This is a genomic window from Brevibacillus sp. AG (assembly GCF_028369215.1).
Lineage (GTDB): Bacteria > Bacillota > Bacilli > Brevibacillales > Brevibacillaceae > Brevibacillus > Brevibacillus porteri.
Map to the genome: position 1 here is coordinate 285481 of NZ_JAQMYO010000006.1, position 57671 is coordinate 343151.

The 57671-nt window shown below is 45.0% G+C and carries 62 protein-coding genes (1 of these 62 running past the window's edge); 46 read left to right on the forward strand and 16 right to left on the reverse strand.

Features of this window, described 5'->3' with window-relative positions; genetic code table 11:
* Positions 1-265: 265 nt before the first annotated feature.
* Together POF51_RS17690 and POF51_RS17695 are read left to right on the forward strand one after the other, a co-directional pair.
* Entirely contained in the window at positions 266-625 is a 360-nt protein-coding gene (locus POF51_RS17690) for a hypothetical protein (protein WP_007716752.1), read from the forward strand.
* Positions 626-667: 42 nt separating this feature from the next.
* Positions 668-1288 carry a hypothetical protein gene (locus POF51_RS17695; protein WP_017251339.1) on the forward strand — a complete coding sequence of 207 codons (621 nt, stop codon included), beginning with the start codon at positions 668-670 and terminating at the stop codon, positions 1286-1288.
* 30 nt (positions 1289-1318) lie between these two features.
* Here POF51_RS17695 and POF51_RS17700 read toward each other — a convergent pair whose 3' ends face one another.
* Both POF51_RS17700 and POF51_RS17705 read right to left on the reverse strand, forming a co-directional pair.
* Entirely contained in the window at positions 1319-1609 is a 291-nt protein-coding gene (locus tag POF51_RS17700; protein WP_069848659.1) for a hypothetical protein, read from the reverse strand.
* A gap of 115 nt (positions 1610-1724) precedes the next feature.
* Positions 1725-2735: an NAD(P)/FAD-dependent oxidoreductase gene (locus POF51_RS17705; RefSeq protein ID WP_017251337.1), complete on the reverse strand. Its 1011-nt coding sequence runs from the start codon at positions 2733-2735 to the stop codon at positions 1725-1727.
* Positions 2736-3084: 349 nt separating this feature from the next.
* Between POF51_RS17705 and POF51_RS17710 the strand changes: the two genes are divergently transcribed.
* The 6 genes from POF51_RS17710 (at position 3085) to POF51_RS17735 (ending at position 6656) form a co-directional block, all read left to right on the forward strand.
* Complete coding sequence (locus POF51_RS17710; RefSeq protein ID WP_069848657.1) at positions 3085-4275, forward strand: NAD(P)/FAD-dependent oxidoreductase; 1191 nt, start codon at positions 3085-3087, stop codon at positions 4273-4275.
* A 4-nt stretch (positions 4276-4279) separates the two neighbouring features.
* Positions 4280-4531: a hypothetical protein gene (locus POF51_RS17715; RefSeq protein WP_017251334.1), complete on the forward strand. Its 252-nt coding sequence runs from the start codon at positions 4280-4282 to the stop codon at positions 4529-4531.
* 65 nt (positions 4532-4596) lie between these two features.
* Positions 4597-5073, forward strand: a complete 477-nt coding sequence (locus tag POF51_RS17720; RefSeq protein ID WP_069848654.1) for an NUDIX domain-containing protein — start codon at positions 4597-4599, stop codon at positions 5071-5073.
* Positions 5074-5254: 181 nt separating this feature from the next.
* Positions 5255-5398, forward strand: a complete 144-nt coding sequence (locus tag POF51_RS17725; RefSeq protein ID WP_238144523.1) for a YuiA family protein — start codon at positions 5255-5257, stop codon at positions 5396-5398.
* Positions 5399-5601: 203 nt separating this feature from the next.
* Positions 5602-5862, forward strand: coding sequence for a YuiB family protein (locus POF51_RS17730; protein WP_017251331.1), 261 nt, complete (start codon positions 5602-5604; stop codon positions 5860-5862).
* Positions 5863-6020: 158 nt separating this feature from the next.
* A complete protein-coding gene (locus POF51_RS17735) occupies positions 6021-6656 on the forward strand; it encodes a 3D domain-containing protein (protein ID WP_069848653.1) in 636 nt (211 codons plus the stop codon).
* Positions 6657-6746: 90 nt separating this feature from the next.
* Here POF51_RS17735 and POF51_RS17740 read toward each other — a convergent pair whose 3' ends face one another.
* Positions 6747-7517, reverse strand: a complete 771-nt coding sequence (locus POF51_RS17740) for a cobalamin-binding protein (RefSeq protein WP_069848650.1) — start codon at positions 7515-7517, stop codon at positions 6747-6749.
* Between the two features lie 12 nt (positions 7518-7529).
* Positions 7530-8006: a divergent PAP2 family protein gene (locus POF51_RS17745; RefSeq protein ID WP_015892987.1), complete on the reverse strand. Its 477-nt coding sequence runs from the start codon at positions 8004-8006 to the stop codon at positions 7530-7532.
* 153 nt (positions 8007-8159) lie between these two features.
* Here POF51_RS17745 and POF51_RS17750 point away from each other — a divergent pair, with 153 nt between their 5' ends.
* From POF51_RS17750 to POF51_RS17770, 5 genes are all read left to right on the forward strand, one after another.
* A complete protein-coding gene (locus POF51_RS17750; protein WP_017251328.1) occupies positions 8160-8534 on the forward strand; it encodes a DUF309 domain-containing protein in 375 nt (124 codons plus the stop codon).
* 49 nt (positions 8535-8583) lie between these two features.
* Positions 8584-10080, forward strand: coding sequence for a leucyl aminopeptidase (locus POF51_RS17755; RefSeq protein ID WP_069848647.1), 1497 nt, complete (start codon positions 8584-8586; stop codon positions 10078-10080).
* Positions 10081-10126: 46 nt separating this feature from the next.
* Entirely contained in the window at positions 10127-10558 is a 432-nt protein-coding gene (locus tag POF51_RS17760; protein WP_017251326.1) for a CoA-binding protein, read from the forward strand.
* Positions 10559-10587: 29 nt separating this feature from the next.
* A complete protein-coding gene (locus tag POF51_RS17765; RefSeq protein WP_069848645.1) occupies positions 10588-11184 on the forward strand; it encodes a sulfite oxidase-like oxidoreductase in 597 nt (198 codons plus the stop codon).
* Between the two features lie 951 nt (positions 11185-12135).
* The gene (locus tag POF51_RS17770) at positions 12136-13284 is read left to right on the forward strand and encodes an RCC1 domain-containing protein (RefSeq protein WP_069848643.1); all 1149 of its coding nucleotides are present in this window, start codon (positions 12136-12138) and stop codon (positions 13282-13284) included.
* A gap of 88 nt (positions 13285-13372) precedes the next feature.
* Here POF51_RS17770 and POF51_RS17775 read toward each other — a convergent pair whose 3' ends face one another.
* The gene (locus tag POF51_RS17775; RefSeq protein WP_271755809.1) at positions 13373-14188 is read right to left on the reverse strand and encodes a Fic family protein; all 816 of its coding nucleotides are present in this window, start codon (positions 14186-14188) and stop codon (positions 13373-13375) included.
* A 225-nt stretch (positions 14189-14413) separates the two neighbouring features.
* Between POF51_RS17775 and POF51_RS17780 the strand changes: the two genes are divergently transcribed.
* From POF51_RS17780 to POF51_RS17800, 5 genes are all read left to right on the forward strand, one after another.
* Positions 14414-15019, forward strand: coding sequence for an ATP-dependent DNA ligase (locus POF51_RS17780; RefSeq protein WP_318533230.1), 606 nt, complete (start codon positions 14414-14416; stop codon positions 15017-15019).
* Between the two features lie 503 nt (positions 15020-15522).
* Positions 15523-15888 carry a hypothetical protein gene (locus POF51_RS17785; RefSeq protein WP_069848638.1) on the forward strand — a complete coding sequence of 122 codons (366 nt, stop codon included), beginning with the start codon at positions 15523-15525 and terminating at the stop codon, positions 15886-15888.
* A gap of 58 nt (positions 15889-15946) precedes the next feature.
* On the forward strand, positions 15947-16768 hold the full coding sequence (locus POF51_RS17790) for a peptidase (RefSeq protein WP_244521771.1): 822 nt from the start codon (positions 15947-15949) through the stop codon (positions 16766-16768).
* Between the two features lie 302 nt (positions 16769-17070).
* The gene (locus POF51_RS17795) at positions 17071-17868 is read left to right on the forward strand and encodes a hypothetical protein (RefSeq protein ID WP_244521770.1); all 798 of its coding nucleotides are present in this window, start codon (positions 17071-17073) and stop codon (positions 17866-17868) included.
* A 46-nt stretch (positions 17869-17914) separates the two neighbouring features.
* Positions 17915-18271, forward strand: a complete 357-nt coding sequence (locus POF51_RS17800) for a hypothetical protein (RefSeq protein WP_069848636.1) — start codon at positions 17915-17917, stop codon at positions 18269-18271.
* 592 nt (positions 18272-18863) lie between these two features.
* Here the strand turns inward: POF51_RS17800 and POF51_RS17805 are convergent.
* On the reverse strand, positions 18864-20576 hold the full coding sequence (locus POF51_RS17805) for a methyl-accepting chemotaxis protein (RefSeq protein ID WP_271755810.1): 1713 nt from the start codon (positions 20574-20576) through the stop codon (positions 18864-18866).
* Positions 20577-21043: 467 nt separating this feature from the next.
* On the opposite strand from POF51_RS17805, the gene POF51_RS17810 reads away from it, so the two are divergent.
* On the forward strand, positions 21044-21541 hold the full coding sequence (locus POF51_RS17810; RefSeq protein WP_069848630.1) for a PLAT/LH2 domain-containing protein: 498 nt from the start codon (positions 21044-21046) through the stop codon (positions 21539-21541).
* Positions 21542-21791: 250 nt separating this feature from the next.
* On the forward strand, positions 21792-23588 hold the full coding sequence (locus tag POF51_RS17815; RefSeq protein ID WP_271755811.1) for an FG-GAP-like repeat-containing protein: 1797 nt from the start codon (positions 21792-21794) through the stop codon (positions 23586-23588).
* Between the two features lie 60 nt (positions 23589-23648).
* Here the strand turns inward: POF51_RS17815 and POF51_RS17820 are convergent, their stop codons facing one another.
* Both POF51_RS17820 and POF51_RS17825 read right to left on the reverse strand, forming a co-directional pair.
* Positions 23649-25466, reverse strand: coding sequence for an APC family permease (locus POF51_RS17820; protein ID WP_069848628.1), 1818 nt, complete (start codon positions 25464-25466; stop codon positions 23649-23651).
* A gap of 210 nt (positions 25467-25676) precedes the next feature.
* A complete protein-coding gene (locus POF51_RS17825; RefSeq protein ID WP_069848626.1) occupies positions 25677-26558 on the reverse strand; it encodes a hypothetical protein in 882 nt (293 codons plus the stop codon).
* 136 nt (positions 26559-26694) lie between these two features.
* On the opposite strand from POF51_RS17825, the gene POF51_RS17830 reads away from it, so the two are divergent.
* Positions 26695-27288 carry a YdeI/OmpD-associated family protein gene (locus POF51_RS17830; RefSeq protein ID WP_069848623.1) on the forward strand — a complete coding sequence of 198 codons (594 nt, stop codon included), beginning with the start codon at positions 26695-26697 and terminating at the stop codon, positions 27286-27288.
* A 78-nt stretch (positions 27289-27366) separates the two neighbouring features.
* Here the strand turns inward: POF51_RS17830 and POF51_RS17835 are convergent, their stop codons facing one another.
* The gene (locus POF51_RS17835) at positions 27367-28188 is read right to left on the reverse strand and encodes a DUF2785 domain-containing protein (protein ID WP_069848620.1); all 822 of its coding nucleotides are present in this window, start codon (positions 28186-28188) and stop codon (positions 27367-27369) included.
* Positions 28189-28452: 264 nt separating this feature from the next.
* Here POF51_RS17835 and POF51_RS17840 point away from each other — a divergent pair, with 264 nt between their 5' ends.
* From POF51_RS17840 to POF51_RS17850, 3 genes are all read left to right on the forward strand, one after another.
* Entirely contained in the window at positions 28453-29028 is a 576-nt protein-coding gene (locus tag POF51_RS17840) for a sigma-70 family RNA polymerase sigma factor (protein ID WP_017251313.1), read from the forward strand.
* Positions 29018-30079: a hypothetical protein gene (locus POF51_RS17845; RefSeq protein WP_069848618.1), complete on the forward strand. Its 1062-nt coding sequence runs from the start codon at positions 29018-29020 to the stop codon at positions 30077-30079. Before POF51_RS17840 ends, POF51_RS17845 begins: the two co-directional genes overlap by 11 nt.
* A gap of 169 nt (positions 30080-30248) precedes the next feature.
* Complete coding sequence (locus POF51_RS17850) at positions 30249-31637, forward strand: YcdB/YcdC domain-containing protein (RefSeq protein ID WP_069848616.1); 1389 nt, start codon at positions 30249-30251, stop codon at positions 31635-31637.
* Between the two features lie 78 nt (positions 31638-31715).
* Here POF51_RS17850 and hcp read toward each other — a convergent pair whose 3' ends face one another.
* Positions 31716-33011, reverse strand: a complete 1296-nt coding sequence (hcp, locus tag POF51_RS17855; protein WP_017251310.1) for a hydroxylamine reductase — start codon at positions 33009-33011, stop codon at positions 31716-31718.
* 145 nt (positions 33012-33156) lie between these two features.
* On the opposite strand from hcp, the gene POF51_RS17860 reads away from it, so the two are divergent.
* Complete coding sequence (locus POF51_RS17860) at positions 33157-34656, forward strand: nitrate/nitrite transporter (protein WP_069848614.1); 1500 nt, start codon at positions 33157-33159, stop codon at positions 34654-34656.
* Between the two features lie 82 nt (positions 34657-34738).
* On the opposite strand, the gene POF51_RS17865 is transcribed toward POF51_RS17860, so the two are convergent.
* Positions 34739-35446, reverse strand: coding sequence for a Crp/Fnr family transcriptional regulator (locus tag POF51_RS17865; RefSeq protein WP_017251308.1), 708 nt, complete (start codon positions 35444-35446; stop codon positions 34739-34741).
* 185 nt (positions 35447-35631) lie between these two features.
* Between POF51_RS17865 and POF51_RS17870 the strand changes: the two genes are divergently transcribed.
* From POF51_RS17870 to POF51_RS17915, 10 genes are all read left to right on the forward strand, one after another.
* Positions 35632-36672, forward strand: a complete 1041-nt coding sequence (locus POF51_RS17870; protein ID WP_069848612.1) for a hypothetical protein — start codon at positions 35632-35634, stop codon at positions 36670-36672.
* The gene (locus POF51_RS17875; RefSeq protein WP_069848609.1) at positions 36659-38833 is read left to right on the forward strand and encodes a molybdopterin oxidoreductase family protein; all 2175 of its coding nucleotides are present in this window, start codon (positions 36659-36661) and stop codon (positions 38831-38833) included. The genes POF51_RS17870 and POF51_RS17875 overlap by 14 nt, the downstream gene beginning before the upstream one ends.
* Complete coding sequence (locus tag POF51_RS17880) at positions 38826-39395, forward strand: 4Fe-4S dicluster domain-containing protein (RefSeq protein ID WP_017251305.1); 570 nt, start codon at positions 38826-38828, stop codon at positions 39393-39395. The genes POF51_RS17875 and POF51_RS17880 overlap by 8 nt, the downstream gene beginning before the upstream one ends.
* Positions 39396-39411: 16 nt before the next feature.
* Positions 39412-39945: a Rieske (2Fe-2S) protein gene (locus POF51_RS17885; protein ID WP_069848604.1), complete on the forward strand. Its 534-nt coding sequence runs from the start codon at positions 39412-39414 to the stop codon at positions 39943-39945.
* Positions 39929-40132: a hypothetical protein gene (locus POF51_RS17890; RefSeq protein ID WP_069848601.1), complete on the forward strand. Its 204-nt coding sequence runs from the start codon at positions 39929-39931 to the stop codon at positions 40130-40132. The genes POF51_RS17885 and POF51_RS17890 overlap by 17 nt, the downstream gene beginning before the upstream one ends.
* Before the next feature lie 28 nt (positions 40133-40160).
* Positions 40161-40478: a hypothetical protein gene (locus POF51_RS17895; protein WP_069849126.1), complete on the forward strand. Its 318-nt coding sequence runs from the start codon at positions 40161-40163 to the stop codon at positions 40476-40478.
* 27 nt (positions 40479-40505) lie between these two features.
* Positions 40506-41048 (forward strand): hemerythrin domain-containing protein, encoded by a 543-nt coding sequence (locus POF51_RS17900; protein WP_083261660.1) that lies wholly within the window; start codon positions 40506-40508, stop codon positions 41046-41048.
* Positions 41049-41211: 163 nt separating this feature from the next.
* Entirely contained in the window at positions 41212-41496 is a 285-nt protein-coding gene (locus tag POF51_RS17905) for a DUF4183 domain-containing protein (protein ID WP_069848597.1), read from the forward strand.
* Positions 41497-41603: 107 nt separating this feature from the next.
* Positions 41604-42005: a DUF4183 domain-containing protein gene (locus tag POF51_RS17910; protein WP_069848595.1), complete on the forward strand. Its 402-nt coding sequence runs from the start codon at positions 41604-41606 to the stop codon at positions 42003-42005.
* Positions 42006-42177: 172 nt separating this feature from the next.
* Entirely contained in the window at positions 42178-43077 is a 900-nt protein-coding gene (locus POF51_RS17915; RefSeq protein ID WP_069848593.1) for an SDR family oxidoreductase, read from the forward strand.
* Between the two features lie 7 nt (positions 43078-43084).
* Here the strand turns inward: POF51_RS17915 and POF51_RS17920 are convergent, their stop codons facing one another.
* Together POF51_RS17920 and POF51_RS17925 are read right to left on the reverse strand one after the other, a co-directional pair.
* Complete coding sequence (locus POF51_RS17920) at positions 43085-43684, reverse strand: undecaprenyl-diphosphatase (RefSeq protein ID WP_069848591.1); 600 nt, start codon at positions 43682-43684, stop codon at positions 43085-43087.
* 142 nt (positions 43685-43826) lie between these two features.
* Positions 43827-44495 (reverse strand): hypothetical protein, encoded by a 669-nt coding sequence (locus POF51_RS17925; RefSeq protein ID WP_069848589.1) that lies wholly within the window; start codon positions 44493-44495, stop codon positions 43827-43829.
* 273 nt (positions 44496-44768) lie between these two features.
* Here POF51_RS17925 and POF51_RS17930 point away from each other — a divergent pair, with 273 nt between their 5' ends.
* The 9 genes from POF51_RS17930 (at position 44769) to POF51_RS17970 (ending at position 54331) form a co-directional block, all read left to right on the forward strand.
* Entirely contained in the window at positions 44769-45614 is an 846-nt protein-coding gene (locus POF51_RS17930; protein WP_069849124.1) for a MurR/RpiR family transcriptional regulator, read from the forward strand.
* A gap of 129 nt (positions 45615-45743) precedes the next feature.
* The gene (locus tag POF51_RS17935) at positions 45744-47075 is read left to right on the forward strand and encodes an ABC transporter substrate-binding protein (protein ID WP_069848587.1); all 1332 of its coding nucleotides are present in this window, start codon (positions 45744-45746) and stop codon (positions 47073-47075) included.
* A gap of 29 nt (positions 47076-47104) precedes the next feature.
* The gene (locus tag POF51_RS17940) at positions 47105-48052 is read left to right on the forward strand and encodes a carbohydrate ABC transporter permease (RefSeq protein WP_017251294.1); all 948 of its coding nucleotides are present in this window, start codon (positions 47105-47107) and stop codon (positions 48050-48052) included.
* 17 nt (positions 48053-48069) lie between these two features.
* The gene (locus POF51_RS17945; RefSeq protein WP_015892945.1) at positions 48070-48897 is read left to right on the forward strand and encodes a carbohydrate ABC transporter permease; all 828 of its coding nucleotides are present in this window, start codon (positions 48070-48072) and stop codon (positions 48895-48897) included.
* A 23-nt stretch (positions 48898-48920) separates the two neighbouring features.
* A complete protein-coding gene (locus tag POF51_RS17950; RefSeq protein ID WP_271755815.1) occupies positions 48921-49883 on the forward strand; it encodes a GNAT family N-acetyltransferase in 963 nt (320 codons plus the stop codon).
* A gap of 30 nt (positions 49884-49913) precedes the next feature.
* Positions 49914-51527, forward strand: coding sequence for a glycoside hydrolase family 3 protein (locus POF51_RS17955; protein WP_271755817.1), 1614 nt, complete (start codon positions 49914-49916; stop codon positions 51525-51527).
* A 38-nt stretch (positions 51528-51565) separates the two neighbouring features.
* Positions 51566-52480, forward strand: a complete 915-nt coding sequence (gene murQ, locus POF51_RS17960) for an N-acetylmuramic acid 6-phosphate etherase (RefSeq protein WP_271755819.1) — start codon at positions 51566-51568, stop codon at positions 52478-52480.
* A gap of 174 nt (positions 52481-52654) precedes the next feature.
* A complete protein-coding gene (locus POF51_RS17965; protein WP_069848577.1) occupies positions 52655-53590 on the forward strand; it encodes a cation diffusion facilitator family transporter in 936 nt (311 codons plus the stop codon).
* 123 nt (positions 53591-53713) lie between these two features.
* Complete coding sequence (locus tag POF51_RS17970; protein ID WP_069848575.1) at positions 53714-54331, forward strand: DUF3267 domain-containing protein; 618 nt, start codon at positions 53714-53716, stop codon at positions 54329-54331.
* Here the strand turns inward: POF51_RS17970 and POF51_RS17975 are convergent.
* Positions 54328-54669 (reverse strand): DoxX family protein, encoded by a 342-nt coding sequence (locus POF51_RS17975; protein ID WP_069848573.1) that lies wholly within the window; start codon positions 54667-54669, stop codon positions 54328-54330. The two genes, POF51_RS17970 and POF51_RS17975, sit on opposite strands and share 4 nt — an antisense overlap.
* 109 nt (positions 54670-54778) lie before the next feature.
* Here POF51_RS17975 and POF51_RS17980 point away from each other — a divergent pair, with 109 nt between their 5' ends.
* The gene (locus tag POF51_RS17980) at positions 54779-55483 is read left to right on the forward strand and encodes a Crp/Fnr family transcriptional regulator (RefSeq protein WP_271755821.1); all 705 of its coding nucleotides are present in this window, start codon (positions 54779-54781) and stop codon (positions 55481-55483) included.
* 103 nt (positions 55484-55586) lie between these two features.
* On the opposite strand, the gene POF51_RS17985 is transcribed toward POF51_RS17980, so the two are convergent.
* Together POF51_RS17985 and POF51_RS17990 are read right to left on the reverse strand one after the other, a co-directional pair.
* Complete coding sequence (locus POF51_RS17985) at positions 55587-56255, reverse strand: hypothetical protein (RefSeq protein ID WP_069848570.1); 669 nt, start codon at positions 56253-56255, stop codon at positions 55587-55589.
* A gap of 174 nt (positions 56256-56429) precedes the next feature.
* A complete protein-coding gene (locus tag POF51_RS17990; RefSeq protein WP_069848568.1) occupies positions 56430-56624 on the reverse strand; it encodes a YgaP family membrane protein in 195 nt (64 codons plus the stop codon).
* A gap of 151 nt (positions 56625-56775) precedes the next feature.
* On the opposite strand from POF51_RS17990, the gene POF51_RS17995 reads away from it, so the two are divergent.
* Positions 56776-57671 carry the 5' portion of a D-cysteine desulfhydrase gene (locus POF51_RS17995; protein WP_271755822.1) on the forward strand. It continues 103 nt past the right edge of the window, so only the first 896 of its 999 coding nucleotides appear in the window; its start codon is at positions 56776-56778; the stop codon falls past the right edge of the window.

The following is a 57671-nucleotide window of genomic DNA, read 5'->3' on the forward strand; positions in this document are numbered from 1 at the left end:
CACATGTCCAAGCACAACAACAAAGACAAACGTCCAACAGAAGCATCCGCCGGCTCACGTAGCACTCCTCCGAAAACGGGAGAGAACACCGGGCATAATTTGCGGAAAGAAGATCGATCGTAACAGATAGGCTAAGCAGGAAATAGGCAGAAGTCCTCCCATGACGGAGGGCTTTTTTGCTTGTCATATACATGTTTTCGAGATTTTTGCACAAGGTAAGGAGGAAAAGTTTTCAAGTCGGTGATGCGATCCAAAAAGGAGATGAGTGACACTGGATAAGAAACACTACTACGTGACCTTACAAGCAGGAACGACAGTGGCAGAAATCCGTGATGAAAAAGGCTCTGCCACGTACGATTTTGAGATCGAAGCGACCGATGTTCAAGTAGGCATGATGCGAGACTTGTTCAATAACTGCGTCCATGGGGATTTCATGATGTGGATGCATGGGCATACACTATGGTCTGACATGCCGGATCGGGACAACGACGAATACGATGACAACCTGAGGGCCATCTACCAACTCATTTATCAGTATGGCACCGAAAAAACAAAAAGTGATCTCGAGCAAATGGGTCTTGTAAAGCTATTGGGGCTGGATAGAGAAGAGTTGCGCCCTTTTTAACGGATCAATGATAGACGTTTTCTACCAGAAGGAGTGAATCGTATGAAGATGTGGAAGCAAGGAATGATGACAACAGCGCTGGTAATGGGTCTCGCCATGCCAGGTGTTGCGTTGGCCCAAGATGTATCGGCAACTGTTGCCCAGGTGATCAAGCCGACTCACAGCCATGATGAGCATGGAGAGAAGCACATGAAGGTGCGAAACAGCTCCAATAGAGGCGTTCATCAAAAAATGTACATGCTCTTGCTAGCGGAAAAATATGCACCGGATAGCGTGGAGAAATGGCAGGCAACGTTTAAAGAACGCGATCGTTTAATGAGCGAGTTCGAGGCGCTGAGTGACGACCCGAAGTGGCAGGCGAAGCGTGAAGAACGGAAGCAACTGATTAACAAGCTGAATGAACAAGTGAAAAAGGGCGAAATAACCAACGAACAGATGGAAAAGCAGTTCAAGGAATGGAAAGACAAAAACATGGGGCCAAAAGAAGAGCGTGACGCCCGAAAAGCTCGGATCGAGCAAATGAAAAAAACACACGAAGCTTTTGACTCGGCGATCGAATCTGGCGATACAGCCAAGATTAAGGAGTCACTCCAGCAAATGCTAGAACAAATGCAAGCAAACAATTCTCGCATGGCGGAAAAGCTGGCCATGAAGAAAAAATAACGTTTCGAACAAAAAAAGGACGTGACCGACTTACTGGTACGCGTCCTTTTTCATATCGGTTACAAGCATAGCGGGGGTCCATTCATCCAGGAAGACCGCCTGTTCGGTTTGGCAGGAGGGACACCAGCCTGTATGGACGCATTGGTGGCGCGTACGATCTATGTAGCCGTTGTCCATCTTGGCATCGTCTATCTCCCGGTAAGGGCTGTAGCTCCCATAAAAGTCATACAGACGGCCTGCATCTTGCAGAGCTTGACCGCACGTTGAACAGGTTTGTTGGAGCGGTGTGAAGCCATTGCAAACTGGGCAGAGATGATTCAATGCGTAATCGCCTCCTCGTTGTTGCTTCTACTGTGCACGCCAACAAAAGCGGTTATGCAATGGAATGAAAAATCCCTGTCGCAGCCAACGGAGGCACAACAGGGACGAAACATTTTTACGATTTGAAGTTGTCCATGCTTGAAGAATGACCAGGCTGCAATTTGGCATCCGGATTAAAGTAGGAAACCGCGTTGTTTACAGCGGTAGGCGCCTCACCAAATCCGACAGCGATCAGCTTGACCTTACCAGGGTAGGTTGCGATGTCGCCTGCTGCGAAAATGCCTGGAATGTTTGATTCCATGCGGGTATCGACCACGATGGAGCCTTTTTCGAGCTCCAGCCCCCAGTTCTTGATCGGACCGAGAGAGGAGATGAAGCCGAAGTTGACAATGACTGCGTCGACTTCCAGATCGACTTCTTCTTTTGTTGTGCAATTGGCCAGCGTGAGTTTTTCGATGCGCTCCTCGCCGTGCAAAGCTGCAATTTCGTAAGGTGTCGTGACGTTTACTTTGGAGGACATGAGCATTTCTACGCTGTGTTCATGTGCGCGGAACTTGTCTCTGCGATGGATGAGGTATACTTCTTTTGCGATAGGTTCTAGCATGAGGGACCAGTCCAGAGCGGAATCACCGCCGCCAATAACAGCTACACGCTGTCCCTTGAAGGAGTTCAGATCGGTAACAAAATAGTGCAGATTGGATTTTTCATATTTGACGGCATCTGGGTGTTCCAGCCTGCGAGGTTCAAACGCTCCTACCCCAGCAGTGATGATTACGGATTTGGAGTAGTGAGTGCCTTTGTCCGTTGTGATTTCAAACACATCGTCTACTTTTTTTACGACATTTTCCACTTTCTCTTCCAGGCAAACGGTTTGCTGAAAGCGGGAAATCTGATCTTTCAGATTATTGATCAAATCTTGTGCTAAAACCTTTGGAAATCCGGCTACATCATATATGTACTTCTCCGGATAAAGAGCGGATAATTGCCCACCTAGCTGGGGCATGCTCTCAATGATTTTTACACTGGCCTGCCTCATCCCGCCGTAAAAAGCGGTAAATAACCCGGCAGGGCCGCCACCAATGATCGTAATGTCGTAGATTTGCTCGTCCTTTTGCAGAAAATTCAATCCAAAGCACCTCCGAATTAATCGTAAGCGAACTCCTCAACCATTATAACCCATACAAGTGGAAAAACAGGAGAGAAAATTCGAAAGATGATAGGCAAAAAACCCTTGCAAATCCAATCGGCAGCCGATAAGATGAGGATGACTGTAAAGAAATTGTCACATTTTTCTACGTCTGACTTTGTGCATTTTTTCACAGAGTGGTTCGGATGGCAGTACAGGGCAATAATTCCGATACTACAGGGATCATGAAATGGGGCATCTTAATAGGTACCAGACCACGTGAAAAATCGCACAATCTTCCTAAAGTTACCATGAACTATGACATCATACATGATTGGAAGGGATACTGATGGGTACACCCAAAATCCTGATTCTTGGCGCTGGATACGGTGGTTTGCTCACAACGTTGCAGCTACAGAAAAAGCTCAACTACAATGAGGCAGAAATCACCTTGGTCAACAAGCACAACTATCACTACATCACGACTTGGCTACATGAGCCGGCTGCAGGTACAGCACCAGCGGATCATGCTCGCGTGAGTCTGGATGGCATCTTAAACAAGGACAAAGTCAACTTTGTCAAAGGAACGGTGCAAGCCATTCAGCCAGAGGAGCAGACCGTCGCGCTCGAAAATGGCGAGGTGCTGTCGTATGACTATCTCGTCATCGGATTGGGTAGCGAGCCAGAAACGTTCGGAATTGAGGGACTCAAGGAGCATGCGTTTAGCATTCGCAGCATCAATGCAGTCCGCAATATTCGCGAGCACATTGAATACATGTTCTCCAAATTTAAAAATGAGCCGGATCGTATGGACTACCTCACGTTTGTTGTGGGTGGAGCTGGCTTTACAGGCATTGAGTTTTGCGGAGAGCTCGGCGATCGTCTGCCAGAGCTGTGCCGAGAATTTGATGTCGATCCTGAACTGGTGAAAGTCTACTGCATTGAGGCAGCACCAACTGCATTGCCTGGCTTTGATCCAGAGCTGATCCAATACGCAATGGATGTATTGGAGAGAAAAGGCATCGAGTTCAAAATTGGAACACCGATCAAGCAGTGCACCCCGGATGGCGTGCTGTTGGCTAACGGAGAAGAAATCAAATCGAAGACGGTGGTTTGGGCAGCAGGTGTCCGCGGCAACAGTATCGTGGAAAAAGCAGGCTTCGAAGTCATGCGTGGTCGCGTTAAGGTAGACGAATATTTGCGTGCGCCTGGTCATGAGAATGTTTTTGTGGTAGGGGATTGTGCCTTGATCTTCAACGAAGAAGGACGTCCTTACCCGCCAACTGCGCAAATCGCGGTACAGGAAGGCGAGACGTTGGGTGAGAATCTCGCTGCCTTGATTCGTGGCGATCTCCCTCAAAAATTCATCCCGCATCTGCAAGGGACACTTGCCTCTCTTGGAAAAGGTGAGGGCATCGGGCAAGTTGGTTCGAAAAAGCTGTTCGGCAGCACAGCAGCCATGATGAAAAAAGCGAGCGACCTGCGCTACTTGTACAAAATTGGTGGCGTCGGTCTCGCACTGAAGAAAGTAAAGCTGTAAAACGATGCGTCACGCGAGCATTCAAGTCCGGGGGCTCATGGTCCGCGAAGAGATGGATCGGTACAATGCCTTGATGGAAGTGGGAGCTTTTCTGGAGGAACAGGGGCGACACGATTTGGCATGGCATGTACAGCGTGAAGTAGATATTCTCATCCTGCCTGCCATCGACCGGCTCAAGGAAAAGGGCCGCGAGAGGGATCGGGAAAATCTGCGATACATGATCGATAATGGGCTCCTTGATGACGAGGATGATTGATAGGTACCCCCGGCGAAGAAGAGCCGGGGGTTTCGTTTAGCTAGGACGTGGAAGGAGCGAGCTGGATGCGGGAAGGGAAGGTTTGGCTAGGCGCCTGCGGGATTGTTATTCGCGGGCAAGAAGCACTGGTTGTCAAAAAAACGTACAGCGGATTAAAAGGACAATGGTCATTTCCTGCGGGATTCGTGCAGGAGGGCGAGACTGTAGATGAAGCAGCAGTGCGTGAGGTGCTGGAAGAAACGGGTGTCGAGGCAGTCGTACGACAAGTAGCGGGAATCCGTTCTGGCGTCATTCGGGAGTCCATTAGCGACAATATGGTCGTTTTTTGGATGGATTACATAGGAGGAGAACCGCGCCCGCAGGAAGGTGAGATCGCGGAGGCGAGATTTATGCCGATACAGGACCTGCTTCAAGACCCGCTGTCATCGACTTATTTGAAAATCATATTGCCGGACTATATCAAACGTGAGCAAGGAATGACAGGTCAATCATTTGATATCGATCCCATTTTTCAATACACATCCTATAAAATCTTTAAGTAATACTGCGAATAAGCTAGATAAACTGCAATGTTTCCGCTTACATTGCGGTTTTTTTATGGTTTTTTCGCAATGAACTGTATTGTGAACCAAGGGGAAATTCTGATATAGTTAGATACATCAAAATAATCTGAAAATACATGCAATTAATTCTCACGCATGTATGCCGAAAGGGGAGCTCAACATGAGACAAAAACAAGAACAGTGCCCGTACTGCCACGGCCAAGGGTATTTCCAACTGCTCCTGGGGGGCTCGGAGAATTGTCCTAACTGTGACGGAGCTGGTACACAGGAAGCTCAGAAGGAAGCTGTTTCTTTTCATCAATAGTGATTAAGGAACCTCGCATAGAAACCGTCGAAGCGAATGCATCGGCGGTTTTTTCTGTCAGGCCATACACATACGATAGGGTTCTCTTATTGACCGATCCCTCGCCTTTTTGCTACACTTAATACCGAAAATAGCCCGTCTTTCCTGTATTTGCCGAAAAAGTGGCAAAAGGTGGAGAAGGTGGCAGGAGGTCTTTTTCGTCGATGAACTTGATGCAATTTATGGTATCCATTGTTCTGTTCTCCGTGCTAGGGTTTGGCATTGGGTTTATTTTAAACATGATTTTGAAAACAACATGGTTTCCAGTTGTGATCGGCGTGGGTGTAGTTGTAGGTGCGCTTGTCTATCAACAAATCGTTCCGGGAATATGGGATTCGCTCATTCTGGGTTGCGGCATGGCAGGTACAGTGGCGAGTGGCTGGACCATTCAAACGCTTCGCAAAAAAGGATATCGGATGTTTTAATCAAGTACAAGCAGGCCTTTGTTTCGGGCCTGTTTTTCTTTTGGTATTTTATTGGAAAAACATATAACTGACTGAATATTTCTGTAATCACCCAAAATTTGTGTATACTTTCCTCCTCGTCGGGACATGACTAGAAACGAGAGGAGGTTTACCAAGAAATGAATGGAAAGCAGTTCGTAAGTATCGTCGCGCTGTTCATCCTGGTCTTGACGGCCTTCGTAAGCGATGGATACAGCTATAATGTTGTGGGAGACCACGGAGTCTCATCCACTTTTGGAATCAAGGAAATGAAAGAGGGGCAACATGTCGTCAAAAAACGGACGGTATCAGCCAGTTCTCTTACTCAAGTGATTGATAAAGCGGATGTATTTCACGATCAATATCCAAAAGTACGTGTAGTTGCGACCGGCTACTATGCTGGATACGAGTCGACGGGCAAAAATCCATCTCACCCGTCCTATGGCATTACATATTCAGGTGTAAAAGTTCGTAGAGACGACTATTCCACGATTGCAGCTGATCTGCGCGTTTTCCCGCTGGGGACCATTTTGTACATCCCCGGTTATGGATATGGCGTTGTAGCTGACAAGGGGGGAGCGATTCGCGGCCATAAGATTGACCTGTATTTCGAGACCAAGCAGGACGTATTCTCGCAATGGGGGAAAAAATCGGTGGACGTGTATATCGTAAAAAAAGGCGAAGGCAAAGTAACGGAAGCTTTTCTGAATAGCTTGAATGAAAAAGGAATCGCAGCCATGGCGGAACCCGTCAGCGGCCAACAACAAACTGAATAGCAACTAACGAAAACAAATGAATGCCGCATCGGTGGCATGAAAGAAAAAAAGAAAAAACGTTCAAGGCACAGGCTTTGAACGTTTTTTGTGTCATTCTGTATGAATCAAATCAACCAGCTTCTCCAGTCCTTCCAAAATGCGAGGAGAAGGGCGGCAATAAAGGCCCTCTTCCAACAAGTGGACCTGATTGTTTCGAATCGCAGTCATGTTCATCCACTCTGGGCGGTTTGTGATCATGTCAGGCTTGATTCGCTTCAGTTCAATTCCGCACCAGACGACACAAATATGATCGGGATCGCGTTCCATGACCATTTCTCGGGTAGCCTTGACGTTCGCGACAGGATAATCTGCAAAAATATTAGTGGCACCCGCAATCTCACTTACATCAGTCAGCCAGTTTTCCTGACCAGGTGTGTAGATGGGATTCGGCCACCATTCCCAGTACAGCTTCGGGCGTTGAGCGTACTTCGCGGCCTTTTGTCGGATGCTTTCAATGGTTTCGTCAAATTGAACCGCAAGCTGCTCGGCTTGCCTCTGTGTTCCTGATGCCTCACCGACGAGTCGGATATCCTGAGCGATTTCTGCGATCCGGGAAGGGTTCAGGACGATATGTGGAATGTCTCTATCGCACAGAGCCTCTATATTTTTCTCCATGCCAGGAACAGAGAGTGACGCTACGACCAGATCCGGTTGGAGGGCAGCGACCAGGTCCATATCAATTGTCAAATCGGGTCCAACCCGGGGGAGATGCTGCCACTCCGGTGGCCAGTCAGAGTGATCATCCAATCCGACGACATGCTCATGCAGGCCTAAATAATACAGGATTTCGGTATTGCTGGGACAGATGGAAACAATGCGCATGGGAGCCCTCCTTTAAAAAAACGGATGGAGCAATAACGCAATCATGACGCCTAACCAACCGCCGATCAAAACCTCGATCGGTTGATGACCGAGTAGTTCTTTCAGTTTTTTTGCTTTTTCCTGGCTAGGGCGTACTTTTAACGATTTCATTCCTTCTAACAGGTGGTTGAATTCATCGACCAGCTTATTTAAGACAACGGCTTGCATACCGGCATGGCGGCGGACACCTGCGGCATCAAACATCACGATTACGCCGAGAATAGCGGAAATAGCGAACATGTTGCTGCCGAAGCCTTCACGCAGTCCCACGGCTGTGGATAGTGCCGTCACCGCAGAAGAGTGGGAGCTGGGCATACCGCCTGTACTCATGAGTAGTGACCATTGCCACGTTTTCGTTGCAAAAAAATGGAGGGGAATTTTGATAAATTGGGCGATCCCTATGGCTAGCAGTGCTGCCCATAAGGGGAAGTTTTCAAAAAAATCCGCCACGGAAAATCCATTCCTTTCTACTGTGCGCTTATCTCTAGGATTATTGTAACAGAAGGGCGTTGTCTTAATCCGTGAAGTTTTTGTTTGGATGTAAAGTCATTGCCAATCTGTGTTACCATGAAGACGGAAGGTTCGAAACGGAGGCATGCATCCATGGGGTATCCCGAGCAGTATTTGCAGTTCATTGAAAAATTCAATGATGGAGAATACTACGAATGCCACGATCTGTTGGAAGACATCTGGATGGAAGATAAGTCAGACAAGTTTCTGCAAGGATTGCTGCAATTGTCAGTCGGACTGTATCACCAAGAGTACGGCAATATAAAAGGTGCTCGCTGGATGTTAGGCAATGCACGAAAGTATTTGACCCGTTACCAGCCAGTTCATTGGGGACTGGACGTAACAAGAGTTCTTCGTTACATAGATGAATGCGAGAAATTGTTGCCGGAAAAGGATGTCATTTCTTACACAGAGGCAAAAGCCATGACGTTTCCACCCTTGCGCTTATATGTCGACACATCATGTTAAACAAATGTGCCCATATAGTATCCTACCACACAGAAAGAGGGAAGAGTATATGAAAGTAGCAGTAGAAAAACGCATACAGCTTGTGAATATTGCGTGTGATGAACTGATTGTTCCGCTGTGGAAGGGTGAGGAGATTTCGCAAGTATACCCGGAATTGGACGAAGCTTTTGGAGGCAGTCTGAGTGGTTTGCAGCAGGACAAGGAAGTTACGGGTGAGGCAAAGGAAATTACGGTTGTTCACGGAATGAGCAACGTAGCTGCGAAAAAACTGTTGATCGTCGGGATGGGTGAACCAGGGAAATTTGATTTCGTCGCAGCCCGAAATGCATGGGGACGTGCAGCCAAAACGGCTGTGGGAAAAGGCAAAGGCAAAACAGTAGTTATTGATTTGCCAACAACAGAGCATCTGAGTGCTGATCGTCTGGCGCAGGCAGTGACAGAAGCCTTTGGACTTGCCGAATACAATTACGAGGGCTATCGTCAAAAGGCAAAGCGTGAGTCTGACCCAATTGCGACGGTGCAAATTTTGTCAGCAGATGCCGATGCTTCATTGGTACAGGCAGGAGTTGCACGTGGTTCGGCACTCGTATCTGGGACGAATCTGGCGCGCACGCTCGTCAATGAACCAGCTAACTACTTGACTCCACGCGCTTTGAAGGATGCGATGGTCGAGGTAGCAGAGCGCTATGGCATGACTGTGGAAGTAATGGAAAAAGCGAAGCTGGAAGAGCTGGGGATGGGCGGAGTGCTTTCTGTAGCACAAGGCAGCGAGCTTGAGCCTTACGTCGTGGCAGTCAAATATCAAGGAAGAGACACGTGGGACGATGTCATTGGCCTGATCGGTAAAGGCGTGACATTTGATACAGGTGGAATCTCCATCAAGCCAGTAGCAGGCATGGAAGACATGAAGTCGGACATGGGTGGAGCGGCTTCGATGATCGGCGCATTGGAGGCACTGGGACAGATTAAACCAAAAGTAAACGTACTGGCTGTCGTCGGTACCGTGGAAAATATGCCATCCGGAACGGCATTCCGTCCAGGGGATGTCATCACGACCATGAGCGGCAAAACGGTAGAGATCATTACGACAGACGCAGAAGGTCGCCTCGTACTGGCTGATTGCATCACCTATGCAAAAGAGCAAGGTGTGTCTTGCTTGGTAGATGCCGCTACCTTGACAGGTGGTATCGTGGTTGCGCTCGGTCATTTCTGCTCTGGCGCCATGACTAATGATAAAGTACTGTTGGATGAACTGATGAAAGCAGCAGATGTGGCAGGTGAGCGTTTGTGGCAGCTCCCTACCTTCGATGAGTACCGTAGCCTGAACAAGAGCCGTTTTGCCGATTTGAAAAACTCGGGTGGACGTTATGGCCACGGTATCATCGGTGGTGTTTTCCTGCAAGAATTCGTTGGCGACACACCGTGGGTACATCTGGACATCGCGGGTACGGCGTACACAGCAAGTGCTGGCGACATGCAACCAGCTGGCGGTACCGGAGCGATGACGCGGACCATCGTTGAATTCGTTTCCAGTCGTAGTAAATAAGAGGTAGTTCAACTTCCAATTTCAAAATAAAAAGGAGTGTTTTCACATGGCTCAAAATCCAAGCAACGAAGCACGTCGTCAACTGCTGGAGGATGCAAAAACGATCGCAGTAGTGGGGCTGTCCAACAAGCCGGACCGTACCAGCTATATGGTATCGCAAGCCATGCAGAACGCGGGCTACACGATCATCCCGGTCAATCCTGTCATCGCGGGTGAAACGGTTTTGGGTGAAAAAGTATTGGGGAGCCTGACTGAGATTGATCAGCCAGTCGACATCGTCAACGTGTTTCGCCGCAGCGAAGACATGATGCCTGTTGCAGAGGAAGCATTGAAAATGCAGAACAAGCCAAAAGTGTTCTGGATGCAACAAGGCATTGCCAACGAAGACGCGGCTAAATTGGTTGCAGATCAAGGCATCGAGGTTGTGCAGGACATGTGCATCAAGGTAGATCACGCCCTTTTGCGGGTTGGAAAATAAGAGACTGACAATCGAGGAGTGGAAACAACATGTTTATCAACCCAGCGGCAGATACCAAGCGCGATCGGATTCCACCGAATCAAAAACAGACGACAGGCTTTCCTGTCCTGCACTATGGAGAGGTTCCGGAATATACAGATCTGTCTACGGAGTGGAGTTTTCGCCTTTTCGGTCTCGTCGAAGAAGAAGTCACGCTGGCCTACGAACAAATGATGGCTCTGCCAAAAGGCGGCACGACCAACGATATTCACTGCGTGACAGGCTGGAGCAAGCTGGACAATGAATGGGAAGGCATTCCCGTGGAGGAAGTTCTGAAGCTGGTGAAGGTGAAGCCGGAAGCGAAATACGTCATGCTGCACGCTGAGCACGGATGGACTGTGAACATTCCGTTGGTCGACTTCATGACAAATGGCAATCTGTTCGCCACGAAACATAACGGTGAAGACTTGACGCCTGAGCACGGCTGGCCGCTGCGCTTTGTCATCCCGCATCTCTACTTCTGGAAAAGCGCCAAGTGGGTGCGTGGGATTGAGTTTATGGAGAAAGACAAGCAAGGGTTTTGGGAGAAGAACGGGTATAATATGTATGGAGATCCTTGGAAAGAGCAGAGGTTTGCTTGGGATTGATTTGAGAAAAGAGGCGGTGATGATCCGCCTCTTTTTTGTTTTAAAGGATTTAATTTCACAAGCTACTCGTCGTCCTGGTCTATCTACGGCTTCACCATATGTATCAACTACAATTCTGGAGAATATAGTTTGCATAATTACTTTCTTGTACTCAAGCTCAAGATGTAGCCAGTTTTCCTTTATGCTCTTTGCAAATGTCATGACATCTTGTTTTGAAAGTTTAGGTATCGTTCTTTCCATAGATGATTCTGACATGAGTTGTGCCCTGATAGTCTCTTCATGTTCATTTCATCATGCATGCGGAGTTTGAGGTCATCTAGGCTAATTACATCATTAGCAAATGCCATCTGCCATTTCTTTTTCCGCTTTTGTATTTCACTTAATTGACGCTCTAATTGAACGTAATCAGGAACAGTAAAGGTAACATGATTATCGTTGACTACTTCAATTTCTTTTTGCCAAGAACCAACTATTACAGGCTCTCCAGCAAGCTATTGAATTGATCATAGCTCCATTTTAAAAGCGACAGCCCTCCTTCGGCTAAAACGAGGGAGGGTTTTTCTATTTTCTGGGACAATTGTGTGAAGCGTAAGGTAAGAGTTGCAAAATTACACATACTTACAGAAGTTTACACTCCCAGCGTTTTCAGCGAGCGAAAAATTAATCTGTAAAATAGAAATAGAAACTCAATAAAGGGGGCAGCAGCAGGAGTTTATACAACATACAGCCCAGACCTGAAAGCGAGGGATGTAGTTCATTACAAAGCTGATTTAATGAGAGGAGGAAGGAATTTTAAGAACTTTGCAAGCGTTGCTTAATTGTAATGTTTAAAAGAATCAGATGAGAAACATCAAAATAAATACAAATTATCAATAAAATAGAAACGTCTGACATATTCAGATGGTTTAAGTAAACCGAACAATGTTAAATCATAACTAAAAGGGGATAATTATGAAAAAAATCAAAAGATTATCAGTAAGTCTTCTAGTTTCCGCATTGCTATTGATGCCCGTAGGACAAGCGTTTGCATGTGAAGACCACGAAAAGATTGAGTTAGTAAGTGCTGGTAGTTATCACTCACTTGCTCTTAAATCAGATGGAACAGTATGGGCTTGGGGGCATAATTTATTCGGACAATTAGGGGATGGCTCCACTTACGAGAGTACAGTCCCAAAACAAGTTTCTGGACTAGATAATGTATTAAAAATTGATGCGGGTTCTGGATCACATTCACTGGCATTAAAGAAAGATGGAACGGTGTGGGCTTGGGGGGCTAATGGACAGTGGCAAGTTGGTAGTGCAAACGGAAGCACCATAACTGCACCTGCTCAAATTGAAGGACTTAATGAAGTAAAAGATATCACAGCGGGATCTGAATTTAACTTGGTTTTGAAAGAGAACGGAACGGTATGGGCTTGGGGAAAAAATGAACTAGGGCTAGGCGACAAAGCTTTAACTAAAGCTTCCAAGATTCCTGTTGAGGTTGCAAATCTTGAAGATGTGAAAAAAATCAAAGCAGGGAGTTTCCATTCACTTGCTTTAAAAAATGATGGAACTGTATGGGCATGGGGAGACAATCAATATGGCCAATCCGGTCTGGGGAAAAATACTTATAATTCAAAGGTACCTGTGCAAATCGAAGGAATGACGGATATTATTGATATTTCAACAGGTTACAATTATTCCTTGGCCTTGAAAAGTGATGGGACAGTATGGGCTTGGGGAGAGAATTCATATGAACAATTAGGTATTAATAATAAGACCACCCAATATACTCCAGTACAAGTTATGAATCTTGAAAATGTAACAGAAGTTGAAGCTGGTAGATATTATTCTTTTGCCAAAAAAGAGGATGGAACAGTATGGGCGTGGGGCAGCAATGGGCATGGAGGATTTGGTAATGGAGAGATAACTAATTACTCCTTACCGGTTGAAATTACTAATTTAAAGGGTTATAAAACTTTATCGTCTGGAAATGTTCATTCTTTGGGGGTAAGTGCGGAAGGAGCTGCTTTCGGATGGGGAGGCAATCCTTGGGGACAAATTGGAGATGGAACCAAAAATAACAAACATCAACCAATTCAAGTTTTGGGACAATAAATCTATTCAATGACTACTTAATAAACGAAGCCCTCTTTCGGAGCAATCCGGGGGAGGGCTTTTTAATATAACAGCATTACTCTATAAACTAATCCATGAGGCTAATATTCGGAAGTAGTTTCTTATCTCTTTCAATAATTAGCTCTTCTGATAATAGGTATTTGAGATCTCTTTGGGCTGTTTTTGAGGTAACGTTGCTGTACAAGTGCTCAATAAGTGGTGCTTTCTTATTTTTGTATTCTTCACTGTAGAGTTTTCCTCCATCAAGTAAAAATTGCATGACGTTCATTTGCCGCATATTTATTTCTCCAACTTTAGTTGCTTCAAGAACGAAATCCTTAAAGGTAATTAGTTTAATATACTCCAATATTGATTGCTGAACTTCTTGTAACTCATGTAGAAAAGCTCTCATGCAATACTTTACAAAGTTCGTTAAATTACCATTGTCTTTAAAACGAGCATTATTGAGCTGTTCAATATATTCATCCCTGTGACGGTAATGATAATTTGCTAATGAGTAAAATCCACGCACATTGTAACCGGAAGAATATAGTATAAAAGCTTCCAACGCTCTTGAAGTCCTACCGTTGCCATCGCTAAAGGGATGGATAGTAATCAAATAAAAGTGAGCAATAATGGACCGTATTAGAGGGGTTAAAGCATGAATAGTATGTGGATGGTTAAGAAAATCAATAAATTCTTTCATTAATCTTGGAACTTCATGGGCGTCGGGGGCGGAATAATCACCAGCCGTCACATTTTCTTGCCGATACCTACCTGGAACTAAGTTCATTGACCTGATATTGTTGGTATTTAATTCATGAAGGTGTCGGATTAAACCATCAGTTATATGTGATGAATTGGTACCATGTTCCCGAACATACTGTCGAATGAACAACTGCACTTTATGTGAGTTCTCTGTTTCTTCCCGACTGACTGATACAATTATAACGGTATGCTATATGGAATTTATATACTCGATGCTGCTCGAGCAAGCTGATAAACCATTTTCAGACGGACGCTACGGGGAGACTCGGCTTTACACAAGACACAACAATGATGTAACCATAAATACCCCGAACTCATAACGGACGGTCCTGACATTATACTGGATGGCGAACTGGCGGTAATGGACCCGAATACTGGCATTCCGGACTTTGAGCTGACAATGAAGAGATTCCAATCCAAGAGATCACAGTTGCCAACTTCATATGTTGTATTTGATGTCCTACGTTATGAAGATTCCGATTTAAGAAGCCTTCCCCTGCTGGAGCGCAAAGCTGTCTTGGAACGTACAATAACGGACACTCCAACCATGAGCAAAATCGCGTACATTGATGGTCGAGGCGAGGACTTATGGGACGTAATTGTTGATCGAAACATGGAGGGTATAGTCGCAAAGCGTAAGGATGGACGATACCACTCGGATAAACGTACAGACGATTTCACCAAGGTCATCAACTATACGTATGTAGACGTCCAGATCGCGGACTACAGAAAAGGTGACTTCGGTTGGGTGGCACATTACAACAGTCGACCAGTAGGCGTGACCGAACTGGGCGTATCCCCTACTCACAAGCAGGCGTTTTATGGAGTGGCGAAACAGTTGATCACTGGTGAGGATCGTGAGTATGTTTATATGCAGCCTCAGATTAAAGCACGCGTCAAAATGCGGAACTGGACAAAAAGCGGCATGCTTCGTTCACCAGTATTTGTTGATTTTATTCTTGCATAGTAATTAACCCGTCTCTGTTTTGAGGAGACGGTTTTTTTGAGTTAATTTTAATTGCATTCTAAAAGGCGAATCCTCCTTTGGAGCAATCCGGGGAGGGAATTTTTGTTTGTAACACTTCTGACATCAAAATGATACGAGAAAGGGACGGTAATTCCCAATCGCTTGGAAATGTTGTGTTTCGTGGAAAATGTAATCATTTTGTGAAACACTGTACAAGCTATTTCCGTCAATTATAAGAGGAGGTGTAATTTGGATAACATAACTAAATTAGAACTTTATATGAACAACACAATTCGACAGCATTCCCTACAATAACTGTGTTGATCTACCAAAGTGAGTTATATTTTACAATAAAAACCAAATTGTGGTTTGTGATTAGCTAAGAGACATTGAATTTTCTTGTGCTGAAAGCAGAGTCAGATTTTTTGAACAAATCCTTAGCACCTGCCGGTCATCCGTTGTATTAACATTAGAAAGCATCAAAGAAAGGGAGTGTGTTGACTATGAAGAAGAAAAACACCACAGTTTTGGGCGCAATTTTGATACTAACTATCATTGGTATACCTACTGTACTTACTTTAAATGCAAATTCAACTCCTAATTATCCAATCAACGAACAAGGACAAACTTATGGAAGCGATCCTTTAACAATAGAACCATCACAAGAGCCAGACTTGCTTGAGGCAACGGGCGAAAATGGGGTTGAAGGATATCTAAAAACTTCCGATCTAAGGCCACAGGTTTCTTCACCAGAAGAGGCAATTGCTTTTCAAAAAACTACAGAAGCTACTGGTTACAGATCGATCCCACTGTATGAATCAGATGGAATAACTGTAATAGGCGAATTTAGATTACATTTTTCAAAATAGGGATTAATGAAATTAAATATAATCCAATATTCAATTATGATTGAGGAGGAAACGTACATTGAACACAACGAAACAGGTGACAAGACAAATTGGTAAAATGGTAAAGATATGCGCTTTATCTGTGACTCTGATGTCAACATTTTTTATGCCAACAGCATCTGCTGCTGATGGCGACTTTGTTGAGTCTAGCCCTTATAAGACTTCGAAAATCAACGGTCAAACCTATTCTTTTTATTCTGGGATAGTTAGAGGAGATACTAGTAAACTAACCATTCGAGCATATTCTAAAGTCCTTGCAGATACAACTGTTCCAACAGGATCTATGGGCCAACAAGCAGTTCTGTATGATTCTACTGGGAGAGTAGTAAACGCAAGTGATATGATATATAACGATGAAAGCCTTGTGGGTTTTTATGTGTATTCTCCTTTCTTATACGATACGACAGGAAAGTATTTTGCTCGAAGTAAAGCAGAATTCTATAATGGAAATGGATACACTTCTTATACTGGAAATAAATCTCCAATTATGACACTCAAAATCAATACTATGAGACTTTCGGAAGATAAGGATATAGAGGAATTTATGCTCAAGAAGGAATACGATGTAAACAATAATGGGGAAACTTATGGTTCTTTATTATCAGAATACACAATAGGTGAAGAACCGGATTTAATTTCCGCAGTTGGCACTAATGGAGAAGAAGGATATGTTAGAGCAGAGGATCTAACACCAGAGGTTGCCTCGATTGAAGAGGCACTTGAGCAAGAGATCGAAAATGGTGAAGTTCGCACTATTCCCCTCTATGACGTAGATGGCGAGACTGTAATTGGTGAATTTGTGTTGGAAACAAATTTTGAATATATCACCGATACTGAATAGTAGATATGCCCTCCCATTGTCTGGAGGGCATTCTTAGTTCAATTATCAAGTATCATAATGTATTTATAGAGATAAGAATGACCCGTCCCTGTTTTGAGGAGACGGGTTTTTTTGAGTTAATTTTAATTGATTCTAAAAGCGGATACCTCCTTCGGAATAATTCGGGGGAGGGATTTTTACTATGGCTTCCTGTATATTTTATAGCTTTAAAAAATTTAGTATGTATAAAAAAAGCTTGACTTGATTAAATTACCATGTAATATTTTTACATGTTGTTATGTAATATATTGGGAGGTAGTATTGTGGTAAGGATAGACAACAACTTTAATTTTCAGACTGTGCCTAGCTATAGAGATTCATTGACAAGCGTAAATAGTGTACAAGATAAATATAAAACTGGAAAGGAAACTAAATTACAGGTACCGAGTAATAATGTCGACACTGTAGAGATTTCAAACGATGCGCAGTTGATGTTGAGAAGTACTAGAAGTGCGGCATATAGTAGTCCTTGGAAGGACGTAGAGGCTATAGTATCAGACTGGTATGAGATAGGGAAACAATGGGCATCTGATGCAGCTGATTTTGCAGTAGAAGCAGGCAAAGCAGGTCTTGATTTTCTTGTATTAGATGATGTAAAAACATTATTTGACCCTAAATCCAGTAATACGGATAAGGGATTAGCTGCTTTATCTTTATTCCCTGCTGGTAAGGCAATAAAAGGGATGAAACTTCTAAAAAAATTTGACGAAGATGTTGCTAAGTTTGTTGATCGTACTCTTTCGGGAAAAGTAAAAGTCGGAAAATATTATGTAGAGTCTCGTATACATGAAGATAGCCTTCTCGTTAGAGAAGCTGAGAAGGCTATGAAAGACTCGAGAATACAGAAGGATGCTGATGCATTATTAAGAAGATACCTAGAAGGGAATAATAATCCTGGGATCGAAAATAATAATATTTTTGGAGACATCTTTGAACTCAGATCAAGAACAGGTGCAAGAGTGTACTTGAGAAAGTCAGGGGATACTGTTGAGGTACTAGCGAAATCTGACAAACACAATCAGAAAGACGTTATCAATCGTTTGAGAAAACTATACAAATAGAAAATATTGGTTTTAATATTGTCAATTGAGGAGGGAGCCGTTAACTATGAAGAAGCATATTTGGATTAACACAGAATTATCTGAGATCGAGAGTCAGCAAAAAAATGATAAAAATGTAGATGTAATCGTAACCTTACCAGATCGAACAAGATGGTGGGGAACATTTTTTACTTATCAAAACATCGAAACATTACGACGGAAGAATAAAAATACTGGTGAGAACCTGTCTGGCACTTATCTATGGTCGATAAATATGGTTATTGTTGAAGATGTGAGTCGTGAAACGATTGAAAAAGTAGTGGATGAGCTTATTCGAGAAGGTGATTTACAAACAATTATGGCGAAGATCGATGATGTTTCTAGTGACTCAGAAGCTGAATATGGTGATGATTTTTTTGAATAGGCTAATCACTCAGTCTCTACGAAGTCCTTATTTTTGGTGTTAAAGAAACAACCCGTCCCTGTATTGAGGAGACGGGTTTGATTGTTTAATAATCACTTAATGGTTACATAAGTATATGTACGGTGATCCCTGGAAAGAGCAGAGGTTTGCTTGGGATTGATTTGGGAAAAGAGGCGGCGATGATCCGCCTCTTTTTTGTTTTAAAGGATTTAATTTCACAAGCTACTCGTTGTCCTGGTCTTCTACGGCTTCACCATATGAGTTTATGACTATTTCAGAAAACAGGGTATGTATAATAAGTTTTTTCGAGTTCAAAATGTCCCCAATTTTCTTTCATAGTACGTGCCATATCGATGACTTCTTGATTTGTTAGCTTAATTTGCACCACCTTCTAAAATGAAGATATGGGGAAAGCAAGGCGAGTGACGTCACGCTGATCGCAAGACAGGTCACTACCTTGCCATTAAGTAAGCTTTTTCGCACGTGGCTTGACAATTTGTCTTAAAAAAAACGAGTGAGATCAAAAATAGATCAGCATCGAAAAATCCTCGCTATCTGTGCAGATGCGAGGATTTCCATTCATATCGTTATGCTATGCTAACTTAAATGTACCTGTAATTTCCTGAAGCTCCTGTGCCAGTATATTTAGAGATTGGGTTGAAGCTGAAATTTCCTCCATTGTAGCCAACTGCTCCTCAGAGGAAGCGGCAACCAACTGTGAGTTCCCAGCTGTTTCTTTGGAAATCCGCCCAAACTCAGAAACAGTAGCAGAGATCTCTTCGGAACTGGCTGACATCTCTTCTGCCAAAGCTGATACCTCTTGAATTTGATCGGTGACGTGCTGGATTTTGTTTACTATTTTCTGGAATGATTCACCTGCCTCGTGGACGACACTGATCCCAGATTGAACATTTTGGTTTACTTTACTCATCGTGCCTACGGCATGGTTCGTATTGTTTTGAATCTCGTGAACCAAGTGTGCAATCTGTTTTGCTGATTCCTCCGATTGTTCAGCAAGCTTTCTTACTTCATCAGCCACAACAGCAAAACCTCTTCCATTCTCTCCCGCTCTGGCAGCTTCAATCGCTGCGTTTAACGCCAATAAATTGGTCTGCGAGGCGATGCCGGTAATCACATCTACGATTTTGACAATCTCTTCAGAGCGTTCACCCAAGAATTTTATGACATTGGTTGAGGTATCTACAGCCTCCTTGATTGAGTCCATCTGCTCGACAGCTTCTCGAATCGAAGTATTCCCTTGTATCGCTTCCTCCGAAGCCTCTGTGGAGGAGACAGACACCGTATAGGCTGATTCAGCAACTTTTTGGATGCCTACTGCCATTTCTTCCACGGATCGCGCACTCTCCTCTGACCCGTGAAGCTGTTGCTCCGCGCCATTGGCTACTTCCTGAATCGCCGTTGTAATGACAGTAGTGGCTTCCGCTGTTTGTTCCGCGCTAGCTGCCAACTCTTCCGAGCTCCCTGCCAAGGAAAGGGCATTGTCGTTAATTTTGCTGACAACGGTACGCAGTCCAGCGATCATTTGATTAAAATCTTTGGTAAGTGTCCCAATTTCGTCCCTGGATTGATATTCTCCGAATACGGTTAGGTCGCCAGCTTGGGCCCGGCTCATCAGTTCCTGTATTTTTTTTACCGGTTTTGTAATCATATTGCTAATGACAACACCAATTACCGCTAGTAGAATAACAAACACGATGACAGCAACAAGCATGAAAGTAGCTTCAGTTTCGGCATTTTGCTTGTTTTCTGCATTGACCTTCCTTGTATCATCGCTCATGTAGTCCGAGAATTCCTTCATCACATCGAAGGTCTCTTGCTGCACAGCGTGGACTTTTGTTAGGTAATACTGATACGCTTCCTCGTTCCTGTTGGTTGTAGCAAGTTCTATTGTTTTATTTCGTTCAGTAACGTAAGCGTCATACAATCCCTTGAATTTCTTGAACAGCTCGCTTTTCTTCTGATCGAAAGCGATGTTGTCCAGATCGGCTATTACTTTTGCATTATCATTTTTCACTTGTTCAATATTGTCTATTAATTCTTTATTCCTTTTCTGGTCTGTGGTAACCATTAGTTCCATAAAATAAGAGGCATTGGTCTGCATATTGGTGCGGATCTTGCTAATCGACTCGACAGCATAAAAGTTTTCGTTATACAACGTTTCCGAGCTTTCGGCCACATCTCTTGTGGAAATGTACCCAACCCCTCCGACTGCGATCAACATCATTAATGCTAGGACAATAAGCGTAAAGATTTTGTAATACAACTTCAAATTTCGAAAGAACATCCGCTCTCACCTTTCTTATGAAAATACGATATGCTTGTTGTTTTCCGCTATTTTTGAAACTTTAAACATTTTTCGTAGACTGCTAAAGTCGATAACACCGACGGATAGAAGCAACGGCTGACCGAGGAGGGCATTTTTTTACCTGTTTAATGGTTACACAAGTATATGTACGGCAATCCCTGGAAAGAGCAGAGGTTTGCTTGGGATTGATTGAAAAAAAGTGGAGAGGCACCTTCCTTATTTTTAGGGAGGTGCCTTATCTTGTTTGTATATTCCATCACTTCAAAGGATTGAATCTTGCTCAAAGCTACATAGTCTTTTCGAGAGGAAAAAAATTCTTTTTCATGGCCACTGATCATTTTTATAACAAACAATGCGTCATCATATTAAATTTCAAGCTATAGACTTCAGAATTAAAGATATGATTTTATCATTTTACCGACAGTCTTGCTTTATTGAGGAAACGGATGACCCTGGAAGAGGAGTCAGGAGTCCAAAGAAGTATTAAGGCAGACATGAAAAAAATATATATTGGTTTTACCGTTGAAAAAATAGCTTCCTTATTTACTGCTATCGCTATTCTTGTATCTGTAGCTCCTATTTCTTCATTTGCTGCTCCCCAAAATGCTAGCACACAAGCTCTGAAAAATTATACTTTGGAAATTAAGACATCTGATGATCAAGATTCAGGCACTGACGCTAATATTAAAGTCACGATAAGAGGTTCAAAAGATTCTTTCACAAGAGAGATTAATGGTAGCTTTGAGCGAGGTGATCTTGAAACGTTTTACATTTCAGGAAAAGACGTTGGAGAAATTAGATCAGTTACTTTAATTCAAGATGATAATGGCCATAAGTCAGACTGGAAAGTTGAATATGTTATCCTGAATAATTTGAAAAAAACGGTGAATTCATGGGTGGGACTAAATGGCAATTCTGGTAGTCTGGACATTCCTTTAAGTTAATATTGGTCAAGCCCCTGTTGCTCAGCTATTAGTCTGGGCAACACTACTGTAGTTACATTAGTAAATGTACGGTGACTCGCAGAAAGAGCAAAGGTTTGCTTGGGATTGATCATACAAGTTAGAGGGGCGGGAAACCGCCTCTTCATTTGTTTTATTAAATTCACATTTATGCCTAAACAGCCATATCATGATCAAGGGCATTTGCATAGTATGCACCACGTGCATTTTTTAGCCTTTATTGGTGTTTGGCGTGAAGCATTTCGATCAGGAAATGGCTGCCTGTATTCCTGTAAGAAAGGGTGAATCCAATTTGGCCTGCCCATTTTTTCAGCCTTCAGTCGAATATAATACGGGAGGAACATCTCCTTCCAGCATTACTTCTGCTGATTTTAACAGAGACGGTCGCATAGACTTGGCCGTGGTGGATATTGGGTCCAATGATGTTTCCATTCTTGTCAACAATGGGGCCGGCGTATTTTCCGTATCACAAACGATACCCTTCAGTACTTTGTTCCCTGGGTCTTTATTAGGGCAAATTGCAGCAGCAGATTTTAATGGAGATGGCTTCATTGATTTGGCTGTAACTGATCAAACTCCCAATGACCGAGTTTTTATCCTTTTGAATAACGGGGACGGCACCTTTGCTGCACCTGTAGCTTATAGTACAGGTGTGTTTCCTGCTGTTTCGCAATCTTTTGCTATTGCTACAGGTGACTTTGATGGTGTAAACGGTGTGGACTTAGCTATAGCAAATGTAGGCCAAATTACAGGAACCAGTTTCATTACTGTCTTGTTGAATAATGGATCAGGTGTATTTACCATGGCGCCAGGGAGTCCATTTGACACTAATCCTGGTTTGGCCCCTTTTGATATTGTAGCGGCTGACTTTAATGGAGATGGGAGACTTGATCTGGCCACTGCCAATCGAGACACGAATGATGTAACTATATTTAGAGGGAATGGGAACGGTACGTTCCAAACTCCTGGAGTGAGTTTCTCTGTACTTCCAGGGGGATCATCCCCCATTAGCCTTGTATCTGCTGACTTTAATGGTGATGGGGCTATTGATATTGCTGTTGGAAATATTGCTACGAGTAATGTAACCGTCTTTCTAAACGATGGATTCGGTTCTTTTACAGAAGCAGCAGGAAGTCCCTATACCTTGGGCACTGATGCATTTCCTTTTGATATAACAGCGGCTGACTTTAATTGTGATGGAGCCATTGATTTGGCTACCCCAAATGCAGGTTCTGATAACGTTTCTATTCTCATAAACGACGGAACAGGAGGATTCTCGACTCCCTTTCAGTTCCCTACAGGAGCAGGTCCTTTCAGTATTACAGTAGCTGATTTTAACGGAGACGGAAGAGTTGACATCGCTACTGCAAACGAGGATTCGAGCAATGTTTCTGTTTTGCTCAATGGATGCGTGCAGCCACCAACCTGCCCACCTGACATGGTAGTACCCTGCCCTATCGTAAACTATCCAACACCTGTATCTCTTTGCCCGGGAGTTACCGTTACCTGTTTTCCGCCTTCAGGATCCCTTTTTCCTGTGGGAGATACTGATGTCACCTGTACGGCACAAGATATATTTGGCAATACGGAAGTATGTTCATTTACCATCACAGTTATGGACGAACCTCCCACCATCACTTGTCCTGAAGACATCACAGTCCTTGTGTTACCTGGGCAAACGTCCGCTACTGTTACCTATGAAGTCACTGCCACTGATATTTGTGGGGTAACCTCTATTACCTGTCATGGGATCACACGGTCCTTTTCTCCTCCTGCCCCAATTGCAGTTGCAACCTTTACCATGGACTTTCCTGTAGGAATGACGATGCTCACCTGCACAGCCAGAGATCAGTCAGGAAATATGGCCTCTTGCAGCTTTGTGGTTACCGTCACTTCTGGAGTCTCCAACAGTATTCAGCCAGAAATCATTCGAGTAAAAAAAGTGTATGATTGGGTAGTCTTTCAATCTAATTTTAGGCTCATACTGGATTTAAATCGTAGTCATGATGATCAAGGAAATCAAAAATGAACCCGTCTCCTTACAAAGGGACGGGTTTTCTTAGTTGTTTATGGCTTAATGGATACTGTTTCATTTCTTTAAGCGATATGGAACCGTAGCGATTTTTACATCTTGGCGGGCAAATAAATACGCGCGGATCAATAAACTTGTTTGGTTATGAAGTAAGTTATGCCACCAACGCTTGGTAATAAACTGCGGAATCATGACTGTAACATGATCCGTTTCTGCCTTTTTCCACTCAACCGTGTCAATAAACTTAAACAAAGGTCTTATGATACTGCGATAATGTGAACGCAGGACAATCAAACGTACTCCGGGATTCCAAAGATCCCATTTTTCCTCCATTTTTTTCATGTCTTCATCACTGAACCCGACGTATACAGCGATAATGTCATCTGACAATGATTGCGCATAACTAATGGTGTTTTTCACCACCTGCGAAATCCCTGCCACAGGAATAACGATTACACTCCCTTTGGGTTCGGGTTTGTCTGTTTCCATATCAAGTCGTAACTCATTTGCTAAATCTCTATAATGCTGATTGATCTTCCTAAAGATGAAAATGACGATAGGAAGGAAAATAAAAATCGGCCAAACCTGAGAGAGTTTTGTAATCAAAAAGATGAGGCAAATGGTAAGGGTCGTTAGCATTCCTAACGTATTGATAACAAAAGGTAGTAGCCACCCTGGGGGCTTTTTGGAAATCCAGCGTTTCATCATTCCGGCTTGAGACAAGGTAAACGGGATAAAAACCCCAAGGGCATATAAAGGGATTAAGTTTTCCGTTTCTCCTTTAAAAGCAATCACTAATAGTGCTGAAAGAATTGCCAAGAAAATAATTCCGTTTGAAAACCCAAGACGATCTCCCCGAACCATGAACATATTTGGCATAAATCTGTCTTTGGCTAACATAAAGGCGAGTAAAGGAAAGGCTGCAAAAGCAGTATTAGCGGCCAGGAATAAAATAAGGGCTGTAACAGCCTGAATCGAGTAATACACGATTCCTCGTCCAAAAACAGCAGAAGCAATTTGAGATACCACCGTTTCCTTTGGATTCGGTGAAATACCAAACAAATAAGCCAACAGGCTAATGCCCATGAACATAACACCGAGGATAAGTCCCATTATGATTAGCGTTAATGCTGCATTTTTCGGTGCTGGGTCCCTGAAGTTGGGAATCGCATTGGATACGGCTTCTACCCCTGTTAATGCCGAACACCCTGAACTAAACGCTCTCAATAGCAGGAATAAAGTTATTCCCGGAACAACTGCCCCATATTCTGGGGGATGAGCTTGAACATTTCCAGCCAACCATTGAAAACCGCCGCCAATAATTAAGATAAGAATAGCGGCAACAAACAAATAAACAGGGTACATTAAAATCGTTGCCGATTCTGTTATTCCACGTAAATTTAATATCGTTACGGTTGCAATCATGAACAAGGCAAGAAGAACGCGATGTTCATGAAGCACTGGAAATGCCGAAGTAATAGCGTCTGTAGAAGCAGACGTACTAACAGCAACCGTTAGAATGTAGTCCACGAGCAAAGAGCCACCTGCAACCAGTCCAGTAGTGGTTCCTAAATTGTCCTTGGCGACAATGTATGCTCCACCACCTGTTGTATAAGCAAAGATGGTTTGACGGTAAGACAAAATGAGTATGGTTAAAAGACCAACAACCGCAATGGAGATGGGGATAGAGTACCACATCGCTACTGCACCCAAAGTAATTAACACGAGAAGAATCTGTTCTGTACCGTAAGCGACAGAAGAAAGAGCATCAGATGAAAGAACCGCCAAAGCTTTTACTTTATTTAACTTTTCTTCGGCAAGTTCACTTGATTTCATAGGTCTACCGAGTAAAAATCGCTTGAATTCTGAGATCATGTGTATTCCCCTATCTGACATTTCTCGTTAGTTTTCCCACAGCTACAAAAAAATGAGTCCATTTCTTTGTTTCCCATGGATTGGCAACTATGTAAGTGGGGAAGCTAAAAAAAACGGGTTCTTGTCCTTTAGCTTCATGCTTTTGGACAAAACCCGTTGCAATCATGTAATGGGAGCCTTTTACAGGAATGACTCCTCGTAACAAGTCATTCACAGAATACGTTGAAACAATCGAAAATCGGATGGACTGCACCCTGCCATACGGTAAAGACTCAGATAACTGTACGCGTATTTATAAAAATGGCCATGTCTGCTTTCAGCTAACGCCTGTTCCCAGTAAGAAGGTTCTAATGGATTCAACTCGTTTGCCGTAATTGCCGACTCAGATTCAACCCGATTTTCCTCGAGTGTATTTGCATAAGCCAAGAGGTTGATTCTTGCGTAAAAGGCCGGATCGAGATTGTCGTGTACATCATGGCGATAAGCTTGTTTCATTTCTACAATGGCGTGACCATGCGTAAGGATATGCCCCAACTGCATATCGCCTTTCTCCATTTGCACCGGTCTTTGAAAGTTATGGAGTAAGTCAAGCACAGTCTCCGGAGTCAGCTGTAATCTTACACCAGTATATGGTACGCCGTCAGGATCAATGATGATATTCTCTCCATTCACAGTAACAAAACCAGGACCTGATGCTTCGAAGTTTCCAACAATTTTCCCCATGGCATCAAACAATTCGGCAGTTGCCGGAATAGCGGAACGAGAGAGCATGCTCAGCAAATAGAACGTGTAAATCACGTCATGACCAAGCGCATGGCATGTTTGGTTCTTTTGGACAAGCAGTCTCATCATTTGAGCAGGAAAGTCCTCGTATTCGTTGTTTGCCCGATACTGCTGTTCGTTTGCATGTTCTTCCACAATTTTATCAAGATTTTTACGAATCAACTCTTCCAACTTGGCAGGTACAAGTTTTTCTTCCAAGAGTTCAGTCAAGGCGATAACTGCACACGCCCAATGTCCTTCCCACATATTGCTTTGTGACGATTCGATCATTTTTTGGCATGCCCATTTCCTATAGAAATCGATATCCAAATCAATCACCTCTCAATCTGATAGAGCTTATTCTTTAAAAGAAGGAACCTGAATACATGATGATAGAATAATACAAATACCATAATGTCAAAACTAAAAATTGACATGACACCAACTAGATGAGAGGTGTTCCTTGATGACAACAAGTAAAACGAATCCTAAGGTTGATGAATTTTTAAGCAAGGCGAAAACGTGGAAGGCTGAATACGAGAAGTTGAGAAGTATTGTCCTTGACTGTGAGCTGACTGAAGATTTTAAGTGGATGCATCCTTGTTACACGTTTGAGAAAAAAAACATTGTTTTAATACATGGATTTAAAGAATATTGTGCGCTACTGTTTCAAAAAGGTGCCTTGTTAAAAGATCCAAATGGGATTCTCATTCAACAAACGGAGAATGTACAGGCCGCGCGCCAAATCCGATTCACCAATGTGGACGAAATCATGGAAATGGAAGCTATTTTGAAGGCATATATTCAAGAAGCCATTGAAGTTGAAAAAGCCGGTTTAGAAGTGGACTTAAAAAAGCATGAAGAATACATCATTCCAGAAGAATTGCAAAAGAAAATGGATGAAATCCCTGCCTTGAAAACTGCTTTTGAAGCATTGACTCCGGGACGGCAAAGAGCCTACATTCTTCATTTTTCAGCACCCAAACAAGCCAAAACACGAGAATCAAGGGTTGAAAAATGCATGCAGCAAATTCTCGATGGAAAGGGATTAAATGATTAGTATATTTGATGAGGAAATGGTGAAGAAGAGGCGGGAGAACCGCCTCTTTTTTGTTTTTGTATTCGTTTCATTCCTCTATCAGGAATAGTATACTTTTTCTATTTTATATAATGTCTGCTCGATGGTTGGGCAAAGATCGGCATCTCCTTTGTAAAATTTCAAACGAAAGTACAAGCTCTTCAAAAAATTCTTTATATTGATTTTTTGTTTAAAGGCAGGCAGAAATTCGGAACTCTTATCTACATCTCCAAAGCTTTGAATCCATTGCTCTACATAACTCTGGCTAAGCATTTTTCTATTCAGAATACTAACAATGGCTGTTACCATTCTCTCATCTTCCCCATCGGAGTAAATTCGATCGGTTATGGTCATCTTTTCGTAAACCAAATCGAGGATGGTTATGAGGTCACTTTTATCCAACTCGGAACATTGAGCTAAATCATCTAATGCATCCGCTGCATGGGCTATGGCATGAGCCCAACCTTTTTCTTCATCATATCCTCGGTAATCTCGCTCTTCACGTACGTTGAAAAATACTTTCTCTTTTATTGCATGGATGTTCTCTCTGGAGAGAAAGGGTGATTCTCTATGCCGCATGAGGAGTAGGGGGATGACTAGCATAGAGAAAGAGCGGGTAAAGACAGAGTCTGTATTTGTTTCACCAAGCTTAAAAAGCAAATGGTTTTTATCTAGAATGATTGGTATCAGTTGTTCTAGTTCGTTTGCAGTTAGAGAATTACCAGGAATCCAATGTGATAAGGTTGTATAAATGAGGTCATCACGTAATGTGGCATCCAAAGAACCAATTTCATTCATCATTTCTACTACGAATTGAAATGTATCGGATGGTGTTTGGTAGCCATTTTCTTTTATGAATATTAGCTTTTCTTTTACATTCATTTTACATGCTCCCACTCTTTATTCTTCGAACTGACTTTGTGGCTTTACTTAGTGATTATTGTCCATTTTAGATTTCGACATAAATAGGTTATCAACCTCCAAAACATGAGCAGTTTTGACTGCGGTGGGGTGAGATGTAGCAGTACGAGCACGCACAGAGATCCTAGGATACTCACCTTTTGCAAAAAAAATAAGAAGAGGACCGAACCTTTTTCCGAAAGAGAGACAATATAGTGTGTAAGCTTACTCAGGAGGGCCCTCTGAATGGAAAATGAAGAGATGTATCAATTACTTATAAAAATGAAAGAGGGTGATGAACAGGCATTTCATACGATGTATGATGCCACCTTTCAGGACGTATACCGGACCGTCTCCTTTCTGGTGGATCAAAAGCAGGATCGGGAAGATGTCATGAATGAAATCTATATGCAAATGTGGACCTCACTTGCTAATTACGATACGAACCGTCCTTTCCAGTTCTGGCTGCATGGCCTGGTAATCCGTCAAGTGCAGAGATTTCGGGTCAAGAGCTGGAGGAGATTCCGCATTTTTGAGCGGATCCGTTCCTTCTCCCGGGAAGAGTCTTATTGGGATGAACATACTGCGTTGATGGATGGGAGGAACCAACTGATATCCCAGTCCATACGAAAACTGACCGACAAACAGCGGACAGTGATTATCTTCCGCTTTTATCACGACTATACTCTTGAGGAAATTGCGACGTTGCTCGATATTCCGTTGGGTACAGTCAAGTCCAGATATCATGCTGGCCTCCAGGCGCTTAGAAAAGACTTCGGGAATCTCCCCCTGGAAAGGATGGAAAAGATCAATGACTATTGAACATAAAATCCGTGAACATCTGCACGAAGAGGCAGAAACGATGGAGTGTCCGCCGGCCATTTCCAAACGTATAGAACAATCCTATTCTCACTATTTGCAACGGAAAAGGAGCGAAATAACGATGAAAAAACGTTTAATTGGTGGATTAGTTGCTGCTGCGATTTTGATTCCAACCGCAGCATTTGCGGCCCCTGTTGTGATTGACATGCTTACTCGAGCACCAATGACTTCTGAACAAGTCAAGCTGGATGAGGTTGGTAAGGCAGCACTTGAAAAGCTGTACAGCGCAATTCCCGAAGCAAAATCGTTTGAGATTATCGATGCGAGCTACCTTGGAGACTCCAGTGATTCAACCAAAAAGGTCCAACTAAGCATCGTCCTGCAGGAAAAAGGAGGAACTGGCAAAAAGCTTACTCTTCATACAAACGGTATTACGGGTGAGATTCAAGACCTGACTCAAGAGAATTGGGAGCCTAAGGAGAAACCACTCATTACTTTGCCCGATCAGGAAATCAAGGCGAAGGTGGATCATCTCATTGATAAATTGTATGGCAACATCAAAGATTATGAGGCTGCCATGGAGCAAATGGACAATCCAAATCAGAAAACATTTATCTTGAATTACACCAAGAAGGGATCAGAGGGAGAGGGTTACCAAGCATTTGTTCAAGGTAATACGATTAGTCTTTCTCCGGTAGCTCCTGCACCATCAAACAAGGAAGTAGAAGGGTTCTTCTCTTTAAATGGTAAGCCTGATTATACTGCTGATTACTTCTTAAACGATGAAAAACTGTTTTCTTTACTAAAAATGAGCCCGACAGAGTTAAAAGAAGAAATAGCAAAAGGGAAATCTGTTGTAGAGGTTGCAGCATCTAAAAATATCTCGAAACAACAAGTAATTGATGTGATCGCAAAAACACAGGCTGAAGTTCAACTTCAAGATGGAAAAAATAAAGTAACAATCAGCGATGATTTACTGAAACAAATGATGAAAGAAGTTGAACCAAAAGTCGTACACATAATTGAACACAAAACGGAAACGGAATGGTAGAAATAGCAAGTCAAGGTGGAGGAAAAAGAGGCGGGAAACCGTCTCTTTTTCTGTTTTACAAAATATGTATATTGATATAAAGTTAACAAAGAATGGAAAAATATCAATGTGATGAAATCCGTAATCATTCGATGAAATCAATGGGAATAGATAGAGGAGGAACATGTGTATGAAGCAAAGTAGTACAAAAGGATTTTGGAAACGATTGTCGATTCTCTTGCTTTTATCTTTACTCGTACTAGGCAATATTGCAGATGAGAGTACACTGGTACAGGCAGCTGAACAAAAATCAGAAAAGATTCTTTCAGAACAAGAGGCTATTGAATACGCCAAGAAATGGGTGACTATCCCCGAAGGTTATGAGTATGGCTATGGAAACTACTACGAACCGTATGAAGACTATATACCCTATGCGGGGTGGTCCCTTATTTGGAATAAATCAGATCAATCAAGTATCATGTATGTAATTCATCCTGTCTCAGGGAATCTGTTGAGATATCAATACCATGGCGAGCACAGCGAAGCCCCTGGCCCTGCTACAGCGAATAGAAAGCAAATCGATCTTGAGGGAGTAATGAAGTTTCTCACAAAAGTCATTCCTCCAGAGGAACGAGCGAAGCTAACATTGCTAGAAGAAGGCGATTTCGAGAGCAACAATTCGGAAACGTACTATTTTAAATTTCAGAGAGTAGAGAATGGTATTCCTTTTAAGGACAATGGGATCACTGTAACCATGCGAGGAGACGGAAAGGTTCTGCGATTCAATCGATTATGGTATGAGGGGGAGTTGCCTGACGCAAGCCAAATCATATCGGAAAAGGAAGCACGCGAGCTGTTGGAACAAAAAACGGAGCCAACCATGTATTATAAGAGTTTTTACGGTGAAGATCATAAGCAGAAATACATGTTGGTCTACGATTACCTACCAACCGATCCGCAAATGGTAGATGCGATCTCAGGCGTGATGATCGATGGCAAAGGGGCGGTGGCGAAACCAAAGCAACCGATCAAGATTTTGAAGGAAATGCCCTCTGCTTCAGCTCCAAAGGCTGGGAGTCAGAAAGACGGAGGTTTTACCCGCGAGCAAGCGGAGGCAAGCGCAATCCATCTCCTGCAAACGACGCTCCGTGATCAGTTGGCAGATATTTATATGCTTGAACCACAGCCGTATGATGGAGGTCTGAGGGGGAAGGAGACGAATTGGCGGGACTATAAAGTGCATTTTGGATGGTTGAAAAATGGTCTTCTGATTAAGGACGCAAGATTTGAAGTAGCTGTCAACCCGTACTCAGGCAACAGTATTATAGGGGATGATGAGCTCCCCTCGCCAGTGATTCTTGACAATAACATGCAGAGAGTAGACCTGGCCTCTGCGAAAAAAACGGAGCAAGCCGTAAAAAAATCGCTCGAACTCTACTACTTGCTACCGGATATAGAGTTTAACGAGGTAGAGCAACCAAAACCGCGGCTTGTTTACCGCCTCAGCGGAGACAAAGGAGTTGTCGACGCACACACAGGAAAATGGATCAGTTTTTTAAAACGTGAAGAAAGCAAATGAGCAATCGCGAATGAAAAAAACGGCTGTCAGTGGTTAGTCTTACAACTAACCTTCTGCAAGCCGTTTTTTCTATTTTGCCTACTGAGTGATTCCCAGCATTTGTTTCATATCTTCTTGGGCATCACCAATCAATTGGATATGGAACAAGTCTTGTAGTACTTGCAGAACACCAGGCTGAATGAACTCAGGCAATTTTGGGCCAATCCGTATATCTTGTATCCCCAGGCTAAACAGACCGAGCAGGATGGCAACCGCTTTTTGTTCAAACCAGGAAAGAACGATACTTACCGGCAGCTCGTTCACTTCACATTCGAAGGCATCGGCTAATGCAGCTGCAATCGTAATGGTAGAAACCGAGTTATTGCACTGTCCCAAATCGATATACCTTGGGATGTCGGTACCTGGCACGATGCCGAAATCTACATCGTTAAAACGGAATTTTCCGCAGGAGGTAGTAAGAATGACTGCTTCTGGCGGTAAGGACGTAGCCAATTCACGATAATACTCGCCTCCCTTGCCAGGAGCGTCACAACCAGCGATGACGAAGAAGCGTTTGATCTTTCCTTCCTTGACTGCCTGAATGATTTCAGGGGCGATGCCGAGGACCGTTTTGTGATGATACCCGGTCGTCAATGTCAGTTCCGATTCGATGGAAGCCTCAGGAAGAGACAATGCTTTTTCAATGAGTGGCGCAAAATCGTTATCTACAATTTTCGTCACGTTCTCCAATCCGGTTATATCATACGAAAAGAAACGATCGGCGTAGCTGCCTCGAATGGGCATCACACAGTTTGTTGTAGCCAGTATGGCGCCGGGAAATTTCTCGAACAATTGACGTTGATCGTACCATGCTTTCCCGATGTTTCCTTTCAAATGAGGATATTTCTTCAGTTCGGGATAGCCATGTGCAGGCAGCATTTCGGAATGCGTATACACATTGATTCCTTTACCTTCTGTCTGTTTTAACAGCTCTTCGAGAGCAAACAGATTGTGCCCCGTAACAATGACGCACTTTCCTTCTATTTTATTTTGCGAGACTGTGATTGGCTGCGGGACTCCGAAATGATCCGTATGAGCCCGATCCAAAAGCTCCATGACTTTGATGGCGGCTTTGCCTACTTTCATGGCCATTTGCAAATGTTCATCCAAGTTAAAATTCACATTCGTCAATGTAAAATAGAGAGCTTCCTGTGTAATCCCATCTACTTCAGGATCGATATAGCCTAGTTGACGAGCATGTGTTGCATAAGCGGCAATTCCTTTTAAAGCAAAAATAATGGTATCCTGAATACTCGCAAGATCTTCATTCTTTCCGCAAACGCCGATGACCTTACAACCACCTGATGGAGTCTGTTCACATTGATAACAAAACATGTATAATCCACTCCTTCGATTCAAGATTTCGCTTTGATTATAAGCGGATTGCCTGGAAGGAGGCTGTGATTAAAATCACAACGGGAAAAAACATTGCCTCTTATCATAGTGGATGAAGAAGATTCCCAAGTTGAGGGGTGTTGTTATGGTACGAAAATGGCAGTTGCCGTTACAAACGTTGAGTCTTACGGTCGGTTTCATGGTATGGGTCATTCTGTCATCGCTCATGCCTTTTATCAAAGAAACCGTACCAATGAGTGCAAGCGAGGTGGCGTGGGTGACAGCGATTCCAGTCTTGCTGGGATCGTTGCTGAGAATCCCCGTAGGATATTGGAGTAACCGATTTGGCGCGAGAATATTATTTAGCATAAGCTTTCTCTTGCTGCTGGCTCCTGTTTTTTATATTAGCCAGGCGACCACTTATACAGATTTGTTAATAGGCGGGCTATTTTTGGGGATAGGTGGAGCGGTGTTTTCCGTTGGTGTCACGTCTCTCCCTAAATACTATCCGAAAGAGAAGCATGGTTCTATAAACGGAATCTACGGTATGGGGAATATTGGTACAGCGATAACCACTTTTGCAGCGCCAGTTCTGGCTAAATCGTTTGGATGGGCAAGTACTGTACAGATGTTTCTGTTATTGCTTGCGGGATTCGCTGTACTTACCTTCTTGATGGGGGATAAAAATGAACCGAAGGTAGTGACTCCTCTTGGTCAGCAGATCAAGAGTGTCTACAAAAACGAAAAGCTATGGTTAATCAGTTTGTTTTACTTTATTACATTTGGTTGCTTCGTCGCTTTCACCGTGTATCTCCCGAATTTTTTAGTGAGCCATTTCCAATTGGATAAAGTAGATGCAGGTATGAGAACAGCAGGGTTCATTCTTTTGGCGACACTGGCGAGACCATTGGGAGGATGGCTAGGTGATAGGTGGAACCCCTTCAAGGCATTGATGATTGTGTTTGCCGGGCTCGCCTTGTCTGGTATTGTCTTATCGTTTTCGCCATCGATTTTAATGTATACGGTAGGGTGCTTGTTGGTAGCGATATGTGCCGGAATTGGTAACGGTGCCGTGTTCAAATTAGTGCCGATGTATTTCTCGCGACAAGCGGGGATTGTAAATGGGATCGTATCTGCCATGGGGGGATTAGGAGGATTTTTCCCGCCGTTGATCTTAACGCTGCTGTTTAATCTGACGGGGCATTACGCGATCGGTTTCATGGCGCTATCGCAGTTTGCACTGGCAAGCTTGGTCTTGGTGATGTGGATGTTTTATCAAGAAAAGCTGCAGCTCGCCGCCACCATTATGGAAAAGACGGGAGAGGCGATACTGATTACCGATACACGCGGAGTCATAAAAAGTGCGAACCATGCTTTTACGAAAGTGACCGGTTATGAGATGAATGAGGTGATAGGCAAGTCACCCAATATTTTAAAATCAGGCAGACAGGGTGCCGACTTCTATCAAAAGATGTGGGACTCGATCAAGAAGAATGGCTATTGGCAAGGAGAGATCTGGAATCGCCGGAAGAATGGGGATCAGTATCTCCAATGGTTAACGATCAGCGCGATTCTGGACGATGCAGGAGACGTTGAGTACTATGCGGGCATGTTCAGCGAGCTTGCGGAGCAAAGACATGGATAAAGAAGCTTGAATCACTTATGAAAATAGTCTTGGACGGACAAGTCCAGGACTATTTTCGTGTAGATATGTATGTAGAGTTTGCTCACATTTGGCAAATATCAGGAGGGCAGTCATCACAAAAAATGGCTTCTTTTAAATAGGCAAGGTCTTTAATCAAGATAAACCCCTGGGGAAGCAGATCAATGGTGTCCTGTTTTTTCAGATCGGAAAGCATCCGGTTGACACTTTCTCGTGTCAGGCCAATGAATTGTGCCAAATCACGATTGGTAAGGGAAAGGTCGATGAGGATTCCTTCGGGGTGTGGCTTGCCGTACGTGTTACTCATGCGGATTAGCGTTGAATACAAGGCGCCGATTTTGCCATTGAGTAGCAAATCACGAAATTTAGACTGCATCCGTCTGTTCATCAATCCCATCCAACGCAGGAAGTCTACGCAAAATTGACCGTTTTTGATGAGCATTTTTTCCAACCCTTGTCGCGGGATGATCCATATCTCACCCTCCATCAACATGGTGCCTGTGGAGGTGTACGTCAATTCCTGTTCGAAGAGCCCGGAGACGCCGACTAGCTCTCCTGCACCAAATACTTGCAGAGTCAGTTCTTTTCCATCGTTCGTGTTTTTTGTGAGCTTAATTTGGCCCGACGAAATTAAGAATAGCTGATCGGCTCTTTCACCATCCAAAAACAGAACGGCTCCGGGAACGAAATTTTTCCTAACAGAAAACGTTTCAAGGCTATTCACAAAATCGGAAGAAATCTGCTGTACAAACGTTGTGCCATTTCCGGTCATGTGGTCCCTCCTACAACAAGGATACAAAGGTAACTCATTATATCATCCGAAATTGATGGTTTGGGAAGAGGAAATCGTCCTGATTGTGGCAAGGGTGTGAGGTAAATCACAACCTGGGTTACGAGCCATTGCTACAATGACCTCAAGCGAAAGGAAAAAATGAGCAGCAGCAGGGAGGGTGTTGTATGAACTATCTATTTGCTTCCAAGGTGGCGAAGCGTGCTTTTATCATCATTGCTTGCTTGTTCGTCCTAAGTTACGTGGGAACACGTTTTTTCACGCATATTGATCTGGCGCTTTACGGCTATATGGTGGGGACTCTTGTCTTTATTGGAGGCTTCCTATACCGATTTTCTGCGTGGGCAGATCGCCCGCCAACGAATGTCATTCTGAAAAAGGGGCTACGACTTCTCTTTCGTAAAAGCACGGCGAATACAACGGTAGATCATCTGGCCATCTATCGCTTTATTTGGAATCGGGGATGGTATCGCTGGACACAGCACATTTTGCTGGGATGGGGATGCATCTTGGCCGCGTTTGTCACCTTTCCGTTAGTTTTTGGCTGGATGTATTTCACGATGACGGACAACGGCTACTATCAGGTCGTGTTCATGGGTGTGGATGTTCTGACAGTACAAGCAGATGGCTGGATTGCCTTTCTCTTTTACAACGCGTTGAACATTACTGCTTTTATGGTCATCGGTGGAGCAGTCATGGCATTGTATCGCAGATTCAAGAACATGCAGGCACGGGCTGAACAATCCTTTGTCTACGACTTTTTACCTTTATACCTGCTACTGTTTATCAGTGTGACAGGCTTGATGTTAACCGCAAGCAACATGTTCTTAGGGGGCTTTGGGCACCCGGTCATATCCGTCACACATCAATTCGCAGTGATTGTGACCTTGATTTATCTGCCATTCGGAAAACTGGCTCACATACCGTTCCGCCCGATGAGTGTGTTTGCACGTAATTATCGCGAGCACTATGGCGAGCAGGAAATGAAAAAGTGCAAAGTGTGCAGCAATGAGTTTGTTTCTGCGGAACAGTCGGCAGATGTGATCAATGTACTGGGTAAAAACGAAATGGCTTTTCAAATGGAAGAAGGATTCCACTTGGCTGAACTTTGCTTGCCGTGCCGCAGAAAATACCGGATGTTCCGTTTCACAGGAGTTCCTACGCACGAGATCAATGCCAGGGAGGCAAATCAACATGCCAAAGGATAAATTTTTTAAAGTGATTGAAAATAAGATACATCCGAACGAGAAATTGGTCAGCACGCACTGCTGCTACTGCGGTATGCAATGCGGGATGAACCTGCGTGTAGATACAACGACGAACAAGATTATCGGCGTGGAGCCACGGTACGATTTCCCTGTCAATCTGGGTAAGATGTGCCCAAAAGGGGTGACGGCTTATCAGCAGGTGAACCATCCAGATCGGATACAGCGGCCGTTGATTCGAACAGATGCATCTTTAAAAGGCACGGCGGAAGGATTTCGGGAAGCGTCATGGGAGGAAGCACTAGACTTGATCGTTTCCAGGTTCAAGGAATTGCAACACAACTATGGCAAAGATACTTTGTCTGTTTACTCTGGCGTTTCCATGACGAACGAAAAATGCTACCTCACAGGTAAGTTTGCACGGGTCGCCTTGCAAACCCGCTATATTGACTACAATGGCCGCTTTTGTATGTCCTCCGCTGCGGCAGGATTGAATCGAAGCTTGGGGATTGATCGCGGTTCTACCGTTCCCTGGACGGATATTCATCAAACAGACTGCTTGTTTTTGGCCGGTTCAAACGCGGCAGAGTGTCATCCAACCAGCATGTTTCGTATTTGGGAAGTGCAAAATCGAGGCGGTTATCTGATCGTAGCCGATCCACGGGAAACGCCTTTGGCACGTCGAGCTGATATCCACCTGGATCTGCGGCCCGGTACAGATTTGGCACTGGCAAACGGAATCGTTCATCTCCTGATCAAGAATGGGCATATGGATGAAGACTTTATTCGAAATCATACGAATGGTTTTGAAGAAACAAAAGAAGTGGTTGCTATCTTCACACCGGAGTATGTCAGCGAAATAACAGGGGTTTCGGTGGAGAAGATTGTGCGGGCTGCCGACATTTTCGGGAGGGCACCCGATGCGATTGTGATGTTTTGCCGTGGTGTGGAGCAACAGGCGAAAGGGACGGACAACGTATCGGCTTATACCAACATGTCGCTCGTCACAGGAAAGATTGGCCGTCCAAAATCAGGTGTTGCAACCCTTACTGGTCAAGGAAACGGTCAGGGCGGGCGGGAACACGGGCAAAAAGCCGATCAATTGCCTGGCTACCGCAAGCTCGACAATCCTGAACATGTGCGTGAAATAGCATGTGCCTGGGGCATTTCCCCGGAAGAGATGCCGCAGAAAGGTGTCTCTGCCTATGAGATGTTCCAGCTGATGAAGGATAAAACGATTCGCAGCTTATACTTACTCTGCTCCAATCCGGTTGTAAGTGCGCCAAATCTAAACCATGTTCGAGAGTCCCTGAAAAGTTTGGATTTTATGGTTTGCTGCGACTTTTACTTGTCCGAATCAGCTGAATACGCCGATGTCGTTCTTCCTGTTACGACTTGGGCAGAAGACGATGGAACGACTACCAATCTCGAAGGTCGCATTATTCGTCATCGTCAGGCACAGGAATGGTTCGAAGAATCCAAGCCTGACTGGTGGATTCAAATAGAAATCGCCAAAAGAATGGGGCGCGGACAATACTTTACGCACTTGAAGTCTCCACAGGATATTTTCAATGAAATACGTCAGGTCTCCAAAGGCGGAATAGCTGACTACTACGGGGTCACCTACGAGAAAATTGATCAAAACAATGGTGTTTTCTGGCCGTGCCGCGAGGAGGGCGACGAGGGACAGCCCCATTTATTCCTGGATAAAAAATTTTATCACCCGGATGGCAAAGCCAAAATATGTGCGCTGCCTTACCGTCCGCCAGCGGAGGAGCCGGATGAAGAATATCCTTTGCGGCTAACGACGGGACGAGTTGTGTTCCACTATTTGTCCGGGAACCAGACAAGACGAATCCCGTTTTTGACGGACATGTATCCTGATCCTCTGCTAGAGGTTCATCCAAAAACAGCGACTCGTTATGGCATTGAACACGATGAGATGGTCACTCTGAAAACGAGAAGGGGCGAGGCTCAGTACCGTGTGAAAGTGATCGAGGCCATTCGAGAGGATACGGTGTTCGTGCCGTACCACTGGGGAAAAGCGGAGTCTATCAACCTGCTGACCAACCCGGCTTTGGATCCTTACAGCAAAATGCCCGAGTTTAAAGCTTGCGCCGCGAAAATCATCAAGCACAAACATGGAGGAGTTCGCCATGGGTAAACAAGTCTTATACATCGAAATGGACAATTGCATCGGTTGTCGAAGCTGCTTGGCGGCGTGTACACAGTGTGGAGGTCACGACAACCGAAACCGAAACTACGTACTGGATGTGGACCCGTTTATCAACAGACAAACGATTCCTCTCATGTGCTTCCATTGTGTTAATCCTGCTTGTGCCCGCAGCTGTCCTGCTCAGGCGATTCAAATCGCAGATAATGGGGCCGTATTGTCAGCTTTGGTAGAGAAATGCATCGGTTGTCAAAATTGTACGATTGCCTGCCCCTATGGAATTCCCAAATTTGATGAAGAACAGAATCTCATGTACAAGTGCGATCTATGCTACGACCGTACGAAAGAGGGAATCCCGCCGATGTGCGCTTCGGTTTGCCCGACAAACACCTTGCAGTGGATTGAGGAAGCAGAGCTGGAAGAAAAACGGGCACAGATTCCTTTGGCCAATGGCAAATGGACTGCCAGCCACGACCCGGATGTACTGGAAGGCGAAACCAATGTGAAAATTAGCCTGCCTGGCATTCTGCAGGGCAAACAGAAGCTATTCTAGAGGGGAGAAATACCTTATGGAGAACGAGAAAACCCGCCCAATTCCGTTGAAGGATGACAATTATACACATAACATCAATCGTTCCAATGAGCGTAGTCTGGATCGACGGAGTTTTATGAAAACAATGGTAGGAGCAGCCGGGCTTTTCGCGGCATCTACTCTACCATGGGGGGCATTAGCTGCCAAGGAGCTGATGAGTTCATCCAGCAAGTCGTATCCCACACAAAAAATCGCGAATCTCAGCGATATAAAACCCGGAGATGCGATCGAGTTTGCTTATCCAGGAGAGCATGACAGCGCGTTGTTCGTATATGTGAAGGAAAAAGAATACAAGGCGTATCAAAATGCATGTACCCACCTGCGTTGTCCGGTATTTTGGGACCGAGATGAGAAAGAGCTGCTATGTCCTTGCCATCATGGGAAATTTGATATCGCCACAGGTAAGCCGCTCGCTGGTCCCCCAAGAAGACCACTTCCGGAAATTGTGCTTCAAGAGAAAGATGGAGCCGTATACGCTGTAGGGGTGAAGAGATATGAAGAGCAGCTATAGAGGTGTCATCCTATTAGTATTGATCTTGTTCGCCAGCATTGCTTGCACCCAGTACACAGTCAATATGTATTTTGCACAGCGATATATGGAGGTGCTATTGCTCAGCGGTGCAACGGTAGTGTTGTTCCCACTGGCATGGATGGTATTTAGAAAAGACCAGCGGGATCGAAGAGAACAAGGGAAATAATCTGGGGAAGGGAGTGTGATCAGTGACCATGAATCCTAGTAAGAGAACGATTGTCGAGCTTCACCAAGAGCTGCCTGCCTTGGTGGATAAAAAGATGGGGATACTCATTCAAGATTTGGCGGATAATGCCGAACCACACAGTCCAGCTCTCTTGGAAAGGCAGCTGGCAAAATGGGAGATCACGGAGGATGAGGAGCATCTGCGGCTCTATTTTAATCCTTGCCAGTTTGTGGCGATTCCCATCCAGAATGGACCGGTTGTTTTTTCGCAAGAGGATGACTGTATTCAAATGGTTGCTAGGGACAATCGGGGACAGCTAGCGTATCGCATTTCTTTTGGTAACTAACTCCCACTAGTAGATGGAGGGATTGTAATGGGACCACCGCCTATAGGATGTATGGGGATGATGCAGGAGTTTGAAGGGAGAAGGAAGCTGTGTCCAGCTCTGGAAAAATTGAAAGAGGAGCACCTATCATTAGCTGAGCAGATGAATGAGCTCGTACATCTAGCAAATAAGCTGAAATCTACAGCAGAACCTACTAGAAGAAAAAAAGGCTTAACAGAGCTTCATGAGCTGGCGTCCTCGTTTCGGGCAGAACTGGAGAAACACTCCAGACGCGAGGAGGAAGACCTGTATCCCCTGATGGCTAACTATATCGAACGGGAGATGGGACCGATTGCTGCCATGGAGGAAGAGCATGATCTTATTCATGAAAGCCTGATGTCGTTCATGCGAATCGTAGAAAAGGAAAAGTCTGAACCTGTTGAAGTAGAAGCTGTCCACACTCATTTGCTGAAGTCAGTAGAAATACTCTTGGAGCATTTCTTTAAAGAAGAGAGTGTGCTGTTCCCGATGGCAGAATACGTATTGAATGACGCAGAGAAAGAGCAGTTGCGAGTACTGTTTCAAGAGTAAAAATCATGTAGCCCTCCTACTGAAAAAGTGGGGGGGTGATTTCATTTTCCAATCATTTTCTTTCGAGGGGAAATGTGCATATTTCTACTGTCATTTGTCGGTTTCAATCGGATGAAACTGATCATTTACTAGTAGGGATTAAATAGAGAAGGGGGTGTTTTAAGTGCCGATTATAAAACCTTATCTAACCTCATTGAGATTTACGTCCACGATGAGTGCTGGAACTGGTACTGGTGCAACGTTTGCCATTGCGGCAACTGCATTTACCACTGACACTGGCGCTGCTGCGACAGCATTTCCTAGTACGTTTGCTTTTTACAATCTCTACGTCAATGGAGTGCTTCAGGCAGGTAATACTTCCACAATCACAACGACAGCGATCACGATTCCAGATGGAAATGCCGAAAACGGTGGTACACCCGTAGTTGTAGAATTTGTCGTTAACTAAGGTGAATAGGTTGGTGGCCCCAGGTGGATGAAATGTGCCTGGGGTTCACTCATGTGTGTAAATCGGAGTGAACGGTCGAAGCACTTCGAGAAAGGACGAGTGATTTCATGAGGCGAAATGTCACACAGTCATACACAGTGAGGAGACAGTGTCTGCAAATCGTCCCGCCATTAGGTTGTCCCGGGATTTTTCCAGTAAAACCCTCCCCAACTTGTCCTCCCTGTCCCCCATGTCCATGTACTCCTGGTTTAATACGAACAGAAACCTATCAGTATACGGCCATTTCAGATGGAGTCAAAAACATGTATACCAACAGTGATGCTGTCATGCACTTCAGTACTTCTGGCATTCTGGACCCGAATGAAGTTTCTGTTGTGAATCTATTCATCAATGGAATGCTACAGCCTCCCAATTTATATGTTATCCAACCGGGAGTTTTGATTCTGAGTGACATTCCTGTACAAGGAGTTCCTCTTATTCTTCAGTTCATTAAGATGATTGTTTCATAAATGGTTGCTTCCATAATGGGAAAAGGTCATGTCATACATACATGTCATTTTCCTTGATCGGCTCGACAGACTGGGGAGGTTTGATGGCGTACACGGCGCACGCGGCGCACGCGGTGAAGGGTAGGCGAATATCATGGCGATATCGACTGAATCCGTACAGGAGGTATTTTTCATGTATCCGAGATACCCATATTACAGTTACAAAACTACTTGCGAAGAGACTCCCCTCACGTTTCCGCCGCAGCATCAGGATCGACAACCGGGGATGGAATACTTGATGGTCCCGCGACCGATTTTCGATAATCCTGACTATATCGGAAGCGGAAAGCTTCGGGGAAAGGTAGCGATCATAACTGGTGGAGACAGTGGGATTGGCCGTGCTGTAGCCGTTGCGTTTGCGAAGGAGGGGGCAGTTGTAGCGATTCCTTATTTGGATGAGCACATCGACGCCGAGGAGACCAAGCAAGTCGTTGAATATTACGGAGGGCAATGTTTGCTGCTGCCGGGAGACTTGCGCGACGAGGATTGGTGTCGGGAGGTTGTACGCCAAGCGGTTGCCTGTTTCGGCAAATTGGATGTGCTTGTCTTGAATCAAGGTGTACAGTTTCCACAATCTAGCATCCTCGATATAAGCCGGGAGCAACTGGAAGACACGTTTCGCACCAACCTTTTCCCCCTTTTTTACATCACACAAGAGGCGTTGCCGCATTTGCAGCCAGGCAGTTCCATTATTAGTACAGCATCGGTTACTGCCTATGCTGGTCATCCGCAATTGGTTGATTATTCAGCAACCAAAGGGGCTATCGTCTCCTTTACCCGCTCGCTGTCCCTTCAATTGGTCAAGCAAGGCATCAGGGTGAATGCAGTTGCTCCCGGTCCAATCTGGACGCCGCTGCAAGTATCCAGCTATTCCGCAGAGTACATCACGACTTTGGGTGTAAACACACCGATGCGTCGCGCAGGGCAGCCGTTTGAGCTCGCTCCGACCTATGTTTACCTGGCCTCGGATGATTCGGGATATGTCACGGGCCAGGTATTGCATGTTAATGGTGGAACGATGACAGAGACATAGCGGTGAATCAAAAGTCTCTCGTCTTCGATTTGGCTGGCAAGATCGCTTGCTCTCCTTTTTCATACAAAGCAAGTAGCGTATGGACAAAGCTCAATCTCGGCACAATCATATAGACGGCCAAGGCAGACCCAATGCTGATCAGGGCACCCACGATGACATCTGCTGGATAATGAACGCCTACCAAAATGCGAGAGAGGCCGACACAAGCAGCAAGCAGCATCCAGAGTGGCCCCGTTGTCTTTCTAAAAAGCCAGTAGGTCATGCAAAAGGAAAAAAACAGGATCGTATGGTCGCTGGGAAACGAATTGTCGACCGCTTTTTGTACCAATTGATTGACGTCAGCAAGCTCTGCGAATGGCTGATTATTCGCATGAAAACTTCCGGCTACTTTCCCGAATAGCTCGGCGATGACAAACGTAAACGTCGCACAAACGACCATGATGCGATTCTCATGTTTTCTCGTAAACCAATACATCAAAGCACTCAACGCCAGAATAAACACCGTATATTCTGCTACGTAAAAAGCCACAGGATTGAGAGCTGGATACTCTTTCCCTAAGTCATTAATCAAGCGAAAGTAGTGAATGTTGATTTCCATGCCATTCATTTTTGGTGATCCTCCTTTACATATAACAGGAGAATCGTAATCGATAGGAGAGAAATGGGAAATTGATTTACCTTACAAAATATTACGGGGTTGTAAGGTTGGTTTCATAGCATCAAAAAAGAGACGGCAGAACCGTCTCTTTTTAATTGGATGAAAGGTGCCTCTTATTTTTTTTGCCTTCTAATTCTGCTTTGGGGTAGATATCTTTTTGGATAGCCTTTAATTTTCCGACACGATCCATGGTCACGTTGATGTAATGATCCGGAGAAGTGTAAATCACGAGAATCTGTGTCTTGTTGTCCTGGACAGTAGAGGAGAGGATCTGTGAGAACTTGTATTTTTCTGCTTGCTTTCCAAACAAAAGTTTGAGGTGCTCCTTGCCTTTTTTGATCGCTTCCTCATCACCTATTCCTTTCGAAGAGGAGAGTCCGTTTTGAAGGTCGATGCTGATCAGCTCTCCTGTACTTGCGTTTACATGGACAACTCCGAAGTCTGGGGTAGTACCCTCTGGTGTGCTCGACAAGATCACTTCCAGACGTTCGATAGGACCAGAAGTGGTGACGACATTCTCTTTTACGATAGAGGCGATGTGATAGTTCTTCAGGTCAGGGATGACTTCTTTGACGTGATTCAGAGTCGCTTTTGCTTTTTGATTCAGATCTTTTATGGAAAGCTCTTCTAACTTGCTCGCAGTTACAGTTGCTTTCGTTTTGTGGGAAGAGGCTGCTGCGGCTTCGCTTGACTGAATAGGTGTGTTTGACAAAAGGAGTGCCGCTATCAGGGTGAATGCTAGTGTCTTACGCTTAGTCAATTTGATCATCCCCATTATTTTTCAATTGGGTGTACATGGATTAATACGGAAAGGTATTCGTATAAGTAACTGTAAAAATTGTGAAATATTTATAACAGGACGAACATAGGGAGAACGTGTCGAAAAATAGTTTTGAAATTTTATTTCAAATCTGACAATTCATATTGATATTTTATTTCAAGTGTCTATAATACAAAATATGTAATGAATTACCAAAGTCACACTTGAATGTAAGCGCTTAACAAATTCGTGGACTAAAGGGGTGGTATCGTGTTGAATGGCGGGTTGCTGCGCATCCGCGAATCGTTGCACAATATCAAGCGTTCTGAACAAAACGCAGCGCATTACATTTTAGCCAATCCGGATGAGGTGATTCGTCTTTCCATCAAGGAACTCGCGGAAAGAAGCGAATCCAGCACTGCTGCCATCATACGCATGTGCAAAAGTATCGGTGTAGATGGTTTTCAGGAGTTGAAAATCAGAATAGCGGGTGATCTGCAATCGTCTACCGCTCAGGATGAATACAAAGAGATTCTTCCCGATGCTGATAGGTACACCTTGATTGAATCGGTTTCGCTCAACAACATCCTCTCCTTGCGGGAAACGATCAAAATTTTGGATGCAGAAGCAGTGGAGCAGGCGATTGGTGAGCTGTTCCGAGCCACTCGGATTGACTTTTACGGAGTGGGTGCTTCGCAATTGGTTGCGCAGGATGCCCAACATAAATTTTTGCGCATCAATAAAATGTGCACGGCCCATTCAGATTCCCACTTGCAGCTTACTTCGGCAGTCACCTTGACGGCTGATGATGTGGCAGTCGGCATCTCGAATTCGGGGGAAACCTCGCAGATCATAAGCACGATGAAACAAGCCCGTAAATCGGGTGCTGTGACCATTGGCATTACCAAATACGGCACAAACTCCTTGGCGGAATGCGTGGATATTCACTTAACCACGTTTTCAACAGAAGCGGATGAACGCAGTGCCGCCACATCCTCACGAATCGCACAACTCAATGTGATCGACATCTTGTTTAGAGGTGTTGCTGCCAAAAATTACGATGTCTCTGCTGCGTACTTGCGCCAGACGCGTAAAGCTATTCGGGAGCAATACAAATAAGCAAATCCTCCTTAGCATACACAAAGTCCTGCCTTTATCCTTTTATCCTTATCAGTAAAGTACGTTAGGCGTTTGGAAATATCGTTAGCTATGCAAGCTTTTTACTTATTGCAATCGGGGAGGTTTTCCATGAAAAAGAGAAGGTTTCTCTCAGTACTCGGTTTGATTGGCTTAACCGCGGCATTGCTTATTTCTGGATGTAGCAGCCAGTCCTCCACACAGCAGGGGGACAAAGTCGAATTGTATATGGGCTACAGCTCTGATCCACCTACGAAGAAAAAGATGGAAGAAATTATTGCAAAATTCGAACAATCACATCCTCATATCAAAATCAAAACGATGACGGCTCCTTATGATGACTTCTATCAAAAGCTGACGACTCAGATCGCGGCCGGGAATGCGCCTGATCTTTGGCAGAGCGACGGGACAAAAGTATTTGGTTACGCCCAACGCGGCGCGATTCTCGACATCACCGACTACGTCACGAAAGAAATCAACAAAGAGGAGCTCAACGGTCTGGAGTTCAACAAAGACTCAGATGGGAAGTATTGGGGTGTGCCGCAGGGCATCCAAGTGGGAGCCCTTTTCTACAACAAGGATTTGTTCGACAAAGCGGGCGTACCATATCCTACGGCTGACTGGACCTGGGATGATTTGAAGGCGGCTTCCGTCAAGCTGACCCTCGATGCCAACGGGAAACATGCAGACGATCCTGCTTTTGACAAAAAATCAGTGAAACAGTACGGCTTCGCGTTTTTCGGTAGCTCACGCGGTGCGTTTAACATCTTGAAAGCGTACGGTGGCGGGGTATTGGACCCGACGTTGAAAAAATCGATTATCAACAGCCCGGAAAACAAAAAAGCGGTCGAGTGGATGGTCGACGGCATGCAGCGCAAGCTATTCCCGAATCCGGCTGATCTAAAGGCGTTCCAGAGCAACTTCAAAGCGTTTTTGAGCGGGGCTGTAGCGATGCAAATCGATATTTACGCAGCAACAACCTCGATGAATGGTGCAGGGTTGAATTATGATGTCGCTCCCATGCCAAAAGGACCGGACGGCAAACGCTTCGCACCTGTAATCGCCAACTCGTGGGTCATCAACAAAAAAGCAGAGGAGCAGAAGGTCAAGGCCGCTAAAGAATGGATCACCTACTGGACGACATCTGATGAAGCACAAAAAGAGTGGACAGAAGTAGGGGAAGCCATTCCGGTGAAAAAATCAGTGGCGAATTCCGAAATGTTCCTAAACCCAGCCACGAAGCCAGAAAACAAAAAAGTCTTCCTCGATACCTTGGAGTTCGCGGGCACGATTGATACCAACGCTGTCTTTACCGAGTGGGTGAAGGTGTTCACGGATAATCTGGCGGAGCTGTTCATGGATAAGTACGGAACGGATGAATTCATCACGAAAACAGACGAAGGCATTCAAAAAGTTCTGGATGACTTCTTCAAGAAGCAGTAGTCATCAATCAGTGAGGATGTGTGCCAACCATGCTAGAGCTGCAAACCAAGCAACAGGCGAAGCCTGCTGTGAAAAAGAGAAAATGGTTGGATAGCGAGGGGAGATGGGGACTGCTCCTGGTCTCCCCTTATCTCATCCACTTTCTCGTATTCGTCGTGGGAACATCGGTCGCGTCATTGTACTTCAGCTTTTCGGACTACGATATTTTAAATCCGCCCAAATGGACTGGCTTGGACAACTATGCAAAGCTGTTTGAAGACCCGCTGTTTTATCGCGCGTTATGGAATACGGTCTATTTTACGATCCTGTATGTTCCAGCCAAAACGTTTTTGGCGTTGTTGTTAGCAGTTGCCCTGAATCAAAAGCTGAAGGGCCTGAAATTTTTCAGGATGGTTCACTTTTTGCCGGTTATCTCCTCATGGACGGTGATCGCGTATGTAGCGGATGCGGTGTTTAACCAGCGGATCGGTTTTGCCAATGCTTTTCTGTCTAAACTTGGGCTAGCCCCGCAAAACTGGCTGATTGATGAATTCTGGGTCATCCCGGTCTTGGTTCTCATCGCCATCTGGAAGTCAGTCGGCTACATGATGATTATTTTTCTCGCTGGGCTGCAAGGAATTTCTTCTGACATGTATGAGGCAGCCTCGATTGATGGAGCAAACGCCTGGCAAAAGTTTTGGCGGGTGACAGTCCCGATGATTTCCGGCACGACGTTTCTGGTCGTCATCTTGAATACGATTTACTCCTTCCAAAACTTCGAGCAGATTTTTGTCATGACCGGGGGCTCTACGGAGGCAGGCTCGACAGGCGGTGCGAACAACGCCAGCCTCGTCCTGATGCTGTTCATGTTCCGCCAAGCATTCAGCTTTTTCAAAATGGGCTATGCTTCTGCCATTGCGTGGGTGTTGTTCCTTATCCTGCTTGCCATTACGCTCATCCAATTCAAGCTGCAAAAGAAATGGGTTCATTATGATTAAAAGGCAAGGAGGTAGCCATGCAAAAGCGTTTTCCTCTAAATAAAATCGTTGGATACCTGTTTGTCATAGCGAGTGCGTTGATTATGCTGGTTCCGTTTTTAACGACCGTGTTTAACTCGCTGAAAACTTACAAGCAGTACATGCAATTTCCGCCAGAATGGCTGCCCAATCCAACACAGTGGAGCAACTATACAACCGTGTGGGAACAGGCGAATTTTAGCAGCTATACGATCAACAGTCTGATTGTCGCGATTCTTTCGGTTATCGGAGCCTTATTGTCCAGCTCAATGATTGCCTTTGCCTTTGCCAGGCTGCGCTTTCCTTTCCGCGACACGCTGTTTATGATCGTGCTGGGAACGATGATGATCCCGGGGATCGTCACGATCGTCCCGCAGTTTATTATCTTTAAAAATTTGGGACTGCTCGACACGTTGGCTCCGCTTTGGATATTGGAGTGGCTCGGACAGCCGTTTGCCATTTTTTTAATGAGGCAAGCATTTTTGAATATCCCGAAGGATTACGAGGAAGCGGCAAAGCTGGATGGCTGCAATCCGTTCCAGATTTATTGGCGGGTGTTTTTGCCGATGTGCAAGCCTTCCTTGGCCACACTGGCGGTCTTTACGTTTATGGGGAAGTGGAATGAGATTTTGGCGCCAGTCATTTACCTCATTTCGGATGAGAACTTTACGCTGCCGATCGGAATTTTGTCTTTGAGCGGTCAGTACAAGACAGAGGATCAACTATTGGTAGCGGGGGCCCTGATTAGCTTGATCCCGATTTTGATCGTGTTTTTGTTTGCGGAGAAATATTTTGTGGAAGGCTCCAAAACTTCTGGATTGAAATAGGGCGTAAAGGAGGCAAGCATCCTATGCAATACGTACCTTGGGACGATCTATTTGCGGACGCTATGTGCGAGCTGTGGAATCAGGAGTTGGGTGATCGCTTTCCCATGCGGCCTGCACTCATGCGGCAAAACAGCTTCGAGGATCAGAATGTAGTCAAAGCCGGGTCGTGGATTGCGATAGATGCTGTGACACAGCGTCCTGTCGGATTTATCGTGGCCAAATGCTGGCAGGAAAAGCTCGACATTCAGTTGGGGAAAGGCATTGGTTGGATACAGGTCTTACTCGTGTCTACAGCACATCGCGGGCAGGGGGTCGGACGTGAATTGCTGGCAAGGGCAGAAAATGCGTTGCGAGAGCAAGGCGTGGAAAAGGTTTTGCTGGGGCGCGATCCGTATCATTATTTCCCGGGCATACCCGATGAATCTGCGGACGTAAAAGCGTGGTTTGAGAGGCAAGGGTATCATTCGGAGGATCGATTGGAGAACGATCTGTTATGCCAGTATCTCGAACCAACGGAGCTAGAATTACCAGAGGTACCAGATGGCCACTTTCGACTGTTGACGAGGGCGGACCAAGATGCCTTTTTGGCCTTCTTGCATCGATGCTTTCCTGGAAGATGGGAGTATGAAGCCATTCACTATTTCCAGCGGGGAGGAACCGGACGCGAATTCGTCGTGGTGGAGCTGCACGGTGAGATCGTCGGTTTTTGCCGGATCAATGATGCCGACTCTCCGTTTATTGCCCAAAACGTATACTGGGCACCTTTGCTTGCGGATGGGCTGGGCGGTATCGGTCCATTGGGCGTGGATGCGGAGTATAGAGGACGAGGCTTGGGACTGGCGATCGTGGAAGCAGGCATTGTAGCTTTGCGGAACCGGGGTATCCCAAACATTGTCATTGATTGGACGACGCTGGTCGACTTCTATGCGAGGCTCGGGTATCACAGCTGGAAGCAGTATGCGAAGTACGGCAAAGCATTCTCTTAACAAGAGCAAGTCGGTAGAGAGGAGGATTCCATGCAAGCCGAACATATGACAGTGGAACAGAAGGTCGGGCAACTGCTGATGATCGGGTACCCTACGCTGGATATTCCCGAAGAAATGGAAGCGTGGATCAAACAAAAACAGATTGGCAACGTGATTCTTTTTAGCCGCAATATCGGGACACCGGAGGAGACCTATCAACGGGTACAGAAACTCCAGAGCTGGGCGTATGAGTCTGGGCATCCCTATCCACTGTTGATCGGGACCGATCAGGAAAATGGCGTAGTCTCCCGTCTGCAAAAAGGGGCGACGCGCTTTCCTGGAGCGATGGCTTTGGGTGCCACAGGCAATCTCGATCAAGCCAAGCGTATCTACCAGGCAACAGGTGAGGAGCTGCGTGCAGCAGGGATTTCAGTCAATTTCGCCCCGACGGTCGATGTGAACAACAATGCGGACAATCCGGTCATTGGGGTGCGGTCTTTTGGAGAAGCACCAGAGCAGGTGGCGCGGTTTGGTGAGGCCGCCATTCAAGGCTTGCTTGCGAGTGGTGTCATTCCCGCTATCAAGCACTTCCCCGGTCATGGTGATACGAGCATCGATTCTCATGAAGCTGTTCCTGTGCTCGAACATGATCGGACGCGACTGGATCAGGTTGAGTTGGTCCCATTCCAATGCAGTATCGCGGCAGGAGTCCCCATGGTGATGGTTGGACATATCAGTTTGCCGAGAATGGATGAGTCGGGTTCTCCTGCTACGTATTCCAAGGAGATCGTGACGGGAGTGTTGCGTGAGTCGCTCGGATTTGATGGGGTCGCAATAACGGATTGTATGGAAATGGCGGCCATTGCGGGTACCATCGGGGTTCCAGAAGCGGCGGTGCGTTGTGTGCAGGCTGGGATCGATCTTGTTCTGGTTTCCCATACGCATGAAGTTCAGCAAAAAGCGTATGAACGACTCGTTGCGGCCATTCATTCGGGGGAACTATCAGATGAGCGGGTCAACGAAGCTGTAAATCGCGTGCTTCAATTAAAGAAACGATTTCTTTCCTGGGAGCATTGCTTGGGAAAAACAGGCCCTTCCTTTGATCGTGTCCAACATGCAGACATAGCGAGAAGTGCGCTCGCGCAAGCCATAACCTTGGTGAAAAATGAGCATCAACTGCTTCCTTTACAGAGAAGCACACAACCGCTCGGTGTGATTTTTCCGGGGATTGCCAACCTTACGTTGGCTGAGGATGGGCAAGCAGCTTCTGGCGATTTAGTCGCACCATTGAGAAAATATCGTGAAGTTGAATACCATATGGTGTCGACGCTCAACCCGACAGAGGATGAAGGGGAGATGGTGGCGAATGTGATGTCGGCCATGGAGCAAATCGTCGTTTTTACGTACAATGCCCATATCTTTAGAGGCCAATCGCTTCTGGTGAACCGGCTCGTTCAACAGGGGAAAAAGGTCGTGGCTGTCGCCCTGCGAAACCCGTATGATCTCTTGGTAATGCCCGAGGTCGATGCGTATCTCGCCGTTTACGACCATACGCACCAAGCGATAGAGCTTGTGGCAGACATTTTGTTCGGGGAACGAAAGGCCGCTGGACATCTTCCGGTCAGTCTGTTTCCATCGGAGAAAAAGCAGCATGGTGTGGGGTAGAAAGAGAAGAGGAGTGTAGATGGGTGGGAGGTAACTGGATGAAGTTTCACCTGCGTGACTTAACGACAGAAACAAGAAATCGGAATACGGAAGAGCTGGATAAATTCTCTACGATGGAAATTATCCAGATTATGAATGAAGAGGATAAAACAGTTGCGTTTGCCGTTGAAAAGGAGTTGGCTTCGATTGCAGCGGCCGTTGACTTGATCGCAGAATGTCTGGAAAACGGTGGAAGACTCTTTTATTTTGGAGCCGGAACAAGTGGGAGATTGGGCTTGCTCGATGCTGCTGAATGCCCACCAACCTTTGGGACGGACCCCGCATTGGTGCAGGGCATCATAGCAGGCGGGGAAAAAGCTATCGTCAGGGCAGTCGAAGGAGCCGAAGACGTGGAGCAGAACGGCAGAGAAGATGTGATCGCCTATGGCGTAAAGGCGGGGGATGCCGTGGTAGGAATTGCGGCGAGTGGTCGGACACCCTATGTCATCGGAGCATTGGCGGAAGCCAGAAGGCAGCATGCGAAAATCATTTCGTTGTCCTGCAACCAGGTGGCGCAGATCAGTCAAGGTGTGGATGTAGCGATTAATGTGGTAGTAGGGCCAGAGGTGGTAACCGGATCGACTCGCTTAAAAGCAGCGACGGCGCAGAAGATGGTTCTCAATATGATTACGACCGGATGCATGGTGCGGTTGGGGAAAGTGTACAAAAATTTGATGGTCAATGTGCAGGTAACCAATGAGAAACTGAAGGAACGGGCAAAACAAATCGTGGCAGAAGCGACCAATGTCTCCACCGATGAGGCGGACGTACTGTTGCATAAGGCAGACGGTGACGCAAAACTGGCGATCGTGATGCAAAAGACCGGATTGCCAGCAGAGGACGCAAGCCGTTTGCTCACGCAGTACAAGGGGAATATTCGACGGATTTTAGAACGGAATCACAATCAGGAATGATCAGCCTAATCCTTTTGGATGAGGCTTTTTTTGTCTTGGTACGACATAACTGGTAATGAAAATCACTTGTATGATCCATAAAATGTTCATTTGAATATTGTCGGAAAAGAGGATATGATTACATTAATTCTTAGATTATAATTTTTATAATTTAAATGGACAGAGGTGATACGTATGAAAAAGGGTGATTTTCATCATCTTGATCATGTGAAAGAACAGCAAACATCGAAGAGAACATTGTGGATCACGCTCCTATTGACGTTGTTTTTTACGATCGTGGAGGTTGTGGGAGGCTTGATGTCCAATTCACTCGCGCTCCTGTCCGACTCCGCCCATATGATTTCTGACGTCTTTGCTTTAGGGTTGAGTATGACCGCTATTTATATGGCGACACGTAAGCCGAATAAGAAGTATACGTTCGGATTTCTCCGTTTTGAAATTATTGCTTCGTTCTTGAATGGCTTGGCTCTTGCCGTGATTTCGATCGGGATTGTGATTGAAGGGATCAAGCGGATGATCAATCCGCAAGACGTTGATTTGCAGTTGATGCTGACCATCGCATCCATCGGTTTGGTTGTAAACATCGTGCTGACCATCGTACTTTCCCGCAGTATGAAGGAAGAAGACAATCTCAATGTAAAAAGCGCACTATGGCACTTTATTGGAGATTTGCTCAGCTCCGTCGGTGTGATTACGTCGGCGATTCTCATTTACATGACGGGCTACTACTTGTTCGACCCATTGATCAGCTTAGTGATTGGTGGAATTATTTTTACAGGTGGTGCCAAAATCATTCGTGAGTCGCTGCTCGTGTTGATGGAATCTGTTCCAGAGCAGTTTGATCTCGAGCAAATCCGTCAGGACCTCAGTGAGGTAGAGGGCGTGGAGGATGTTCATGAGCTGCACCTGTGGGCGGTATCCACGGAACATTACTCCCTGACAGCGCATGTGTTCGTCCGTGAAGGCATCCAGCCGTATTGTGTCATTCTGGCGATCAATCACATTTTGCAAACGAAGTACGGAATTGACCATTCGACAATTCAGATCGAGCACCCGACGATTCTGGATCACGGGGAATACGGCAAGCAGTTTTTGCTTCAGCAAGCATAAATGCACATGAGAAAAAGGCTAGTCTCCAAGAAAGCTCAGGAGACAGCCTTTTTTATTTCCTTCGCCTCAGAGAAACTGAACACATAGGGTGAACGTCTAACTAGAAAGGAAGGAGGTTTTATTATGAAAATCACAACCAAATTGCCACAGTATCTTGAAAATGTACATGTCGAGTTGATAAAAAAGGAATGGGTTCCCCTGAAAGAACCACAGAGCTTGGGCAGGGCAACTCTTTTATCGATTCCTTTCATGCTGATTAATGCATTCATTGCCTATGGGATCATCTATATTTTTTCGCCAATAACCTTTCAGGAATTGGGACTGACATCCGGCTCTTTTTCCATATCCATCGACTTACGTGTGATTTTGTTTCTACTCGGATTGGTTATTTTTCATGAATGCTTGCATTTGATTTTTATTCCTAATTTCATGAGATCAGAAAAAACATGGATGGGGCTTACCTTGTTTGGAGGGTTTGTCGCAACGGAAGAAAAGATTCCAAAATCAAGATACATACTGATTACCATCGCCCCATTCATTATTCTTTCAGTTATGTTGCCAGTTCTTCTAGGTTTTTTTGGACTGTTCACTACCATGTTGAAATTTTTGATTTTGATAAACGCTATCGCTTCATCAGTCGATATGCTAAATCTTTTCCTGGTGATGAAGCAAGTTCCGAAACAGGCAATCTTGATCAGTAACGGACAAAAGACGTATTGGAAAGCGCTCGGAAACGATTAAAGCCAAAGAAGAAGCAACGAGCAAATAAGCATAAATACCGCATTTAGCGCCATGACGGGCTCATGTTTTGCCCGGAAAAGATGGGCATGGATAGCCCCAAGCATGAGGATGGCGAACAGGATGCAAGTGAGTGTTAATACTCCAGGAAACCAAAAGGAGCTAATCACACCGATGACTCCGACCAGCTCAAGTGAGGCAATCACGTCCATGAACCAAAGTGGATAGCCATATTCCTTCCAGTGCTGGAGCATAGAGCTTGCGCGTAAAAACTTCAGTAACAGAGAGATGGAAAACATCAAAGCCAACATCAGTGAAAGAATCATGATGAATGTGTTCAACAGTTTACACTCCTTCGTTCATTCGAAATCCATTGCCTAACGAGGAGTATAATGGGAGTGATCCCTACAATATGTAGTCCAGCCTACAGTGAGCAGGAGGAAGTACATCGTGATCGAAAAGGAGAAGCTTTTATCCCGCATCAATTTGTTTCAGTCGTTAAGTGCAGCGGAGCTAGCCCAATTGGAACCGGCGACTCCTATGGAAGTGGTCAAAAAAGGAACGCTAATTTCCTCCCCTCACTTGGAGCAGAAAAGGCTGTTTTTGATCAAGGCTGGGAAGGTTCGTCTATACAAGCTTTCGGCTGACGGCAAAGAGCTAACGATTGATTTGCTCGGGACAGGCCATGTGTTTGGCGAGATCGGCTCGTTTACGATTAGTTCAACCAATATGTACGCCGAAGCGTGGGAAGATTCGGTGATTTGTTCGATTGATAAAGGACAATTTGAGGAGCTGATGCTAGAGAAACCGAGGCTTGCCTTGCATTTTATCGAGATTGTCTCGAATCGTTTGCAAGAGGTTGAAGAGATGATGGAGCTCATGGCGTATGGAAGTGTACGACAGCGTCTTCTGTATTTGCTGGGCAAGCTGTCAGAGAAATATGGGGGAAAAAGCCAGGCTGATGAACCAGAATGGATCGAGCTGGCAGTGAACCTGACGCATCAGGAGCTGGCGACGATGATGGGGTGTATTCGTGAGACCGTAACAGAAACGTTCCATGAGCTAACAGTAGAAGGCATGGTGAAGAAGGCGGGACTGCGTAAGCCATTATGGGTGCATCAGGAACGATTGAGAGAAGCATTGGCGAGAGTGTAGATACTATCGCGGATGGAAATGGAGCCAACAAAAATCCCGTTGCCCTATTAAAGGGGACGGGATTTTTGGTATGGCTAGAAATGATCGTGCTCGATATTATTTTTTAATCCGAAACAACGATCTCGACTGCTTCAGAGACCTCATCGTATTTGTTCTTGGCAGTGATATTGATTGTAAATTTTCCAGCTTTTTCAGCTTTGAAGAGTACGACTTTCTTGTTTTCATTGCCGACTCGCTTAGTGTAAAGCTCAGTAACCTGTGTACTGTAAGTGAATTGAGGAGTGGATTTTGAACTGTATGTGATGAGGATAGGCACTTCTTTGCCTTTTTTGACATGGACGGTGTTCGGTGTGACATTCAAGGTGATTTTATTTGGATCCTTGATCGAAAGAGTTGCAATGAGTTCTATTTTCTCTTCTCCTGCAATGCTTTTAAGAGTAGCTTGGTAAGCGAGCAAGTAGATACCTTTGGAGGTAGGCTTTAGGTAACCTGTAGTCGTATAGGTAGCTTTGGTTTTGCTATGGGTAGTTCGGACACTGGTGACCTTATCCTTCTCATTGCCACCAATGGTTTTCAGCACAAACTTGGCGTCGGTAATTTGCCCAGCTGTTTTTGTTTCTACGGATAGCTTAATCGATTCACCAGCATTGTAAGTTTCCTTTAATCCTACAAACTTCGCCTCGTAAACGGCAGGATTTGGAGCAGCAAAAGCACCGCTTGCCATGGTTAACATCATGGCTAAAGCGATGGCAATTCGCAGGAGTGTTTTCATAGATTTCCCTCCACGATTGAAATTGGGTTACAGTCTATCGAGTATATTATCCCTGCTGTTCCTTATATTTACAATTAGAAAATATTTAAATTTTCGACAAATTTTTTCAAAAAAATGAACGCCCCAAAAAGAGGCGCTCTGAGTTCGAGCTATTCAACTTTCGTGACAGTTGAATTACGACTTAACCTTGCAGGAATTCATACCGAAAAGGCGGTAAAGAAAGCATTGTTGGGTCAGTGCAGTATAGAGTAAGGGAACGCCAATTAATGCGAGGTACTGCAAACCTCCTTCTAGAAAGAAGAACAAGGAGAGAAACGCTAGCCCAGCAACGACTCGAAATATTTGATCAAATTTACCTACGTTTTTCATGATCAGCCTCCCGATTACTGTGGTTTACGAGACTCATTGTATCGGGCAATCTTATATTTGCCTGTAACAAAGTCACATAATGCGAAGGAATTCGTACACCGCAAAGCGTATGAATACCAAATCACAATTCAAACCGAAGGGAACGAAGGGCATGAACGATATCCGTTACCAGCGTAAAATTTACACACACGGACCTACACCAATCGAAAGGATGGAGCGACTGTCTAGGGAGTTAGGTGGTCCGAGCATCTCTATCAAGCGAGACGACATGCTTGGTTTGACAGCAGGGGGAAACAAGACGCGAAAGCTGGAGTATTTGGTGGCAGAGGCAATCGAGCAAGGGGCAGACACGTTGATTACATGTGGAGCTGTCCAATCCAATCACTGCCGGTTGACTCTGGCGGCGGCAGTTCGCGAAGGTCTGCACTGTCAGCTCGTGCTGTCCGCGCCTGAGACGGGGGACTACCAACCGCAAGCGAGTGGCAATCATCTGTTGTTCCACTTGCTCGGAGCAGAAAAAATCGAGGTCATTCCCGCAGAGGCAGATTTGCTTGCAGCTATGGAAGAGCTCGCTGAAAGTCTGCGAAAACAAGGCAGAAAACCATATCTGATCCCGGTAGGAGGCTCCAACGAAGTCGGGTCTTTGGGGTACATGGCGTGTGCGGAAGAAATCGAGCAGCAGGCTTGGGAAACGACGACTCCATACGATTATGTCGTGACGGCAACGGGAAGTGGCGGTACCCAAGCTGGTCTGCTTGCCGGTTTTATGGCGCGTCAGTCCAACACAAAAGTAATCGGGATCAATGTCAGCCGAGATCGGGCTGCACAAGAAGCCAAGGTGATGGGGTTGCTGTGCAGTACTGCTGTACGGATCGGTTTGCAAGGGGACATACGAGCAGAAGCTGTGCTTTGCGACGACAGATTTGTCGGGCCAGGCTATGCGATTCCGACGGATGGCATGATCGAAGCCGTTCGGCTGGTCGCTCGGACAGAGGGAATTTTACTCGATCCTGTCTATACCGGAAAGGCGGTGGCAGGGTTGATTGG

Excerpts from the sequence above, each read along its gene's own strand:
- POF51_RS17695 (WP_017251339.1), top strand. The coding sequence starts at position 668 with ATGAAGATGTGGAAGCAAGGAATGATGACAACAGCGCTGGTAATGGGT.
- POF51_RS17710 (WP_069848657.1), top strand. The coding sequence starts at position 3,085 with ATGGGTACACCCAAAATCCTGATTCTTGGCGCTGGATACGGTGGTTTG.
- POF51_RS17715 (WP_017251334.1), top strand. The coding sequence starts at position 4,280 with ATGCGTCACGCGAGCATTCAAGTCCGGGGGCTCATGGTCCGCGAAGAG.
- POF51_RS17720 (WP_069848654.1), top strand. The coding sequence starts at position 4,597 with ATGCGGGAAGGGAAGGTTTGGCTAGGCGCCTGCGGGATTGTTATTCGC.
- POF51_RS17725 (WP_238144523.1), top strand. The coding sequence starts at position 5,255 with ATGAGACAAAAACAAGAACAGTGCCCGTACTGCCACGGCCAAGGGTAT.
- POF51_RS17730 (WP_017251331.1), top strand. The coding sequence starts at position 5,602 with ATGAACTTGATGCAATTTATGGTATCCATTGTTCTGTTCTCCGTGCTA.
- POF51_RS17735 (WP_069848653.1), top strand. The coding sequence starts at position 6,021 with ATGAATGGAAAGCAGTTCGTAAGTATCGTCGCGCTGTTCATCCTGGTC.
- POF51_RS17740 (WP_069848650.1), bottom strand. The coding sequence starts at position 7,517 with ATGCGCATTGTTTCCATCTGTCCCAGCAATACCGAAATCCTGTATTAT.
- POF51_RS17750 (WP_017251328.1), top strand. The coding sequence starts at position 8,160 with ATGGGGTATCCCGAGCAGTATTTGCAGTTCATTGAAAAATTCAATGAT.
- POF51_RS17755 (WP_069848647.1), top strand. The coding sequence starts at position 8,584 with ATGAAAGTAGCAGTAGAAAAACGCATACAGCTTGTGAATATTGCGTGT.
- POF51_RS17760 (WP_017251326.1), top strand. The coding sequence starts at position 10,127 with ATGGCTCAAAATCCAAGCAACGAAGCACGTCGTCAACTGCTGGAGGAT.
- POF51_RS17765 (WP_069848645.1), top strand. The coding sequence starts at position 10,588 with ATGTTTATCAACCCAGCGGCAGATACCAAGCGCGATCGGATTCCACCG.
- POF51_RS17770 (WP_069848643.1), top strand. The coding sequence starts at position 12,136 with ATGAAAAAAATCAAAAGATTATCAGTAAGTCTTCTAGTTTCCGCATTG.
- POF51_RS17780 (WP_318533230.1), top strand. The coding sequence starts at position 14,414 with ATGGACCCGAATACTGGCATTCCGGACTTTGAGCTGACAATGAAGAGA.
- POF51_RS17785 (WP_069848638.1), top strand. The coding sequence starts at position 15,523 with ATGAAGAAGAAAAACACCACAGTTTTGGGCGCAATTTTGATACTAACT.
- POF51_RS17800 (WP_069848636.1), top strand. The coding sequence starts at position 17,915 with ATGAAGAAGCATATTTGGATTAACACAGAATTATCTGAGATCGAGAGT.
- POF51_RS17805 (WP_271755810.1), bottom strand. The coding sequence starts at position 20,576 with ATGTTCTTTCGAAATTTGAAGTTGTATTACAAAATCTTTACGCTTATT.
- POF51_RS17810 (WP_069848630.1), top strand. The coding sequence starts at position 21,044 with ATGACCCTGGAAGAGGAGTCAGGAGTCCAAAGAAGTATTAAGGCAGAC.
- POF51_RS17820 (WP_069848628.1), bottom strand. The coding sequence starts at position 25,466 with ATGATCTCAGAATTCAAGCGATTTTTACTCGGTAGACCTATGAAATCA.
- POF51_RS17830 (WP_069848623.1), top strand. The coding sequence starts at position 26,695 with ATGACAACAAGTAAAACGAATCCTAAGGTTGATGAATTTTTAAGCAAG.
- POF51_RS17835 (WP_069848620.1), bottom strand. The coding sequence starts at position 28,188 with ATGAATGTAAAAGAAAAGCTAATATTCATAAAAGAAAATGGCTACCAA.
- POF51_RS17840 (WP_017251313.1), top strand. The coding sequence starts at position 28,453 with ATGGAAAATGAAGAGATGTATCAATTACTTATAAAAATGAAAGAGGGT.
- POF51_RS17845 (WP_069848618.1), top strand. The coding sequence starts at position 29,018 with ATGACTATTGAACATAAAATCCGTGAACATCTGCACGAAGAGGCAGAA.
- POF51_RS17850 (WP_069848616.1), top strand. The coding sequence starts at position 30,249 with ATGAAGCAAAGTAGTACAAAAGGATTTTGGAAACGATTGTCGATTCTC.
- hcp (WP_017251310.1), bottom strand. The coding sequence starts at position 33,011 with ATGTTTTGTTATCAATGTGAACAGACTCCATCAGGTGGTTGTAAGGTC.
- POF51_RS17860 (WP_069848614.1), top strand. The coding sequence starts at position 33,157 with ATGGTACGAAAATGGCAGTTGCCGTTACAAACGTTGAGTCTTACGGTC.
- POF51_RS17865 (WP_017251308.1), bottom strand. The coding sequence starts at position 35,446 with ATGACCGGAAATGGCACAACGTTTGTACAGCAGATTTCTTCCGATTTT.
- POF51_RS17870 (WP_069848612.1), top strand. The coding sequence starts at position 35,632 with ATGAACTATCTATTTGCTTCCAAGGTGGCGAAGCGTGCTTTTATCATC.
- POF51_RS17875 (WP_069848609.1), top strand. The coding sequence starts at position 36,659 with ATGCCAAAGGATAAATTTTTTAAAGTGATTGAAAATAAGATACATCCG.
- POF51_RS17880 (WP_017251305.1), top strand. The coding sequence starts at position 38,826 with ATGGGTAAACAAGTCTTATACATCGAAATGGACAATTGCATCGGTTGT.
- POF51_RS17885 (WP_069848604.1), top strand. The coding sequence starts at position 39,412 with ATGGAGAACGAGAAAACCCGCCCAATTCCGTTGAAGGATGACAATTAT.
- POF51_RS17890 (WP_069848601.1), top strand. The coding sequence starts at position 39,929 with ATGAAGAGCAGCTATAGAGGTGTCATCCTATTAGTATTGATCTTGTTC.
- POF51_RS17895 (WP_069849126.1), top strand. The coding sequence starts at position 40,161 with ATGAATCCTAGTAAGAGAACGATTGTCGAGCTTCACCAAGAGCTGCCT.
- POF51_RS17900 (WP_083261660.1), top strand. The coding sequence starts at position 40,506 with ATGGGACCACCGCCTATAGGATGTATGGGGATGATGCAGGAGTTTGAA.
- POF51_RS17910 (WP_069848595.1), top strand. The coding sequence starts at position 41,604 with ATGAGGCGAAATGTCACACAGTCATACACAGTGAGGAGACAGTGTCTG.
- POF51_RS17915 (WP_069848593.1), top strand. The coding sequence starts at position 42,178 with ATGTATCCGAGATACCCATATTACAGTTACAAAACTACTTGCGAAGAG.
- POF51_RS17920 (WP_069848591.1), bottom strand. The coding sequence starts at position 43,684 with ATGAATGGCATGGAAATCAACATTCACTACTTTCGCTTGATTAATGAC.
- POF51_RS17935 (WP_069848587.1), top strand. The coding sequence starts at position 45,744 with ATGAAAAAGAGAAGGTTTCTCTCAGTACTCGGTTTGATTGGCTTAACC.
- POF51_RS17940 (WP_017251294.1), top strand. The coding sequence starts at position 47,105 with ATGCTAGAGCTGCAAACCAAGCAACAGGCGAAGCCTGCTGTGAAAAAG.
- POF51_RS17945 (WP_015892945.1), top strand. The coding sequence starts at position 48,070 with ATGCAAAAGCGTTTTCCTCTAAATAAAATCGTTGGATACCTGTTTGTC.
- POF51_RS17950 (WP_271755815.1), top strand. The coding sequence starts at position 48,921 with ATGCAATACGTACCTTGGGACGATCTATTTGCGGACGCTATGTGCGAG.
- POF51_RS17955 (WP_271755817.1), top strand. The coding sequence starts at position 49,914 with ATGCAAGCCGAACATATGACAGTGGAACAGAAGGTCGGGCAACTGCTG.
- murQ (WP_271755819.1), top strand. The coding sequence starts at position 51,566 with ATGAAGTTTCACCTGCGTGACTTAACGACAGAAACAAGAAATCGGAAT.
- POF51_RS17965 (WP_069848577.1), top strand. The coding sequence starts at position 52,655 with ATGAAAAAGGGTGATTTTCATCATCTTGATCATGTGAAAGAACAGCAA.
- POF51_RS17970 (WP_069848575.1), top strand. The coding sequence starts at position 53,714 with ATGAAAATCACAACCAAATTGCCACAGTATCTTGAAAATGTACATGTC.
- POF51_RS17985 (WP_069848570.1), bottom strand. The coding sequence starts at position 56,255 with ATGAAAACACTCCTGCGAATTGCCATCGCTTTAGCCATGATGTTAACC.
- POF51_RS17990 (WP_069848568.1), bottom strand. The coding sequence starts at position 56,624 with ATGAAAAACGTAGGTAAATTTGATCAAATATTTCGAGTCGTTGCTGGG.